The organism is Bradyrhizobium sp. 190, assembly GCF_023073415.1.
In the GTDB taxonomy this organism is placed as follows: Bacteria; Pseudomonadota; Alphaproteobacteria; order Rhizobiales; family Xanthobacteraceae; genus Bradyrhizobium.
The window spans coordinates 111,564-168,243 of record NZ_JADPJL010000035.1; the positions used below are offsets into that span (position 1 = coordinate 111,564).

General features: G+C 62.0%; 57 protein-coding genes, 1 tRNA gene and 3 pseudogenes (2 of these 61 only partly in view). 30 read left to right on the plus strand and 31 right to left on the minus strand.

Annotated features, from left to right (window positions below; genetic code table 11):
• The 13 genes and pseudogenes from IVB22_RS21125 to IVB22_RS41235 all read left to right on the plus strand — a co-directional run.
• Positions 1-1,137, plus strand: the 3' portion of a protein-coding gene (locus IVB22_RS21125) for a GTP cyclohydrolase II (RefSeq protein ID WP_247519210.1). It extends 114 nt beyond the left edge of the window; the window shows 1,137 of its 1,251 coding nt (coding positions 115-1,251); the start codon falls outside the window, past its left edge; it ends in the stop codon at positions 1,135-1,137.
• A gap of 92 nt (positions 1,138-1,229) precedes the next feature.
• Positions 1,230-2,396, plus strand: a complete 1,167-nt coding sequence (locus IVB22_RS21130) for a URC4/urg3 family protein (protein WP_247519270.1) — start codon at positions 1,230-1,232, stop codon at positions 2,394-2,396.
• A 16-nt stretch (positions 2,397-2,412) separates the two neighbouring features.
• Positions 2,413-3,042, plus strand: a complete 630-nt coding sequence (upp, locus tag IVB22_RS21135; RefSeq protein ID WP_247519211.1) for a uracil phosphoribosyltransferase — start codon at positions 2,413-2,415, stop codon at positions 3,040-3,042.
• A 213-nt stretch (positions 3,043-3,255) separates the two neighbouring features.
• A complete protein-coding gene (locus IVB22_RS21140) occupies positions 3,256-3,423 on the plus strand; it encodes a hypothetical protein (protein ID WP_247519212.1) in 168 nt (55 codons plus the stop codon).
• A 58-nt stretch (positions 3,424-3,481) separates the two neighbouring features.
• Positions 3,482-4,222, plus strand: a complete 741-nt coding sequence (locus IVB22_RS21145; protein ID WP_247519213.1) for a FadR/GntR family transcriptional regulator — start codon at positions 3,482-3,484, stop codon at positions 4,220-4,222.
• Positions 4,223-4,256: 34 nt separating this feature from the next.
• Complete coding sequence (locus tag IVB22_RS21150) at positions 4,257-5,156, plus strand: NAD(P)-dependent oxidoreductase (protein WP_247519214.1); 900 nt, start codon at positions 4,257-4,259, stop codon at positions 5,154-5,156.
• Positions 5,157-5,165: 9 nt separating this feature from the next.
• A complete protein-coding gene (locus IVB22_RS21155; RefSeq protein WP_247519215.1) occupies positions 5,166-5,849 on the plus strand; it encodes an amino acid ABC transporter permease in 684 nt (227 codons plus the stop codon).
• Between the two features lie 8 nt (positions 5,850-5,857).
• Positions 5,858-6,526 carry an amino acid ABC transporter permease gene (locus IVB22_RS21160; protein WP_247519216.1) on the plus strand — a complete coding sequence of 223 codons (669 nt, stop codon included), beginning with the start codon at positions 5,858-5,860 and terminating at the stop codon, positions 6,524-6,526.
• 1 nt (position 6,527) lies between these two features.
• A complete protein-coding gene (locus tag IVB22_RS21165; RefSeq protein ID WP_247519271.1) occupies positions 6,528-7,286 on the plus strand; it encodes an amino acid ABC transporter ATP-binding protein in 759 nt (252 codons plus the stop codon).
• 20 nt (positions 7,287-7,306) lie between these two features.
• Positions 7,307-8,101: a transporter substrate-binding domain-containing protein gene (locus IVB22_RS21170; protein ID WP_247519217.1), complete on the plus strand. Its 795-nt coding sequence runs from the start codon at positions 7,307-7,309 to the stop codon at positions 8,099-8,101.
• Between the two features lie 66 nt (positions 8,102-8,167).
• Complete coding sequence (gene rpiB / locus IVB22_RS21175) at positions 8,168-8,614, plus strand: ribose 5-phosphate isomerase B (RefSeq protein WP_247519218.1); 447 nt, start codon at positions 8,168-8,170, stop codon at positions 8,612-8,614.
• 19 nt (positions 8,615-8,633) lie between these two features.
• Positions 8,634-8,723: pseudogene (locus IVB22_RS41230) on the plus strand (ribokinase); the annotation flags it as partial.
• A gap of 80 nt (positions 8,724-8,803) precedes the next feature.
• Complete coding sequence (locus IVB22_RS41235; RefSeq protein WP_253075344.1) at positions 8,804-9,064, plus strand: PfkB family carbohydrate kinase; 261 nt, start codon at positions 8,804-8,806, stop codon at positions 9,062-9,064.
• Between the two features lie 49 nt (positions 9,065-9,113).
• On the opposite strand, the gene IVB22_RS21185 is transcribed toward IVB22_RS41235, so the two are convergent.
• On the minus strand, positions 9,114-9,767 hold the full coding sequence (locus IVB22_RS21185; RefSeq protein ID WP_247519219.1) for a TetR/AcrR family transcriptional regulator: 654 nt from the start codon (positions 9,765-9,767) through the stop codon (positions 9,114-9,116).
• A gap of 169 nt (positions 9,768-9,936) precedes the next feature.
• Here IVB22_RS21185 and IVB22_RS21190 point away from each other — a divergent pair, with 169 nt between their 5' ends.
• The 8 genes from IVB22_RS21190 (at position 9,937) to IVB22_RS21225 (ending at position 17,852) form a co-directional block, all read left to right on the plus strand.
• The gene (locus IVB22_RS21190) at positions 9,937-10,812 is read left to right on the plus strand and encodes an AraC family transcriptional regulator (RefSeq protein ID WP_247519220.1); all 876 of its coding nucleotides are present in this window, start codon (positions 9,937-9,939) and stop codon (positions 10,810-10,812) included.
• Between the two features lie 71 nt (positions 10,813-10,883).
• Positions 10,884-11,696, plus strand: coding sequence for an amidohydrolase family protein (locus tag IVB22_RS21195; RefSeq protein WP_247519221.1), 813 nt, complete (start codon positions 10,884-10,886; stop codon positions 11,694-11,696).
• 39 nt (positions 11,697-11,735) lie between these two features.
• The gene (locus IVB22_RS21200) at positions 11,736-12,533 is read left to right on the plus strand and encodes an enoyl-CoA hydratase/isomerase family protein (RefSeq protein WP_247519222.1); all 798 of its coding nucleotides are present in this window, start codon (positions 11,736-11,738) and stop codon (positions 12,531-12,533) included.
• 90 nt (positions 12,534-12,623) lie between these two features.
• A complete protein-coding gene (locus IVB22_RS21205) occupies positions 12,624-14,327 on the plus strand; it encodes an AMP-binding protein (protein ID WP_247519223.1) in 1,704 nt (567 codons plus the stop codon).
• Between the two features lie 30 nt (positions 14,328-14,357).
• A complete protein-coding gene (locus tag IVB22_RS21210; protein ID WP_247519224.1) occupies positions 14,358-15,065 on the plus strand; it encodes a glutathione S-transferase family protein in 708 nt (235 codons plus the stop codon).
• Positions 15,066-15,077: 12 nt separating this feature from the next.
• Positions 15,078-15,686 (plus strand): DsbA family protein, encoded by a 609-nt coding sequence (locus IVB22_RS21215; RefSeq protein WP_247519225.1) that lies wholly within the window; start codon positions 15,078-15,080, stop codon positions 15,684-15,686.
• A 508-nt stretch (positions 15,687-16,194) separates the two neighbouring features.
• On the plus strand, positions 16,195-16,998 hold the full coding sequence (locus IVB22_RS21220) for an SDR family NAD(P)-dependent oxidoreductase (protein ID WP_247519272.1): 804 nt from the start codon (positions 16,195-16,197) through the stop codon (positions 16,996-16,998).
• A gap of 62 nt (positions 16,999-17,060) precedes the next feature.
• A complete protein-coding gene (locus tag IVB22_RS21225; protein ID WP_247519226.1) occupies positions 17,061-17,852 on the plus strand; it encodes an NAD(P)H-dependent oxidoreductase in 792 nt (263 codons plus the stop codon).
• Positions 17,853-18,097: 245 nt separating this feature from the next.
• Here IVB22_RS21225 and IVB22_RS21230 read toward each other — a convergent pair whose 3' ends face one another.
• The 19 genes from IVB22_RS21230 to IVB22_RS21320 form a co-directional block, all read right to left on the minus strand.
• Positions 18,098-19,297 carry an aspartate transaminase gene (locus IVB22_RS21230; protein WP_247519273.1) on the minus strand — a complete coding sequence of 400 codons (1,200 nt, stop codon included), beginning with the start codon at positions 19,295-19,297 and terminating at the stop codon, positions 18,098-18,100.
• On the minus strand, positions 19,297-20,034 hold the full coding sequence (locus IVB22_RS21235; RefSeq protein WP_247519227.1) for an HpcH/HpaI aldolase/citrate lyase family protein: 738 nt from the start codon (positions 20,032-20,034) through the stop codon (positions 19,297-19,299). The genes IVB22_RS21230 and IVB22_RS21235 overlap by 1 nt, the downstream gene beginning before the upstream one ends.
• A gap of 36 nt (positions 20,035-20,070) precedes the next feature.
• Positions 20,071-20,871, minus strand: a complete 801-nt coding sequence (locus tag IVB22_RS21240; RefSeq protein WP_247519228.1) for an SDR family oxidoreductase — start codon at positions 20,869-20,871, stop codon at positions 20,071-20,073.
• Positions 20,872-20,899: 28 nt separating this feature from the next.
• Positions 20,900-22,558 (minus strand): hydantoinase B/oxoprolinase family protein, encoded by a 1,659-nt coding sequence (locus IVB22_RS21245; protein ID WP_247519229.1) that lies wholly within the window; start codon positions 22,556-22,558, stop codon positions 20,900-20,902.
• 11 nt (positions 22,559-22,569) lie between these two features.
• Positions 22,570-24,648, minus strand: a complete 2,079-nt coding sequence (locus tag IVB22_RS21250) for a hydantoinase/oxoprolinase family protein (RefSeq protein WP_247519230.1) — start codon at positions 24,646-24,648, stop codon at positions 22,570-22,572.
• A 123-nt stretch (positions 24,649-24,771) separates the two neighbouring features.
• Complete coding sequence (locus tag IVB22_RS21255; protein WP_247519231.1) at positions 24,772-25,530, minus strand: ABC transporter ATP-binding protein; 759 nt, start codon at positions 25,528-25,530, stop codon at positions 24,772-24,774.
• On the minus strand, positions 25,520-26,308 hold the full coding sequence (locus IVB22_RS21260; RefSeq protein WP_247519232.1) for an ABC transporter ATP-binding protein: 789 nt from the start codon (positions 26,306-26,308) through the stop codon (positions 25,520-25,522). Before IVB22_RS21260 ends, IVB22_RS21255 begins: the two co-directional genes overlap by 11 nt.
• On the minus strand, positions 26,305-27,309 hold the full coding sequence (locus IVB22_RS21265; RefSeq protein ID WP_374207589.1) for a branched-chain amino acid ABC transporter permease: 1,005 nt from the start codon (positions 27,307-27,309) through the stop codon (positions 26,305-26,307). Before IVB22_RS21265 ends, IVB22_RS21260 begins: the two co-directional genes overlap by 4 nt.
• 10 nt (positions 27,310-27,319) lie before the next feature.
• Positions 27,320-28,192, minus strand: coding sequence for a branched-chain amino acid ABC transporter permease (locus tag IVB22_RS21270; protein WP_247519233.1), 873 nt, complete (start codon positions 28,190-28,192; stop codon positions 27,320-27,322).
• Positions 28,193-28,227: 35 nt separating this feature from the next.
• On the minus strand, positions 28,228-29,412 hold the full coding sequence (locus tag IVB22_RS21275; RefSeq protein WP_374207591.1) for an ABC transporter substrate-binding protein: 1,185 nt from the start codon (positions 29,410-29,412) through the stop codon (positions 28,228-28,230).
• Between the two features lie 153 nt (positions 29,413-29,565).
• The gene (gene nac, locus IVB22_RS21280) at positions 29,566-30,543 is read right to left on the minus strand and encodes a nitrogen assimilation transcriptional regulator NAC (protein ID WP_247519234.1); all 978 of its coding nucleotides are present in this window, start codon (positions 30,541-30,543) and stop codon (positions 29,566-29,568) included.
• A gap of 364 nt (positions 30,544-30,907) precedes the next feature.
• Positions 30,908-31,621 (minus strand): nitroreductase, encoded by a 714-nt coding sequence (locus IVB22_RS21285; protein WP_247519235.1) that lies wholly within the window; start codon positions 31,619-31,621, stop codon positions 30,908-30,910.
• 112 nt (positions 31,622-31,733) lie between these two features.
• On the minus strand, positions 31,734-32,924 hold the full coding sequence (locus IVB22_RS21290) for a phenylacetate--CoA ligase family protein (RefSeq protein WP_247519236.1): 1,191 nt from the start codon (positions 32,922-32,924) through the stop codon (positions 31,734-31,736).
• Between the two features lie 10 nt (positions 32,925-32,934).
• Complete coding sequence (locus tag IVB22_RS21295) at positions 32,935-33,741, minus strand: ABC transporter ATP-binding protein (protein ID WP_247519237.1); 807 nt, start codon at positions 33,739-33,741, stop codon at positions 32,935-32,937.
• Positions 33,742-33,815: 74 nt separating this feature from the next.
• Entirely contained in the window at positions 33,816-35,132 is a 1,317-nt protein-coding gene (locus IVB22_RS21300; protein WP_247519238.1) for an ABC transporter substrate-binding protein, read from the minus strand.
• 29 nt (positions 35,133-35,161) lie between these two features.
• Positions 35,162-36,250 (minus strand): branched-chain amino acid ABC transporter permease, encoded by a 1,089-nt coding sequence (locus IVB22_RS21305; RefSeq protein WP_247519239.1) that lies wholly within the window; start codon positions 36,248-36,250, stop codon positions 35,162-35,164.
• Between the two features lie 21 nt (positions 36,251-36,271).
• Positions 36,272-37,192 carry a branched-chain amino acid ABC transporter permease gene (locus tag IVB22_RS21310; RefSeq protein WP_247519240.1) on the minus strand — a complete coding sequence of 307 codons (921 nt, stop codon included), beginning with the start codon at positions 37,190-37,192 and terminating at the stop codon, positions 36,272-36,274.
• Positions 37,193-37,202: 10 nt separating this feature from the next.
• Positions 37,203-38,012: an ABC transporter ATP-binding protein gene (locus IVB22_RS21315; protein WP_247519241.1), complete on the minus strand. Its 810-nt coding sequence runs from the start codon at positions 38,010-38,012 to the stop codon at positions 37,203-37,205.
• A complete protein-coding gene (locus tag IVB22_RS21320) occupies positions 38,009-39,985 on the minus strand; it encodes an AMP-binding protein (RefSeq protein WP_308200439.1) in 1,977 nt (658 codons plus the stop codon). The genes IVB22_RS21315 and IVB22_RS21320 overlap by 4 nt, the downstream gene beginning before the upstream one ends.
• Before the next feature lie 309 nt (positions 39,986-40,294).
• Between IVB22_RS21320 and IVB22_RS21325 the strand changes: the two genes are divergently transcribed.
• Complete coding sequence (locus IVB22_RS21325) at positions 40,295-40,984, plus strand: TetR/AcrR family transcriptional regulator (protein WP_256467438.1); 690 nt, start codon at positions 40,295-40,297, stop codon at positions 40,982-40,984.
• Between the two features lie 48 nt (positions 40,985-41,032).
• Here the strand turns inward: IVB22_RS21325 and IVB22_RS21330 are convergent.
• From IVB22_RS21330 to mnmA, 5 genes and pseudogenes are all read right to left on the minus strand, one after another.
• A pseudogene (locus IVB22_RS21330) lies at positions 41,033-41,216 on the minus strand (DNA-binding protein); the annotation flags it as partial.
• 417 nt (positions 41,217-41,633) lie between these two features.
• A tRNA-Met gene (locus IVB22_RS21335) sits at positions 41,634-41,710 on the minus strand.
• Positions 41,711-41,824: 114 nt separating this feature from the next.
• Positions 41,825-42,136: a hypothetical protein gene (locus IVB22_RS21340; protein WP_374207593.1), complete on the minus strand. Its 312-nt coding sequence runs from the start codon at positions 42,134-42,136 to the stop codon at positions 41,825-41,827.
• Positions 42,137-42,279: 143 nt separating this feature from the next.
• Complete coding sequence (locus IVB22_RS21345) at positions 42,280-42,918, minus strand: class I SAM-dependent methyltransferase (RefSeq protein ID WP_247519244.1); 639 nt, start codon at positions 42,916-42,918, stop codon at positions 42,280-42,282.
• Between the two features lie 21 nt (positions 42,919-42,939).
• Positions 42,940-44,139 (minus strand): tRNA 2-thiouridine(34) synthase MnmA, encoded by a 1,200-nt coding sequence (gene mnmA, locus IVB22_RS21350; protein ID WP_247519245.1) that lies wholly within the window; start codon positions 44,137-44,139, stop codon positions 42,940-42,942.
• Between the two features lie 343 nt (positions 44,140-44,482).
• On the opposite strand from mnmA, the gene IVB22_RS41645 reads away from it, so the two are divergent.
• The 8 genes from IVB22_RS41645 to IVB22_RS21390 all read left to right on the plus strand — a co-directional run bounded on the left by IVB22_RS41645 (position 44,483) and on the right by IVB22_RS21390 (position 52,648).
• Complete coding sequence (locus IVB22_RS41645; protein WP_247519246.1) at positions 44,483-46,147, plus strand: flagellar hook-length control protein FliK; 1,665 nt, start codon at positions 44,483-44,485, stop codon at positions 46,145-46,147.
• Positions 46,148-46,158: 11 nt separating this feature from the next.
• Positions 46,159-46,854 carry a flagellar hook assembly protein FlgD gene (locus IVB22_RS21360; RefSeq protein ID WP_247519247.1) on the plus strand — a complete coding sequence of 232 codons (696 nt, stop codon included), beginning with the start codon at positions 46,159-46,161 and terminating at the stop codon, positions 46,852-46,854.
• Between the two features lie 208 nt (positions 46,855-47,062).
• Positions 47,063-47,338, plus strand: coding sequence for a DUF1153 domain-containing protein (locus IVB22_RS21365; RefSeq protein ID WP_002714638.1), 276 nt, complete (start codon positions 47,063-47,065; stop codon positions 47,336-47,338).
• Positions 47,339-47,507: 169 nt separating this feature from the next.
• Positions 47,508-49,130, plus strand: a complete 1,623-nt coding sequence (gene fliF, locus IVB22_RS21370) for a flagellar basal-body MS-ring/collar protein FliF (protein WP_247519248.1) — start codon at positions 47,508-47,510, stop codon at positions 49,128-49,130.
• A gap of 1 nt (position 49,131) precedes the next feature.
• Entirely contained in the window at positions 49,132-50,217 is a 1,086-nt protein-coding gene (gene fliG, locus IVB22_RS21375) for a flagellar motor switch protein FliG (RefSeq protein ID WP_247519249.1), read from the plus strand.
• The gene (locus IVB22_RS21380) at positions 50,217-50,843 is read left to right on the plus strand and encodes a FliH/SctL family protein (protein WP_247519250.1); all 627 of its coding nucleotides are present in this window, start codon (positions 50,217-50,219) and stop codon (positions 50,841-50,843) included. The genes fliG and IVB22_RS21380 overlap by 1 nt, the downstream gene beginning before the upstream one ends.
• Positions 50,844-50,862: 19 nt before the next feature.
• Positions 50,863-51,213 carry a flagellar motor switch protein FliN gene (gene fliN, locus IVB22_RS21385; protein WP_108521346.1) on the plus strand — a complete coding sequence of 117 codons (351 nt, stop codon included), beginning with the start codon at positions 50,863-50,865 and terminating at the stop codon, positions 51,211-51,213.
• A gap of 55 nt (positions 51,214-51,268) precedes the next feature.
• Entirely contained in the window at positions 51,269-52,648 is a 1,380-nt protein-coding gene (locus IVB22_RS21390) for a sigma-54-dependent Fis family transcriptional regulator (protein ID WP_247519251.1), read from the plus strand.
• Between the two features lie 87 nt (positions 52,649-52,735).
• Here IVB22_RS21390 and IVB22_RS21395 read toward each other — a convergent pair whose 3' ends face one another.
• The 6 genes and pseudogenes from IVB22_RS21395 to IVB22_RS21420 all read right to left on the minus strand — a co-directional run.
• Positions 52,736-52,915: a hypothetical protein gene (locus IVB22_RS21395; RefSeq protein WP_214487673.1), complete on the minus strand. Its 180-nt coding sequence runs from the start codon at positions 52,913-52,915 to the stop codon at positions 52,736-52,738.
• A 61-nt stretch (positions 52,916-52,976) separates the two neighbouring features.
• A pseudogene (locus IVB22_RS21400) lies at positions 52,977-53,560 on the minus strand (flavin reductase family protein).
• Between the two features lie 7 nt (positions 53,561-53,567).
• On the minus strand, positions 53,568-54,413 hold the full coding sequence (locus IVB22_RS21405) for an ATP-binding cassette domain-containing protein (RefSeq protein WP_247519252.1): 846 nt from the start codon (positions 54,411-54,413) through the stop codon (positions 53,568-53,570).
• Between the two features lie 7 nt (positions 54,414-54,420).
• Positions 54,421-55,227, minus strand: coding sequence for an aliphatic sulfonate ABC transporter permease SsuC (gene ssuC / locus IVB22_RS21410; protein WP_247519253.1), 807 nt, complete (start codon positions 55,225-55,227; stop codon positions 54,421-54,423).
• On the minus strand, positions 55,224-56,393 hold the full coding sequence (gene ssuD, locus IVB22_RS21415; protein ID WP_374207598.1) for an FMNH2-dependent alkanesulfonate monooxygenase: 1,170 nt from the start codon (positions 56,391-56,393) through the stop codon (positions 55,224-55,226). Before ssuD ends, ssuC begins: the two co-directional genes overlap by 4 nt.
• A protein-coding gene (locus IVB22_RS21420; RefSeq protein WP_247519255.1) for a sulfonate ABC transporter substrate-binding protein crosses the window boundary here: on the minus strand, positions 56,387-56,680 show its final stretch. Its footprint extends 660 nt past the window's final position; only the last 294 of its 954 coding nucleotides appear in the window; its start codon lies beyond the right edge, outside the window; it ends in the stop codon at positions 56,387-56,389. Before IVB22_RS21420 ends, ssuD begins: the two co-directional genes overlap by 7 nt.

The following is a 56,680-nucleotide window of genomic DNA, read 5'->3' on the forward strand; positions in this document are numbered from 1 at the left end:
GTGATCGGCACGGTGTCGCGCCCGCAGGACCGCAACGTCATCGGTACGCATGGCGGCTCCTATTCGGTATATCGCGCGCTCGCCGTCTCGTCCGGCGCTCTCGACCCGATCCGACGTCCGGATCTCACCAATACCCACCCTGCTGAAGCGATCGGGCCGTTTCCGCAATGGACCGAGCCACAGCGAATCGTCTCGCTCGACCCATGGGGACATCTCGCCGCGGAAAACTTCGCGAGCGAGATCGCCGAGGGCATCGACATCCGTCCGAGCATTGCCATCACACGCGCCCGCCTCGATCTACCCGAACTGCAGGCAGCGATCGAAGCCGGACGGCTCAAGCAGGATGGCGAGGTCGTGCACAAGAATGGCAGCGTCTCCGTGGTCAAGATTGCGATCGACCCGGTCTGGTACCTGCCTGGCCTGGCGGAGCGCTTCGCCACCACCGAGAAAAACCTGCGCCGGCAACTGTTCGAGCAAACCGCAGGCATGTTTCCGGAACTGGTGACACGGCCCGATCTGCATGTCTTTCTGCCGCCGATCGGCGGCACGACGGCCTATCTGTTCGGCGACGTCAGCAAACTGCCGGACCACTCCACCAAGGTAACCTGCCGCGTGCATGACGAATGCAACGGCTCCGACGTGTTTGGTTCCGATATCTGCACCTGCCGTCCTTACCTGATTCACGGCATCGAAGAATGCGCGCGCGCAGGCCAAAGCGGCGGGCTCGGCATCATCATCTACAATCGCAAGGAAGGCCGCGCGCTCGGCGAAGTGACAAAATTTCTCGTCTATAACGCCCGCAAGCGTCAGGAAGGCGGCGATGCGGCTGCCCAGTATTTCGAGCGCACCGAATGCGTCGCCGGCGTGCAGGACGCCCGATTCCAACAACTGATGCCGGACGTGGTGCATTGGCTCGGCCTGAAGCGTATCGACCGCTTCGTGTCCATGAGCGACATGAAGCACGATGCACTGACCGGTCAAGGCATCGAAATCGTCGAGCGCATACCGATTCCCGATGATCTCGTGCCGGCTGACGCGCATGTGGAAATCGCGGCGAAGAAAGCGGCCGGCTACTACACGCCCGAGCCGCTGCAAGAGCTGGATAACCCGGTCGGCCGTCCGCTCGAAAAATATTGAGAGAGGCGGCGGCCTTGTCCCTTGCAAATCCGGAAGCGTCAGCCGCCCTATCATTGCTGAACGCCAGCGCAGTCCGCGAGCGTGCGCATCGCATGCTCGCAGTCGGCCTTGAAGACAGACTTCCAAACTTCCGCATCGACCTCGATCGCATGGACGGCGCAGTAGACCTGGTGCTGGAAACGACGCGCAAGGCCTATCCTTCGTTCGACGTGCCGTTTCATTCGCGCTGGCGGCACTTCGTCGCCAATGGAGACGATCGTTGGGCTGCTGTCGCCGACCGAACCGGGTGGCCCGATCGCGCAGCCCGCGCCCGGGCCGAATTCGATCTGGCCATCGTCAGCGTGTTCCTCGATGCCGGCGCTGGTCCATCGTGGCGCTACCGCGATCCAAAAACCGGATCAGCGATCGGCCGTTCGGAAGGATTGGGCCTGGCCAGCCTTGCGATGTTCGCGGGCGGCGCATTCTCGGCTGCGCCCATCGAGCCCTTGCGCGTCGATGCCGACGTGCTCGCGAGTTTCAGCGTTGCCGACCTCGAGCGCAGCATGCAGGTCTCGGATGCCAATCCAATGGTCGGGATGGACGGCCGCGCCGACCTGTTGCGTCGCCTGGGCCGGCTGGTTACCTCGAAACCGGAAATATTCGGCAGCCGCGACACGCCGCGGCCCGGTGGCCTGTTCGACCGGCTTGCGATGCTGGCCGACGGTGGAAAGCTGCCCGCCCCGACGATTTTAACGGAACTGCTGCAACAACTCGGGCCGATCTGGCCATCGCGGCTGACGCTGGGAGGTATCTCGCTCGGCGATTGCTGGCGGCATCCGGCGTTGACGACCGCGGATGCAACCAGCGGCATGGTCCCGCTGCACAAGCTCTCGCAATGGCTGACCTATTCTCTCATCGAGCCGCTACAGACATCCGGTATCAGCGTGACCGATATCGACGGCTTGACCGGCCTTGCCGAGTATCGCAACGGCGGGTTGTTCGTCGATACCGGTGTGCTCGCGTTTCGCGATGCCGAGGCGGCGCTGCGAGAGCATGAGGTCGCGTCACCGCTTGTCGTGGAATGGCGTGCGCTGACGGTGGCGCTGCTCGACCGCGTCGCAAATGGTTTGCGGCAACGGCTTGGACGCGATGCGACGTCGATGCCACTGGCGAAAATTCTTGAGGGCGGTACGTGGGCTGCGGGCCGACGGCTGGCACGCGAACGCCGCGCCGACGCATCGCCTCCGGTGAAAGTCATCAGCGACGGCACGGTTTTCTAGATCCGAGGTCACAGACATGGACGGCGTTACGATCGTTAGGCATCCACTGGTGCAGCACAAGCTGACACTACTGCGGAAGAAAGACATTTCAACCAAGTCGTTTCGCGAACTCCTCAAGGAGATCGGGATGCTGCTTTGTTACGAGGTTACCCGTGACCTGCCGCTGGCCGATATCGAAATCGAAACGCCGCTTGCGCAGATGAAATCGCCGCAGATCGCGGGCAAGAAGCTGGTCTTCGCGCCGGTGCTGCGTGCTGGCGTGACCTTCGCGGAAGGTATGCTCGATCTGGTGCCGACCGCGCGGATTGCGCATATCGGCCTTTACCGTGAGCCCGAAACCTTCACTGCCGTGGAATATTTCTTCAAGGCGCCGAGCGATCTGCACGAGCGGCTCGTGATCGTGATCTCGCCGGTACTGGCAACGGCGAACTCCGCCGTCGCCGCGGTCGACCGGCTGAAAGAGCGCGGTGCGAACGACATTCGACTGGTCTGCCTGATCGGCGTACCGGAAGGCGTTGAGCGGATGCGTGGCATCCACCCGGACGTTCCGATCTGGCTCGCGGCGATCGACCAGGGGTTGGACGGCAACGCCTACATCGTGCCGGGTCTCGGCGACGCCGGCGACCGCGCCTACGGCACGAAATAGGTTAGCGAGCTCCGTAGCACGGGATCGGCGAGCGGGTCCCGGCGCTTCCGGCAACGCCTTGGGATGACACGTCGCGCGTTGACTGTCCTCGGTCGACCGAAGCTCCGTCTCTGGCGAGACTGTCGTCAGAGACGCCGCTTGGCCTTTTTTCCTCTCGCGCCGCGGTTGCTCTAAACGAACCGTCATCAGCTGGCGCTGAAGTTCGTTCAGATAGTGGGCGAGAGCGACGCGATCGTCGAATTTGAAGCCGTTGGCGGCCTGATCGTAGAACTGAAAGATGCGTTCACGCAGGTCCGCCCAAAACACGAAGCCCTCTCGCGTCAACTTCACGACACGCGCGCGCTTATCCTGCGGATCGGGCCTGCGGGCAAAAAGACTTGACGCGTGCAGCTTGGTCATCCTACTGGTCTTACCAAGGTAAGATCAATGGGAAGAGGGAATGGAGCTCAAGCGGGCGGCCGAGGGGGACAAGGGATTCCAGAAGGTATTTGCCTTTCTGCGAGACCGTCTGCTCGCGGGTTCGCTGAAACCCGGCGACCGCCTCATCTCCGAGCGCGAACTCGCAAGCCAGCTTGGCGTGAGCCGGCCGCTCGTCCGCGAGGCCCTGCGCGCGCTCACGATGCTTGGCATTGTCGAGATCCGAGATCGCATTGGTACCGTGGTGACGCGACCGGACATCTCGGTTCTGAATGACTTTTTTACCTTCGCGCTCGCCCAGCAGGCGGACATGCTGGATGACGTGATGCAGGCGCGCGTCGCGATCGAATGTCAGGCGATCCGGCTGGCCTGCGAGCGTGCCGGCATCGCCGATTTCGAACGCTTGCAACGCGCGCTCGCGAAGATCGAAGAAACGATCGACGAGGCCGATGCGGGCGGGATGGCCGACTTTGAATTCCATCGCGCCATCGTGCTGGCATCGCGTTCGGAAACGCTGACCGTTCTGCATAATTCGGTGGCAGGCCTTTTGACGCGCTCGCATCGAAGCCGCCGCGAGCTCGTGCAGTCCTTCCCCTCGATGAAGACGTACCTGATCGACGACCACAGGCGCATCTTCGAGGCGGTCGTCGCGCGTGATCCGGAGCGGGCGGATGCGACCCTGCGCAAGCATTTTGAGATCGGCGATGAATACCGAAGACGCGCCGTCGTCGGTGAGAAAGAGGGCCGCAAAGCATCGCGCTGACTGCAAGTAAACCAACAAAAAGACGAGTAAGCATATGGGACGGGACGGCAAGGGAAGCGTCGGCTTCATCGGCATCGGAACGATGGGCCGGGAGATGGTGCGCAATCTGTTGAAGGCAGGACACGCCGTCCGCGCCTTCGACCTCACCGAAGCCGCGGTCGCAGCCGTCGTGACGGATGGCGCGGTTGGCGCGCAAAACCCGGCGGACGCAGCGCGAGACACCGACATCGTCATCACCATGCTGCCCGATACGCCCCATGTCGAGGCGGTGATCTACGGCGAGCACGGACTCCTGAAGTCGCCGCCTCCCGGCAAGCTGATCGTGGACATGAGCACGATCTCGCCGGTTGCCGTCCGCCGCATCCATGCCGATCTGCAGCAGGCCGGCGTGAGCTTCATCGACGCGCCCGTCTCCGGCGGACCGCTCGGCGCGAAGAACGCCGCGCTCTCGATCATGGCCGGCGGCGAGGCTGAGGCTTTTTCAAAGGCCGAGCCCTTCTTCCAGGCGATGGGCACCACGATCACCCACGTCGGCGGCAGCGGCGCAGGCCAAACCGTCAAGCTCTGCAATCAGCTCATCTGCGGAATCAACATCCAGGCGATTTGCGAAGCGCTGGCGCTCGGTCGGGCGTCCGGCGTCGAGCTCAATCTGCTCCGCCGGGTGCTGCTGGGCGGTTCGGCAGCGTCCTGGATGCTGGACAAGCTCGGTCCCTCCATGATCGAGGGCGACGTCGGCGCCGGTTTTCGCATCGACCTGATGCTCAAGGATCTTCGCCTGGTGCAGGAACACGCCCAGGCGCTGAACGTTCCGTTGCCAGGAACTGCGCTCGTCACCAGCCAGTATGTCGATGCGCGGGCGCATGGCGAAGGGGCGAACGGCAACCAGGCGCTGTTTCGCGTCTACGACCGCATGACCAACCAGCGCACCGGCTGACCGAACGCCATGGGCATTGAACTCGATTTTCCCGCAGTGCTGGAGCGATGGCCGAACTTTCTCGGCGGCGCCGTCCTCACACTCGAGCTCGCCCTGTTCGCGACCGTGCTGGGCGCCCTCCTCGGCACGCTCGCAGCGGTCGGCCGCGGGACGCACAGCGCGCTGATCGCGCGCGCCTGCAAGGTCTATGTCGAGGCGATCCGCAACACCCCGCTGCTGGTCCAGATCTTCCTGGTCTATTTCGGTCTTGCCAGCATCGGGCTGAAACTCTCCGCCTTCACCGTCGCGGTGGCCGCGCTGACGATCAATGTCGGCGCCTACACCGCCGAGATCATGCGCGCTGGCTTCGAAGCGATCCCGCGCGGACAGATCGAGGCGGCCGAAGGGCTCGCGCTCTCGCGCGTCCAGATCTACTGGCACATCATCCTGTTGCCCGCGGTCGAGCGGGTCTATCCGGCGCTCACCAGCCAGTTCGTTCTGCTGATGCTGGCCTCTTCCATCTGTTCGCAGATTTCGGCAGAGGAACTCACGGCGGTGGCCAACTACATCCAGTCGGATACTTATCGCGCCTTTGAGACCTACATCATTGTTGCAGTCATCTACATCATCCTGTCGCTGGTGATGCGCGCCGGTTTCTGGGGGCTCGGCCTCGTCCTGTTTCCGCGCCGGCGTCGGCTCGGCACGGCTTTGTGAGGTAGGGCATGGGCGGACATCTCAACGTCAACCACCTGCTTTTCCTCGGCCACGGCGCGCTGTGGACGATCGGGCTTTCCCTGATCGCGCTCATCGGCGGAGGTATCGCTGGCTTCGCGATCGCGCTCGCACGCATTTCTCCGCATAAGTCGGTGCGGCTTCTCAGCGCCACCTATGTGCAGCTCATCCAGGGCACGCCGCTCCTCGTCATCCTGTTCCTCGGCTATTTCGGGCTCGCAGCCATTGGCCTGAAGGTGTCGCCGCTTGCCGCCGCCGGCGCTTCGCTCACCCTCTATGTCGCCGCCTATCTTGGCGAAATCTGGCGCGGATCGATCCAATCGGTGCCGAAGCCGCAGTGGGAAGCGGCCGAGGGCCTGGCCCTGAGCCGGACCCAGCGCATGATGAAGGTGATCCTGCCGCAGGCGATCCGCATCGCGACGCCACCGACCGTGGGCTTCATGGTGCAAATCATCAAGAACACCTCGCTCGCTTCGGTCGTCGGCTTTGTCGAGCTGATGCGCTCGGGACAGATCGTCAACAACTCGCTGTTCGAGCCGTTCGCGATCTACGCGATCATTGCCGTCGTTTACTTCGCCATGTGCTATCCCCTGTCGCTGCTCAGCCAAAGGCTGGAGCGGCGCATGGGACGTGGCATGGTCAACCTCGCTCCGGCCTGATATGCAGCAGAACGCCTCTCCACCAGCGCCGATCGTGTCGCTCCGCGACGTGCAAAAGAGCTTCGGCTCGCTCAGGGTGCTCGACGGCGTCAGCTTCGCCGTCGAGCGCGGCGAGGTCCTGGCCATCATCGGCCGCTCAGGCTCCGGCAAGAGCACAGCCTTGCGCTGCATCGACCGGTTCGAAAAGGTCGACCGCGGCGAGATCGTCGTCTGCGGGCACCGGGTCGATCTTCCGAATGTCGATCTCCGCGCCCTGCGCCAGGATGTCGGCATCGTCTTCCAGAGCTACAATTTGTTTCCGCATCTCACCATCGAGCAGAACATCACGCTCGCGCCCCGCTCGGTGAAACGGATGGCCGCCTCGCAGACCAGGGAGCTCGCGCACAAGGTGCTGGCGCAGGTCGGGTTGGAAGAGAAGGTTCACGCCTATCCCGAACAGCTTTCAGGCGGCCAGCAGCAACGCGCCGCCATCGCCCGCTCGCTCGCCATGCAGCCCAAGGTCATGCTGTTCGACGAGGTCACGTCCGCGCTCGATCCCGAACTGACCGGCGAAGTGCTCAAGGTGATCGAGCAGTTGGCCGCCGACGGCATGACCATGGTGATGGTCACCCATGAAATGGGTTTTGCGAAGAGCATCGCCGACCGGATCGTCTTCATGCATCGCGGCAAGGTTCACGAAACCGGCCCTGCCTCGATCCTGACGTCGCCAAAGACACCCGAGCTCGCTCAGTTCGTCGGGACGGGAAACCTGAAATCATAACAGAAGAGGGAGAACCGAGGATGAAGTACGTAAAATTCCTGGGCGCAGCCATCTCGGCATGTTGCCTTGCGACGATGTCGGCGGCGCCCGCCTTCGCCGATCTGCTCGACGACATGACGAAGGCCAAGAAGATTCGCATCTCTACCGATCTGGCGATCCCTCCGTCCGGCATGATGGACAGCAGCATGAAGCCGACGGGTTCCGATGTCGAAGTCGCCCAGCTGCTCGCTAAGGATTGGGGTCTCGAACTCGAATTCGTCCAGACCACCGGCGCAACGCGCATCCCCAACGTCCTGACCGGCAAAGCCGACATCATCATTTCGACCCTGTCGGTCACGGCCGAACGAGCCAAGGTGATCGACTTCACCAAACGCTACGCCACGCTGCAATCGGATATCGGCTGCCTGAAGTCGCTGAACGTGAAGGACTGGCCGGACCTGAAGGACAAGACCGTGGGCGTCGCGCGCGGCACCACGCAGGATACGATGCTGTCGAACATGAAGGACAAGGAACTGAAGATCGCGCGCTATGACGATGATGCCACCGGCGTGACCGCTGCCGTTTCCGGCCAGGTCGATTGCGTCGGCACATCGGCCACGATCATCAACCAGATCGGCGTCAAGAATCCGGCTCGCATCTTCGAACCCAAGATCCCACTCGCCAGCTTTGATCTCGCCATCGGTCTGAAGAAGGGCGAGCAGCGCCTCATGGACAAGCTTAACGCCTGGGTTACCGAGAACGTCAAGAACGGCAAGCTCAACGCGATCTACAAGAAGTTCCACGGGGTCGAGCTGCCGCCCGACATGCGTGGTTGAGCGAAGCAGAACCGTGACGGCCGGATGCGGCTGTCACGGTCCCAAAAACAACGAAATGGAAACCGCATGCGCCTTGTCATAGGATCCGACCACGCCGGCTGGCCGCTCAAGCAAAACGTCATCGACCATATCCACAGCCTCGGCCACGAGGTCGTCGATGTCGGCTCCTATGACGAGAAGCCGGTGGATTTTCCTGATATCGCGCGGGCCGTGGCACAGAAGGTGACGTCGGGTGAAGTTGCACGTGGCATCATGGTGTGCGGAACAGGCGTCGGCGCTTCGATTGCAGCCAACAAGATGAAGGGCATCCGCGCCGCGGTCTGTCACGACGTTCATTCGGCGCATCAGTGCGTGGAGCATGACGATGTGAATGTCATGTGTATCGGCGCCCAGATCGTCGGCCCATGGCTCGCCAAGGACCTGATCTCGTCCTACCTTTCGGCCGAGTTCTCAACCGACGAAGACTTCCGACGGCGAGTGGAAAAGCTTCGCGTGATGGACGAGGAAGGTTGAGCTCCGAGACCGGCTTGCCATGATCCTGATCTTCGGGTCGCTGAATATCGACCTGGCTGCCCGGGTGCCCGTCATCCCGGGACCCGGCCGAACCGCGCTCGCACCGTCCTACGCCACGCATTATGGCGGCAAGGGCGCCAACCAGGCGGTCGCAGCCGCGCGCGCATCGCGGGCCGGGGAAAGGTCTGCATGGCGGGCCGCGTGGGAAGGGATGCGTTCGGCGATGGCGCGCTCGACAATCTTGCGGCCAATGGTGTCGATACGCGTCTCGTCGTCAAATCCGATAACCCGACCGGTTGCGCCTTCATCACGGTCGATCCCGGTGGCGAGAACGCCATCACGGTGGCGAGCGGAGTCAACATGACCGCAAGCGCCGCCGACGTGCCTGTCACGTTGTTCGGCGCCGACACCATCCTCGTGCTGCAGATGGAGGTGCCGGTGGTAGAGTAGGAGCCAGACGCCCGGACAAGGAGATGGCCTCTCGGCGCCGAGGGAGTGGTCAGCTGCGGGATCGGCCGGACCGGGAGCGCGCCGTGCCTCGGTAGAGCGTGGCCAGACAATCGTCCACCAACACGTCGACGTCCACTGCCAGGATCTTTAGACGACCGGTCCTGAACATGAGCAGCAGGCCGAACATCCAGGAGGCCCCGGCGACTGCCACCTCATGTTTTTCGGATGCATCGACCAGATCGTCGGCCTCGAGCGCGTCCGCGGCCGCAGCGTAGACCCGCTTCAGACGGACGTTGAGTTCGCGGTTCAGGTCTCTGCCGACGCCGTCAGGTTTGGCTCCGCCGTAGAGGTAGAACCCGAGATCGAACTCCGCGGGCCTCGCGCGGAAATACTCGAACCAAGCGCGCAAGGCGGCGGCACCTTTCCGTCCCACCCGGGCCACTGCGGACGCCTGCTCGACGGCCTGGGCCATGCTCGTCAAGGATTCACGGAGGATGTCGGCGTAGACCTCCTCCTTGCTCGCGTATTGGGTATAGATCGCACCGGTCGTGTAGCCCGCCGCTTTGGCAATCTCCCGCACCGAAGTTTCGTGCAGGCCCACTTCCACGAAAACGCGCTTGGCGGCCTCGCGGATCAGTTCGCGCTTGAAAGCGCTCACGGCGGCCTTGCGCCGTTCGATTTTCGGATCTGAGGCTTCCGCCATCGATAGTTTTCCGGTTCGAGAGGCCATGGCGGGCGGCACTCATGCCCGACCATCGTCGCCGCTCGAGTGGCGGGCCGAGCGGGTGCGGAGAGACGTTTGCTATCGAAATATAACGGTGTTATTGAAACGAAGTCAAGGAAGCCGCCGCCGGCACCAGTGGAGCTCGACTTTGCCAACGAAAGATCCACATCCGCGAGCGAGGTCGGCCTGGATCGCCGAAGATAACGAGCAGGTCTTCGCCCGCCCCTCGTTCTACGCCGAGTTCGCGCCGCGCGAGGATCAAGCCGGCTGCGTCGACTCGATTTACATCCTGAAGGACCGGGGACGGCTGACCGAAAGCCGCATGTCGTTCGCTTCCCCGCTCAAGGAGCTCGCCTTCATATTCCGGGAGGACGGTCCGGGCGGCAAGGTGGTCTTTAACGAGCCGAGCCTCGATCACCGAAGAAAAAGCAGGGCGTTCGTGGGCTGGATCGTCGGCGTCAAGTTCAAGCCGAATTGGTCCGGTTCGCCGAGCGTCCACGATCCGGCGATCGTCGCGTGTCGCGACACGCTGGCGCGAGTCGTCCGGGAGAGTCCATCGTGCTTCGACATCCTTGACCCTCTGGATCGGACCCTGCTCGCACTTTCGCGGCTGGCAAGGCGCGGCGCGATCTCGGACAGCGCCCCCCTGGATACGCCGCACGGCCGCGTCAGCGACTTGGCGGACCACGTCGGTAGATCGGTCCGGACGCTGCAGAGGCGAGTGAGAACGTCGACAGGCTGCCCGCCTAAGCGTTTTCTGGCCGTGCAGCGCTTCCGTCGATCGCTCTACGAAATCGCGTCGGGAGGCGACGGTCTGTCTCTGATCGCCTCCGATCTCGGATTCTCCGACCAGGCCCACCTGACCAGAGAGTTTCGGCGGCACGCCGGCGTCACGCCCGGCGCATTCCGGCAGGCCTGGTGCAGGCCGCGCGCGCAGGCTGTCCGATTTCTTCAAGACGCCGGACGATCCACGCGTCTAATGATGGCGGTGTGGCCACTCGAGACCACGACCGAAGCCGGTTGAGCAGGTTCGCCTTTCGCGCCGACAGGTCGTAGGCCCAGCCTCGACCCACTATCAGACGCGGGCACCTCAGAATGATCATCGACGCCTGGATGCAGCACCCGAACGCCGCTTGGATCGGGAACCCGATGTTCGAGTCGTTGCGGCGCTGGAGACCGGGCAAATGGTCGGAAACGGCGCCCCCCATCGAGGACACGCTTGCCGAGATGGATAGTGCGGGCGTTTCCGTCGGCATGCTGTGCGGCTGGCACGGCCCGGCCGGGCCGATGATCAGCAACGACGAGGTCGCCCAACACTGCCGGGCTCACCCCGACCGCTTCGTCGGAATAGCTTCTGTCGATCTCTTCCGCCCGATGGACGCCGTGCGGGAGTTGAGGCTGCGAGTGAAGAGGGAAGGCTTCAAGGGGCTGCGCGTTCTGCCCTGGGTGTGGGGGCTGCCGCCGGACGATCGCCGGTATTATCCTCTGTTCGCGGAATGCTGCGAGCTCGACATCCCGTTCTGCACGCAGGTCGGACACGCGGGGCCGCTGCGCGAATCCGAACCTGGGCGCCCCATTCCCTATCTCGATCGCGTCGCGCTCGAGTTTCCGGAGCTTCGCATTCTCGGCGGCCATATCGGCGTGCCGTGGCTCGACGAGATGTTGTCGCTCGTCATGAAGTACCCGAACGTCTTCATCGACACGTCGGCCTACAAGGTCAGCCGCTATCCGTCCGATCTCGTCGGGTACATGCGCGGCAACAAGAGACATCGGGTGCTCTTCGGATCCAACCATCCCTTCTGGCCCGCGGGCGAGTGCATCGCCGGCCTCGACGATCTCCAACTCGGCGCCGACGCCCGTTCGGCATTCCTGACGGACAACGCGCGGCGGCTGTTCAAGCTCGCCTGATCTTCCGTAACCCGAGACCTCAGAACCGTAGGATGACCGATGCCCTGGACCATTGAACGCAAGCACCCGCATGTGGCCGTGGTGACGATGAACACCAACAAGGTCAACGCGCAGAATCCGGCCTTCTTCGCCGACCTTCACGCGGCGTTCGATCGTCTGGAATCCGAGTTCTCCGATTGCGCCGTCGTGTTGACCGGATCGGGTGCGGTGTTCACGGCGGGCCTCGACTTCGATCATCATTTCCCGATGTTCGCGCGCCGATCGATCAAGGAGATCGATACCTGGTTCGACGAATATCGCGCGACGAACCTGCGTCTCTTCACGTACCCGAGGCCGACCGTAGCGGCGATCAACGGCCACGCCTATGCGGGTGGGTTCATCACCGCGATCGATTGCGATCACCGGATCGCCAGCGAAGGCCCGCTGCAGTTCGCGTTGAACGAGGTCCCGATTGGCATCCCGATGCCGGCCGTCTACTGCGAGATCATCAAGCATGCGATCGGCCCGCGATCGGCTTTCGAATTGACGCTGTTTGGCCAGATCTACGATCTCGCCGCCGCCAAACGTCTCGGCGTCATCCAGCAGACGGTCGCGCCGGACAAGCTACTCGGGACAGCCGTTGCCTGGGCGGCGCTGGTGCCGCCGGATTGCTACACCGCCTACGCTTTCTCGAAGCGCGCGCTCCAGGCGACGACCATGGCGGCCATCGACGCCGCCGCCCGCCTCGACCGGGACCTGCTGTCACGCGGCATGTCGGATCTCGGAAGCATTCGCGCCCACACCCGACGGTACAAGGAACTGAAGGGCAAGGACGTCACCTGGCCGTTGCCCACCTAGGCGTAGGAGCGAGGTCGGGCTCGGCGCCCCGCAACTGACGCGACGACGGTGTCATCGCAGACAACGATAAAATCATCACAGGAGGAAATGATGCGTGCGGGCCAGGCAGCCGACGGTTCGTCTATCCCACCGAGCTACGTCAGCGGAGGATCGACGACGCCCCTCCTGGGCATGACGATCGGCGACTGCTTCGATGCTACGGTCCGCGCCAACCCCGATCGTCTCGCCCTGGTGGTGCGGTCCCAAGGCATCCGATGGACGTACCGCGAACTTGCCGCGGTCGTCGATCACTTCGCGAGCGGCCTGGCCTCGCTGGGTTTCGTCGCGGGCGAACGCGTGGGCATCTGGTCGCCCAACAACGCCGAATGGGTCGTCACGCAATTCGCCACCGCGAAGCTCGGATTGATTCTCGTCACCATCAATCCCGCCTACCGTCCGCAGGAGTTGGAGTACGCTCTGCGAAAGGTCGGATGTGCGGCGCTCGTCACCGCGTCCGCGTTCAAGACGAGCGACTACATCGGTATGCTCCGTAAGATCGCACCCGAGATCGCGACAGGCGTTCCCGGACGACTAAACCTCCAGAAACTACCGGACCTACGCGCGATCATCCAGATCGGGGAGACAACGGCTTCGGGCCTGCTTTCGTTCGAGGAGGTCTGCCGCCGCGGATCGAACCTCCCTCCTCCTTGCGTCAAGCTACGCTTCGACGATCCGATCAACATCCAGTTCACCAGCGGCACGACCGGCGCTCCCAAAGGCGCCACGCTGACCCATCACAACATCCTCAACAACGGCTACTTCTGCGGACAAGCCCTCGGCTTCGGTCCCGGTGACAGGCTCTGCATTCCCGTCCCCTTCTATCACTGCTTTGGAATGGTCCTGTCCAACCTGACTTGCATCACGCATGGCGCAGCCATGATCGTCCCGGGCGAAGCCTTCGATCCGCTCGGCGTGCTCGAGGCCGTCGAAGCCGAGCGGTGCACGGCGCTTCACGGCGTTCCGACGATGTTCATCTCGATTCTGGAACACCCCGCCTTCTCCCGTTTCGATCTATCGTCGCTGCGTACCGGCGCCATGGCCGGCGCGCCCTGCCCGGTCGAGGTCATGCGCCGCGTGATCGGCGAGATGGGCATGGGCGAAATCACCATCGCGTACGGCATGACGGAGACCAGCCCGATCAGCTTTCAGAGCGATCGGGGCGATCCGTTGGAACGGCGCGTGTCGACGGTCGGCCGCATCCAGCCGTACGTGGAAGTGAAGGTAATCGACGAAGCCGGCGACATCGTTCCGCGCGGCACGCCGGGCGAACTCTGCACGCGCGGCTATTCGGTCATGCGGGGCTACTGGGACGATCCGGACAAGACCGCGCTGGCGACTGACGCGGCCGGCTGGATGCACACGGGCGATCTCGCCACCATCGACACTGATGGCTATTGCAACATCACCGGTCGCATCAAGGATCTGGTGATCCGCGCCGGCGAGAACATCTATCCGCGCGAAATCGAAGAGTTCCTCTATCAACACCCGAAGGTTCAGGACGTCCAGGTATTCGGCGTTCCCGACCCGAAGTACGGCGAAGAGGTCTGCGCCTGGATCCGTCTCAAGGACGGGCAGACGTGCGACGAGGAGAGCATCCGCACCTTCTGCCGCGAGACGATCGCTCACTACAAGATTCCGCGCTTCATCCGCTTCGTGGACGCCTACCCCATGACGGTGAGCGGCAAGGTTCAGAAATTCATCATGCGGGAATCGATGGTGCGAGAACTCGCGCTGCAGGAAATCCGCACGGCGTGATCGCCATCGCCCAATCAGAAAGGCCCTTCGATGATCAAACTTTACACATGGCCGACTCCGAACGGCCACAAGGTCCAGATCATGCTCGAGGAGGTCGGCGTGCCCTACACGGTGCATCCGATCGACATCACCCGCGGCGCGCAGTTCGATCCGGATTATCTTGCCCTCAATCCGAACAATAAGGTGCCGACGATCGTCGACGACGACGGTCCGGACCGCGCGCCGATCACGGTGTTCGAGACGGGCGCGATCCTCATCTACCTGGCCGAAAAGACGGGCCGCTTCATGCCTTCGGAGGCGCGCGCGCGGTGCGAGGTGATGCAATGGCTCATGTGGCAGATGGGCGGACTCGGCCCGATGCTCGGCCAGGCGCAGCATTTCCATCGCTACGCTTCCGAGAAAGTACCGTACGCGGTCGAGAGGTACACCAAGGAAGGCCGGCGACTGCTGACAGTGATGGAGCGGAGGCTCGACGGGCGCGACTATCTGGCCGGAGACTATTCGATCGCCGACATCGCCTGCTTCGCCTGGGTCCGCATCCACAAGATGGCCAACCAGACCCTCGACGACCTGCCGCGCGTCACGCGCTGGTACGCGGCCATCCGCGCCAGGCCGGCGGTGGAGCGAGGCATCAAGCTGTTGCTGGATCAGTGGGTCGACGTGACGAAGAGCGAGGAAGCGCGGACGAATCTGTTCGGCGGTCCTCAGTATCAGCCAAAGGCGACCGGATTGTCCTGAAAAGGTCTCGACATGACTTCAACCGTCATTCTCTATATCGACTACCGCAGCCCGTTCTCCTTCCTCGTGAAGGAAGAAGCCTATACGCTCGCACGGGATTTCGATGTGACACTCATCTGGCAACCATTCACTATTGATCTCCAGGGGGCTTACGGTGGCGAAGTCGAAGAACGGACCGACCGGGACTGGCGGAAGGTTCGCTATTCCTACATGGATGCGCGGCGGCTTGGTGCTCGCCGCGATTTGATCATCCGCGGTACGCGTAAAATCTACGACCCCACGGTCGCGCATATAGGCATGCTCCTAGCCTCGCGGACCGACGCTTCCGTATTCCGTTGCTATCACGATACGATCTGCGAGCGGTTTTGGCGCGGAGAACTCGATATCGAAGACACAGGAGCAATAAGAGGTCTCCTCGTGGAGGCGGGCTCGGACGGGCGCGCCTTCGACGAGTTGATCGGCTCCGGCGAAGGAGTCGGCCAATGCCGAGCAATCGCTGCGGAGGCTGAAGAGCGAGGCGTTTTCGGTGTTCCGACATTCCTGCTGCATGAAACCGGCGAGCTTTTCTGGGGCACGGATCGGGTCTGGCTGCTGCGCGAGCGGCTGTCGGACAAGCTGTAGGAAGCGGAGAAAGCGTTCACACAGGGAGAACAACACGACATGTCAGTCGATCATCCGCCCCCGGCACCAATGAACGTTTAGAACGCTGCTCTCGTTGGCCGTCTCCAGACTTTCTTTGATCTCGCTCGGATCTATCATTGGACCCGTAGAGACACCTCGGGCGATCCGATGCGAACTGGCAAATTGTGATGGCGCAAAGTGGCAAACTCGGCTGATGCCTGCGCGGTCAAGTCAGTTGACCAGCACATGGCACTCCCAAACCGGAGCGGCATCGTACAATGTCGCGGAATATCGTGCATTTGGTACCCAGGGGCGGAAACGAACCACCCGGCTTCGCTCGATGGGCTACGCCGCGGCGATTCTTCACTGAGATTTCCAGTCAGATTCACCACCGATCCAATTTCGTTATAGCTGTTCGCAACATATACTTGAGGTCCGCCGGCAATGGACATGGCAGTGTCGGCTCAGCTCTGCATCGGCAAGAGCGGAGCAACAGGTGCGCGGCAGCATGACCATTCGAAACAGCGAGACCTCCGGCCTCGTCCCATCGCCGCATTCAAAAGTCGTCATCGTCACGGGTGGCGCGCGTGGTTTGGGCCGGGCCTGCGTCGAACGGTTCCTGAATGACGGCGCCACCGTCGTCGCCGTCGACCTTGATGAGGCGAGCCTTGCCGACCTTGGAAGCTCGGCAGATCGCTTGCGCACTGTCATCGCCGATGTCAGCAAGCGGGCTGATGTCCAGCTTGCGGTCGACATCGCTGTCCGAGAGTTCGGCCGGCTCGACGTGATGATCAATAATGCGGGGATTGTTCGCAGCCAGGACTTCCTCACGGTCAGCGAAGACGATTTCGACCGGGCCCTGGGCGTGAACCTGAAGGAGCCTTTTCTCGGTGTCCAGGCTGCCGCACGGGCGATGATTGCCGGAGGTAACGGCGGCGTCATCATCAACATGTCGTCCATCAACGCCATCCTCGGAAACCCTTCGATTGCGACCTACGCAATCTCAAAGGGTGGATTGAACCAACTCACAGTGACGGCCGCGCTTGCCCTGGCCCCTCACGGCATTCGCGTTGTCGGCATCGGACCGGGCACGATCCTGACCGACATGGTCGCGAAGTCGATCATGACGTCTGATGAGGCTCGCCATTCCATTCTGTCGCGAACTCCCATGGGACGCTGCGGAGACCCATCCGAGATCGCTTCTGTCGCGGCTTTTCTTGCCAGCAAGGACGCGTCGTACATTACCGGGCAAACCATCTATCCGGATGGAGGACGCTTGGTCCTGAATTACACGGTTCCAGTCGCATCCTAGTGACACTCACTACGCCCGCCTTTTGCGGCGCCGCGCCGTCGCGCCATCGTCACGGGTTTCATATGAAGGAAATTGCGATGCACGCCCATATCGTCCTCGCCCACCCCGAGCCGCAATCCTACAACGCGCATCTGGCAGCGACGGCCCGCCACGCACTCGAAGCGCAGGGCTGGAGCGTCAGCATTTCCGATCTGTATCAACTGGACTTCGACCCCTGCGAAAGGGCGTCTCACTACGTCGAGCGCATCGCGCCGCAAAAGTTTGACGTCCAGTCCGAGCAACGGCACGCCTCCGGCGGTGGAACGATCCCTGCGGATGTGGCGAGCGAGATTGCCCTGCTCGAAAAGGCCGATCTCGTTATCCTGCAATATCCTATGTGGTGGCATCTGCCGCCGGCCATCCTCAAGGGTTGGATGGACCGCGTTTTCATCTATGGCGATGTCTATACGAGCAAGCAACGTTTCGAGCATGGCCGCTTCGTCGGCAGGCGGGCCATGATCTCCGTAACCGTGGGCACCAGCGAGGCAACCTACGCTCATAATGGACGCAGCGGCGATATCGACCTGCTGTTGTGGCCAATCAATTTTTCATTGGCCTATGTCGGTTTCGAGGTCCTCAATCATTTCGTCGCCTACGGCGTCGAGGCCGGACTGCGTTATTCGGATTCGGCAACTGTGGACGCGCGCCTAGCGAAGATCACGACGGAATGGTCATCCCTGCTTCATAACCTCGACAGCATCCCGTCCATCCCCTTCAACAAAATGGCCCATTGGGGCGCCGATGGCCTCGTCACGCCGGACAGCCCGGTCTATTCCCCGTTTATTCGTCGGAAGAGGACGCTCGAGCTCGAGTAGCGTGGCGATGAAAATCTGCCGCTGCCAATGGCGCAATCGACCTATCCGGCTTCGCACTCTTGAGCTACCCCGAGACGAGCTGTCGCATAGAGACCTTTTTGGCCACGGCAGCACCGAACAGCTTGATCAACAGGCGCTTGACGTCACGGCACCCGCCACTGGAGCAGGCTGAAAGGCGGCTCCGATTCCGTGTGATGCTCGAATTCACCGGCCACTCCGGCAGTTCCAATGCTTGTGATGGTCCATCAGGCAAGATTCCGACAAACTGCCGCAATGGAAGCGCAGCCGCGCTCGATGATTCTGTCGTCGGTCGAGATCGAGATGCGAAAATATCCCGGTAGACCATAAGCCGAGCCGTGGACGGCCGCGACGCCACCGGCGTCCAGCAAATGCAAAACGAAGGCACGATCATCTTCCAGGATTGTCCCTTCCGGCGTCTTACGTCTGATAAAAGCGGAGCAGTTCGGGAACAAATAGAAGCCTCCGTCCGGTTTCAAGCAATTGAGGCCGGGTATCGCATTCAGCATGCCGAGAGCGAGATCCCTGCGGCGGGCATAGACCGCGACACTCTCCGCGATGAAATCCTGCGGTCCCGTAATCGCCGCGAGCGCTGCAAACTGACTCGCCGCCGCGGGGCACGAAGAACTCTGGGACTGCAGCATGTTTATGGCGTCGACAATGGCCTTGGGCCCCGCCCCGTAACCGATACGCCAACCCGTCATGGCATATGTCTTGGAGACGCCATTAACAATGAAGACCCGGTCGGCGAGATCGGGCACAGCTTGCACCAAGCTCGGCGTGACCTCCCGCTTGAACCAGACCTCATCATAGATCTCATCGGTCAGCACGCCGACATGGGGATGACGGCGCAGCACGTCGGCGAGCGCTCGCAGTTCTCCCGCGTCGTAGGCAATACCGGTTGGGTTCCCAGGCGTATTCAGCACCAGCCAGCGAGTCTTTGGTGTGATCGCGGCCTCGAGCTGGGCGGGAGTGAGCTTGAAAGATTGTTGCTGCTGGCAGGTGACGATGACCGGAGTGCCGTCGTTGGCGAGCACCATGTCGGGATAGGATACCCAATAGGGTGCCGGGATGATGACCTCGCTACCTGGATCAAGCGTTGCCATCAGCGCCAGAAAGATGACCTGCTTGCCGCCGCCGCCGACCGTGATCCTGTCCGCAGTGTAGGACACGCCGATGCGCTGCGTCATCTTGGTTGCGATCGCCTCGCGTAGCGGCGCAATGCCGTTGAAAGGCGTGTACTTGGTTTCCCCACGCCCGATCGCGTCGACCGCAGCCTGTTTAATGTGGGCCGGTGTGTCGAAATCAGGCTCGCCTATCGTCAAATCGAGGATCGCGCGCCCCTGGGCCTTCAAGTCGCGGACACGCTGGGCCGCTGCCGTCGTCGGGGAGACCTTGATGCGCCGCACGCGTTCGGAGAGCGCCATCACGACAGCAGGCTCCGGGTCGGATGGCATTCGCTCTTGCGTGCGGCGAGTTCATGCATCGCCTCGATCTTGTCCCGCAGGAACGGGTCGATATGGCAGTAAAGGAGCTGAGCGCCGCAACGGGACCAATGTTCGATATCCTCCTCAATCACCAGTGTGCCGGCAATCTTGCCGGCAGCACGGATGCGCGCCAGTGTCGACTCGACGAGGTCGAGTACCTCACGCGGCCGCGGCTGACCGCGCGGCACGGAGGGCAGAAAGCCCATCGACTGCGAGAGATCGCCTGGTCCAACGAAGAAGACGTCAATGCCTTCGACCGCAAGGATTTCGTCGAGATTGCCGACGGCCTCGACCGTCTCGACCATACAGATCAGCAGCTTCTTCTCGAAATCGGCAGGACAGGCGTGGCGTACAGTCGCGACCACCGCGCGGGCCTGTTCAGCCGTATTGACGAGCGGCACCATCAGCCCGTCGACACCAGCATTGAGATAGCGCGTCAGAAGCGAGCGCTGATGCGAATCCGGACGCAGGATCGCGCCGCCGCCGCCGGAGCGCGCCGCGCGCGCCATCTCGCGCGCCTCGTCGAAGCTTGCCGTACCGTGCTCACAATCGATGAAGATCGTGTCCGCCTTCAGCTCGGTGAGGCGCCCCGCCAATCCCGAGGAGACATGGTTGGGGTTTATCATCAGAAGGTGCTCGCCTGCAGCAAGGCGCTGGCGCAGTTTGGCTCCGATCATCGTTTCTCTCCGTCGCTTCTAGGTTTCTTCAGGTCATCAGGACTTGGTCGAGCCGGCGCCATCAGGCGCCCCGAACCAGCGGGCCAGTTCGATATCGACGGACTGGTCGCGCATCCTGGTCGGGACGATCACCAGTTCCTCGATCACCGTGCGCGGCGGCAGGGTGCAGGCGAGAAGCACGGCCTGCGCCACGTCTTCCGGCTGCATCAAGGCGGCGCGTTCTTCCGGTGTCGGCGGACGCGGGCGGTCGTCGAGAATCGGCGTGTTGACTTCGCCCGGTGTAATTGTCGTGGCGCGGATCATCTGGTTGCGGAAAGTTGCGTGCAGATACCCCATCAGGTTGCGTACGCCGGCCTTGGCCGCGCCATAGGCCGCACCGCCCAGCATGTTCGGCCGCAGCGCCGCGCCCGACGAGACGGTGACGATGGTGCCGCCGCCCTTGTCGATCATCGGCTGCAACACCGCGCGCGACAGCAGGTAGACCGCGGTCAGATTGGCATCGACCGTCGCCTGCCAGTCCTGCGGTGTGATGAAGGCGAGGTTCCGCGGCCCTACCGCGCTGCCGGCATTGTTGACGAGGATATCAACGTTGCCGAGCTCCGCAGTCACCCAGCCGATCAGGGTTTCGACAGCTTTAGCCTGCGTGATATCGGCAGCGCGAGCGAACGCGCGACCGCCAGCAACGTTGATCGCGTCAGCTGCGTCCTGCAGGAGCGCGAGCCTGCGGCCGACAAGCACGACACAGGCGCCCTCCCCCGCCAGCTGGCGCGCGATCTCGCGTCCGATGCCGGTACCGGCACCGGTCACGATCGCGACGCGCCCGTTCAGTTTTGCCATGGTTGTCTCCTCATCAGGCTTGGCAGAATCATTCGGCCGCATAGCCGTAATCGGCTTTCGCGCATTCGCTCGTCACCAGACCTAGCCGGATATCCTCGGTGATCAGTTCCCGCGAGCGGTTGGCCGGGTCACCCCAGCCACCGCCGCCGGGCAACTCCACGGTCAGCCTTGCGCCGGGCTCGAGCGGGATGTGACCCTTGGCAAAGACAGGCTCGCCGTTCTTGAGTACATGGCCCGCCCGGCCATCCTTGCCGCCGACGACGCCAAAGCAGGGGTTCTTCACATGCTCGCTGGCGAGATAGATGTTCATCTGCCCTGACGAGATGTTGCGGAAGACCAGGCGCTGACCGAGCCCGCCCCGGAACTGCCCGGGACCGCCGGAATCGGGGATCAACTCCTTGCATTCAAGCAGCGCGGGAACGGAGAGTTCGTACATCTCCGTCGGCGTGATGCGGCAATTCGAGGGAAAGCTCAGCGTGTCGACGCCGTCGGCCGTGGAGCGTCCACCCTGCCCGCCATGCAGGTTCTGCGTTGCGCCGTATTGTTCGCCCAGCTCGTTCTGACCCTGGCAGTTGACGCCCCAGATCGGCGCGCCGCCGCTGTCGCCCTGAACCTTGTCCGGCACGACGCCTTCCAGCGCGCGGAAGATCAGGCTCGGGATGACATGGCCGATGAGATTGCGCAGATTGCCGGCCGCCGTATTGCGCGGGTTAAGGATCGAGCCCTCTGGCGCCTCGTCGGTAATCGGCAGCATGCAGCCTTCATTGTTCGGCGTCTCGGGATCGAGCAGGCATTTCAGCGCATAGACCGTATGGGCATAACGGTAATGCTTCCGTACATTGATGGCGTGAAGCACCTGCGCGGATGTGCCGGCATAATCGACATGGATTGCGCCGGGCTCGACCTTGACGTTGCACTTTAGCTTGACCTCGCTGTCGTAACCATCGAGCGCGACCTCGGAGCTATATTCACCGGCCGGCCAGCGCGAGATCGCCTGGCGCATGTGAGCTTCCGACCGGCTGTGGATCGCAGTGCCCAGATCCTCGACATCGTCGAGCCCGTACTCCTCCAGGAAGCGCACGAGTTCGCGGGCCATCACGTCATTGGCCGAGACCATGCTTTCGATATCGCCCAGCACCTCGCGCGGCAGGCGCACGCTGGCGCCGATGATGTCGAAAACCTCCTGCGTCGGCTTGCCGGCCTTGTAGAGCTTCAGGATCGGAAGGCGCACGCCCTCCTCAAAGATGTCGGTGGAGTCCGGCGAATAGGGCCGGCCGCCGATATCGGGCATATGGGCGATGCTGCCGGAATAACCGATCAGCTTTCCCTTGTGGAAGATCGGCGTGATCATCACCATGTCGGGCAAATGGCCGGTACCGATCAGCGGATCATTGGTCAGAAGTACGTCGCCCGGTTCGAGCGTCTCGGGCGGGAACGCCGGCAGGAAATAATTCTGGGCAGCCATCGGCAGCGAGGTGATGAAGACCGGAATCGCCCAAGTGCACTGCGCGAGCGCCCGGCCTTTGGCGTCCATCAGCACGGTGACGTAGTCGTGGTTTTCGCGCACGACGGGCGAGAAGGCGGTGCGTCCCAGCGCGCGGTCGGCTTGGTCGGCGATGAAGATCAACCGGTTCCAAAGAACCTGCAGCGTGATGGGATCGTTGAAATCGATCTGTTGGCGAGCCATGATCGTGCTCCTCACTTGATGTGCATGATGAGATTACCGCGGGCATCGACATGGGCCGTACCGCGCGGGCCGACGACGATGGTCGATTCCACCTGTTCGACGATGGCGGGCCCCTTGATTTCGACGTCCTGCGGCAGGGCGTAGTAATCGTAGACCGGGGTGGAAACGAAGTTCTGTGTCTCCTCGAAATAGACCGGCCGATGCATCTTCAGCGCGTCCGGCGCGGAGCCCCGGACAGTCTTGGTCGCGGTTTTCGCGGGCGCGCCCTTGGGCCCGCTGGCGCGCAACCTCCAGGTGATGGCCTCGACCGGCGAGTTTGCGACGGTGCGACCGAATAGTGCGGCATAGTTCGCCTCAAACCGGGCGAACAGCTCATCGACGAAGGCATCTGCGCCGAAGTCGAGCGGAGGCAGCGCCACGCTGATTTCGTGGCCCTGTCCAACATAGCGAAGATCCGCCGTGCGTGCGTAGGAGATGCCATCGGCATTCACCTCTGCCTGCAGCACGATATCGCGACCGTCCTTTTCGAGCCTTGCGAAGACATCGCGTACCGCGACGGCGTCCCAGCGGTCGAGCCGCATCGGCAGGCTCGCGGAGACGTCCACCGCGACCGGCGCGATTAGCAGACCTACGGCAGAGGTTACGCCGGCGCCGGCGGGGCATACGACCTTCCTCGCATTGAGCTTGCAGGCCACGCCATAGGCATGGACCGGGCCGGCGCCGCCGAAGGCGATGACCGGCAACGTACTGGGATCGACGCCATAGTCGGCCGCGTGCATGGTCGCCGCTTCCGCCATGGTGCCATTGACGAGATCGTGGATGCCCCAGGCGCAGCGTTCGGACGTCACGCCGAGGGACTCCGCCAGTTCGGCAATCGCGGTGCGCGCCTTGCCGGCATCGAGCTTGAATTCGCCGCCGAGAAAAGAGTCGGCGCCGATATAGCCGAGCAGCACGTCCGCATCGGTGACAGTGGGCTTGGTACCGCCGCGTCCATAGCAGGCAGGGCCCGGAACGGCACCCGCGCTGTGCGGTCCGACCTGAAGCAGGCCGAGGCGATTACGGACAGCGATTGAGCCGCCGCCGGCGCCGATCTCGATCATCTGGATGGACTGGATCTTAAGCGGGAAGCCGCTGCCGCGGTGGAATCGCTCGTGCCTGGCAATCTCAAGTTCGCTGCCGATCATCGGCTCGCCATTCGGCACCAGGCAGAGCTTGGCCGTGGTGCCGCCCATGTCAAACGACATGACGCTCGTCTCCTTGACCTGGCGGGCATACTCCGCCGCAGCGACCGCCCCGGCGGCTGGTCCCGACTCGATCAGCCGTACCGGCGTGCGCGACGCCGTGGCGCTCGGCACGACACCACCGCTGGACGTCATCCACAGCATTCGGGAGACAATCCCGTCCTTGCGCAGATCGGCTTCAAGCCTCTCGACGTGTTGCGTCATCAGCGGCCGTGTGTATGCGTTGACCACCGTCGTTGAAGCACGATCATATTCGCGGATCTCCGGGCAGACATCGGAGGACAGTGAGACCGAAAGCTCCGGTCCCGCCGCGGCCAACAGAGCCCCGACCTTCTGCTCATGCTCCGGGAATTTGTAGGAATGCAGCAGGCAGACGGCGACCGAGGTGACCCCCCGCGCCCTCAATTCCGCGACGATGAGGCCAACGCTGCTCTCGTCGAGCGGCGTGATGGCGCGTCCATCCGCCGCCATGCGCTCTATGATGCCAAAGCAGCAATCGCGCGGTACCAGCGGCGCGGGATATGCGATCTTCAGATCATAGAGGTCGTAGCGTCCTTCGGTGCGAATCCTGAGCAGATCCTCGAAACCATCCGTGGTGAGGAAAGCGGTCTCCACGCCTTTCCGTTCCAACACGGCATTGGTTACGACCGTGGTCGCGCCCAGGATCTGCAGATTGTCCTTGGAGGATCGCACACCCGGCCGTACCAGCAGTTCGCCGACGCCCTGGACGACGGCCGCCGCCGGGTTTGCCGGCGTGCTTAGCACCTTGTGCAGGTGCAGTATGCCGAGATCGTCAATTAGCGCGAAATCCGTGAAGGTTCCGCCCGTGTCGAATGCTAACCTAGCCATAATGGTATCCGATCTTGCTTCGTCAGGCCAATAAAGTCCGGTCGCGCACCCGGCCTGCGGCTGCGCGCGGTGTCGTATGACGTCTTAGATGTGTCGGCTCTCGAAGGAGCCGCGTGTTAAGTTCTAGGCAATCGGGGCCTTCGTAGCTGCCTCAACCTCGTTTCCGATCTGACCTGTCATAAAGAGCTGCCCAAGTTCGGCGTGGGTAATGTCGCTGCTACGCCCATCCCAGATGACCTTGCCGAGGCGCAGCACGACGGCGCGTTCGGCGACCTCCATCGCCTTGCGTGTGTTCTGCTCGACGAGGAGTATGGCGCGGCCATCGGCATGCAGGCGCTTCAGCTCGTTGAACACGATCGTGATCGCCTGCGGCGACAGCCCGACGGAGGGCTCATCGATCAGCACGATCTCCGGCTTGCGCAGCACCGCCATGGCGGTTTCGAGCAATTGCTGCTCACCGCCCGAAAGGTTGCCGGCGAGTTGGTAGCGCCTCGCCTTCAGGATGGGGAACAGTTCGAAGACATAATCCAGTTCCGCCTTCACCTCGCGGTCGCGGACGATGTAGCCGGCCATCTCCAGATTTTCGTCGACGCTCATCAGCGGAAAATTGCAACGGCCCTGCGGCACGATACCGATGCCCTGGGAAAGGATCGACTGCGGCTTGGCGCCGCCGATGTTCTTGCCGCGCCAGCGGATCATGCCTTGCTTGAAGGTGGTCATGCCGAAGATGGTCATGAGCAACGTCGACTTACCGGCCCCGTTCGGCCCCATCAGCGCGATGAAGTCGCCGGGGTGCACGGTGAGATCGACGCCGTTGAGGATGTCGAGCGCACCATAACCGGCGCGCAGTCCCTCGATCGAAAGATTGGGATCAACCGCCAAGATAAGCCTCCACGACCTTCTGGCTGCGCATGATCGCCTCTGGTTCGCCCTGATCAAGCAGCGCGCCCTGATCCAGCACAACCACGCGCTGGCAAAGACTCATCATCGCGTCGATATTGTGCTCGACGACGATGAAAGTGATGCCGAGTTCCCGATTTACGTTGCGGATGCTGTCGAGGATGCGCTCGATCAACACCGGATTGACGCCTGCGAGCGGTTCGTCCAGCAAAATCAACCTTGGCTTCGACATCAGGCTGGAGGCGAATTGCAGCAGTTTCTGCTGTCCGAAGGATAGCCTGCCAGCATTTTGGTCGCGCACATGCGACAAGCCCACCATGTCGATCAGATGATTGGCGCGCTCCCGAAGTCGTGCGACTCGACGGCGCGAGGCTGGACCGGGCGAGAAAGTCGAGAGCAGGCTCGGGAAATCGAACATCTGCCCGGCCGCGATCAAATTCTCTTCCGGCGTCATCGTCGTGAAGACCACCGTCTTCTGGAAGCTGCGCAGCATCTTGCCTTCATGCGCAATGCGGTGCATCGGCCAACCGGTGATGTCGACACCGTCGAGATGGACCGTGCCTGCGTCGGCCTGCTGCAGGCCGGTCACGCAATCGAAGAAGGTCGACTTGCCGGAGCCGTTGGGGCCCATGAGGCAGCAGAGCTCACGCTCGCGGACATCGAGGTCGATGCCACGCACCGCCTGCACCGCGCCATAGCTCTTGCGAAGGCCACGAACGGCGAGCAGTGGCTTGCCAGGGGCGGGAGACAGCGAGGTCATTTGCGCGATCCCGACAGCATCGCGAGCCCGCGGTCGATGAGCGGCGTCAGGCCACTGGGCAACCAGAATACCAGCAACAGCAGTACGAGGCCGTACATCACCATGCGGTATTCGGGCGAGATGCGCAGCGCCTCGGAGACGGCGACGAAGACGATGCTTCCAACCACGACTCCTCGGATAGAACCCGCTCCGCCGCCAAGCACGATGATGAGGATCGTGGTCGAATAGAACATTTGAAATGTCAGCGGGCTGACCGTCGTCAGATAATGGGCGTAGAGGCTGCCACCGAAACCCGCAAAGGCCGCGCTGATGGTGAAGACAACAAGCTTGTAGCTCCAGGTCGGGATGCCGAGCGCCTCGGCTTGGGTTTCGTTGTCGCGAATCGCGATCATGCTGCGACCAGCCGGCGAGACGACCAGGGCATAGAACAGCCCGGTCATCAGCACCGCTATCACCAGATAGAGATAATAATACCCTGTGATGGTGGTGACGGTGAAAGGTTGCGCACCGAAACCGAGCACTGGTTGCGGAACGCCGGACAGGCCCATGTCGCCACGCGTCAGGCCGACCCAGTTCTTGGCTACGGCCTCCGCGATGACGACAAGGCCGAGCGTGCACATCACGAACGAATAGGTCCGGAGCCTCAGCGCCGGAATGCCAAGCGGCAACGCGATCAGCCCGGTCACCATCCCGGCCAGGATGAAATTGACGTAGAACGGCGTGCCGAAATGCATCGCCGCCAGGGCCGAAACATAGGAACCGATGCCGAAGAATGCTCCCTGAGCCAGCGAGAGCATGCCCATGTAGCCGACGATCAGGTTCAATCCATGCGCGGGTAGCAGGAAGATCATCGAAATGATGACTGCGTGCAGATAATAACTGTCGAGCACGAAGGGCGCGGCGAGGAGCGCGATGAGGATTGCCACGCCCATCAGCCGCGAGGCTGCCCGCGAGGTGGTGCGTGCGCCGGAAGCCTGCAGGGATGTCGATTCGATCGTCATCGTCTGCTCCCTAGAACCTGGACTGAACGCTGAAGAAGCCGGTCGGACGCACCATCAGCATTCCGATCAGGATGACGAACCCGACTGCGTCGCGATATTGCAGCCCGATAAAGCCCGCCACAAAGCTTTCGGCGATGCCGAGAACCCAGCCGGCAATCAGCGTACCCCTTACGTTACCCATGCCGCCCATGACGATGACCGCAAAGGTCTTGAGGGTGATTGCCTCACCCATGCCGCCGTAAACCGTGACGTTGATCGGCCCTGTCAGCACGCCGGACAAGGCCGCCAGCCCGCCGCCGAGCACAAAGGTGCCAAGCACCACGCGCTCAATGTTGATGCCGTTGACGAGACAGCACGCGGTGTTCTGGGAGACCGCCCGCATCGCCTTGCCCATGCGGGTGCGCCGAACCAGAAACTCAAGGGCGACGAACACCCCGATCGTCACCAGGACGATGATGATGCGTTGCCAGGCGAGGCTGATCTCACCGAAGAATACCGGCTCGAGCCAGCCGCCGGGGAAGATCTTGTAGGTACCTCCGAAGGTGATGATGATCAGGTTCTGCAGGATCAACGACAGACCAAGCGTGGCGAGCACGCCGGACTGGAACGGTGCCGTAACCAGCCCCTGCATCACCAGCCGGCCGATCACAGCCGCGATGCCCATGGTAATGATCACCGCCAGGAAGATCGCCACCGGGTAGGAAACGTCCAGTTTCGTGATGACATACCAGGCCGAGAACGTGCCCAGCATGTAGTATTCGCCATGAGCGAAGTTGATCGCGCGCAGCACGCCGAAGATCATGGTCATCCCGGGGGCGACCAGGGCGTAGACAGATCCCGCGACGATCCCGTTGATGATCTGCTCGATCAGCAACTCTGTCATGATCCATATCTCCTGCCGTTACGGCGGTGATCTGCTCAGCGGGTCGAATATTTGATCTGGGTATTGAACGTACCCTTGATCACGGGCTTTCCGTCGATGATCTCAAACAGGATCATCGGCAGATTGGCCTGATTGTGATCGTCGAAGGTCACCTTGCCCATGACACCCTCATAGGACATCGTCGAAAGCGTCTTGCGAATGTCGTCCTGGTTGTCGCTCTTGGCTTCCTTGGCTGCGGCGGCCACCAGCCGCATCGTTTCCCAATAGGCATAGGCATGGACGTTAGGCGTCTCGCCGGCATAGGCCTTGCGGTAAGTGGCGACGAATTCGTGATTCTTCGGTGTATCCCATTCAGGCACATAGGCCGCGGCCTCGACCGCGCCGTTCAGCGCCGTCGGAGCGATCTTGATCGCTTCGGGATTGTTGAATTCGGCACTGCCGATCAAGATGACCTTGCCGGCAAGTCCGGCCTCGACCATCTGGCGGGCGATGATGGGCGTCGTATCGGCAAGTCCGTACATGATGATGGCACCAGCACCCGAGCGGCGGATATTGGCCAGAACCGGGCGGAAATCCGCCTCCTTATCCTTGTAATAATCCTCGCTGACGATCTCGGCGCCGAATTCGCCGAGATATTTCTTGGTCAGCACGATCGCGCCACGGCCATAGTCACTATCGACGGAGAGTACGGCGAACTTCTTGATCTTCTTTTGCTCAGTCGCATATTTGAGCACAACCGAAGCGCGGTTCTCGTCAGTCGGATAGTTTCTAAATGACCACTTGTAACCGCCGACACCGGCCTTGTACGTGATGTCCGGATTGGACGAGGCAGCATTGACGAGCAGAATGCCGGCATTCTCCACCACCGGCTGCATTGCGATCGTGACCGAGCTGCAGACATCCCCAATCACAACGCGAACCTTATCCTGCGCAATCATGCGCTGCACCGAGGATACGCCTTCCGTCGGAATGCACTGACTGTCGCCCTGGAACAGTTCGATCTTCTTGCCGTTGATGCCGCCTGAAGCATTGATTTCATCGCGGGCCAGTTGTGCTCCCCGCCAGGCGAAAGCGCCGTAGCGCGCGGCCGCTCCCGTATTGGGACTGACAATGCCGATACGCACAACATCGGATTGCGCCATCGCAGGAACGACCACGAAACAGGACAGTGCGAACGACGCAACTGCGACGCCCACAGCGGAAGCGAAACGACTAGACATGACACCCCTCCTCAAATCGACAGACATAAGATCAGGGTGTCGGCCTAGCTTAAGCCTTTTGGTCCAATCATCCCCGTCAGCGACGGAACGGAGCTTAGAACGATCGATCGACAGGCGGCTTCTTCGATCTCATTCTGCCGTCATAACAAATCCTTATAGCGGATCGCGGCGCGAGCCGCGCTTTCGATCTGCCGGGCCGCCGACCGGCGTCATGTCGCCAGCGGCTGCGAAGTCCACCGCCATTTTCAGGACGATCTCGCGAACAACCAGCGCCGCCTCGGAAAGCGGCAGATGATCGGATTGGCAAAGCGAGATCGTCGATGAGATGACGGGTCGGATGAGACGGCGCGTCACCAGGTTCTCGCACCCACGGAACTGTTCCGCGGCCGAGCTTGGCAGGATGGTCGGGCCAAGCCCCGCATCCAACGCGACGCGCAGCGTCGACAGGGACTCGATCTCGGCTGCCACTCGCGGAGCAATGCGGACGTGGGCAAAAGAAGCTTCGATGAGCTTGCGCAGGAAATGATAACTGCTTGGCAGCAACATCTTGATGCCCTGCAATGCGGCAACCTCGACAGGTTCATCCGGTCGTCCAGGCAATTTCAGCGAGCGCGGAGCGACCAGGAAGAACTCCTCCCGGAACAGAGGCTGCAGGCGCGTGCCCTTGATCGCTCCAAAGCTGTAGATCAGCGCCATGTCGAGCCGGCCGGAGATGACCAGTTCGCTCAGAACATGGCCAAAACTGTCGCTGACGTTGAGCACAATATCCGGATGCTTGTCTGCGAGTGCAAGCAGTAAAGGCCCCGCAAAATTGGCGGCGCCGCTGAAGGTAGCAAGGCCGATCGAGACATGTCCCTGCAGGGAAGTAGTCGCCTTGGTCACGTCGCGCTGGGACTGTTCCAGTTGTTTCAGCATCGCTTGGGCATGGCGATACAGGGTGAAGCCGGCTTCCGTCGGCGCGACCCCATGATTGCTGCGCAGAAGCAGCTTTTGCTTGAAATGCGCCTCGAGCGCGGCGACCTGTTGGCTCAGCGCCGGTTGCGCGATGCGCAACGTATTGGCGGCGCGCGACATGCTCCCCGTGTCGACGATCTTGACGAAGCTGCTGAGTTTCTTGAAATCGACGCTCACATTTTACCCTAAGCTTGTAGCAGCCCTAGGAACTCAGAGCCAAGCTACAGGCGATCGCGGTCTATCGCAAACGGACTTGGGCCCGGGGCAGCCCGCCTGCCAATATGAGCGAAGATGACCCAGCCGCCGAGGGAGCGGCTATAATCTACCGTTGCAGGCTTTTCTCGTCCCTCTATTCGCGCGATCGCAGGCGACGACGCGGGATCTCGTACAAAGCATCGAGGCGTGGGTCGCGTCGTCGCTCTGTCGCTCTGTCGCTCTGCGGTGACCGACATCGAGGTGGCGGCAAGCGACTTCGGCATGAGCACACGCCACGTACGTTTGTGCGGTGCGCCCACAATCAGTCCCAACCAGCCCCAAACAATTATGCCAGGTGAAATTCTACAAATTCTTCCAAAGGTAGTCGCTCGCTCTCAAGGCTGTTCTCAGGCGCGTCGGGAGCCTGGTATCCGAGCGCCATGCCGGAGAGCATGATGTAATGATCAGAGAGGCCGAGCTCCTTGTGCACCACGCCGCCATATTCGCACCAGGCCTGCTGAGGGCAAGTCTCCAGCCCGTACTCGCGTGCCAGGATCATTACGTTCTGCATGAACATGCCGCAATCGAGCCAAGAGCCTTCGAGAAGATAGCGCTCCATCGCAAAGAACAAACCGACCGGTGCGCCAAAAAACTCAAAATTGCGGAGCATGGCTTGTTTCCGACCTTCCACATCGGTCTTTTCGATCCCATAGAGGCGATAGAGTTCAAAACCGATACGCCTTCGGCGAGAAAGATACGGTTCCTTCAACGGCGAAGGAATGTAGGCATATTCATCGGAACGCCTTCCTGCGCGCGCCGCCTCCAACACGGCTTGCGAAAGCCGCTCGCGCGCAGCGCCCGTGACTACGTGCACCTTCCACGGTTGAATATTTGTGCCGGATGGCGCGCGTGCCGCGCCATCCAGTATCGCCCTTACGGTAGCCGAGGAAACAGGAGTCGAAAGGAAGCGCCGAATAGATTTCCGTTTGATGACGGCATCAAGCACTGACAGTCCTTGCGGAACGTGGTCGTTATGCGGGGGTAACACTTTTGCCGTCATCTATAGCCGCTCCGATATCGATCAGCACGCGCGGGTGAGCCCGAAAGGTGTTGCGCGGAATGAAGCTGCCTGGCGCTGCCAAAACCTGCGAGCACGCCGTCCCGCTGCCGCTTCATCGTTCATCCACTATAAGCTTGCCGTCCTCCGGCAAGCTTCCCGCCGAATGCAGTTCCACCCGACCACGGAGTTTCGTGATAGCGGCAAGGGTCGTCGCTAAGGTCTCGGGCAGCATCGACGAACCAATGGCAGCCTCTGCGTGAAGGGTCATGGAATCCACATCGCGCACGCGCTGGACCACGAGACGAAGCCGCTGCACTTCCGGATGCCGGCTTTGAACCTCCCGAATCTGTTCTGGTCGCACGAACATGCCCTTGATTTTTGTGGCCTGATCAACTCGTCCAAGCCAGCCGCGCAGGCGAAGCCGTTCGCCTGGGGTCACAGCGTGGAAGGCCGACAGGTCGCCCAGGGCGAGCCGAATGATAGGCCTTCTCGGGCGCAGGCATGTGACGACGACTTCTCCGGTGTCTTCGGGCGCAACCGGAATGCCGCTATTTGGGTCCACGATCTCCACAATGAGATCCCGGCTCACTATCAGTTCAGGGCGATCTGAAACCGCGTAAGCGATGATGCCGACCTCAGCCGCTGCATAGACTTCACGCGCATCAATTCGCGCGACGGCGAACCGCTCACGCAAAGGTTTTGGAAACGCCGCGCCCGACACGATCGCGGTTCGAATGCAGGACGTATCGACGCCGTTCGCGGCCGCAATCTCCAATAGGATATTCAGAAAATCGGCGGTGCCTATGAATACATTTGGCCGGTACGCCGCGATAAGCTCCAATTGCTGTTCGGTATTGCCCGGCCCGGCAGGAATGACGGCACATCCGAGACTGCGCGCTCCGGAATCGAACAAAAAGCCGCCCGGGCTCATATGGTAAGAGAATGTGTTCAGTACGACATCTGCCCGTCGCAGTCCCATTTCAGCCAGGGCGGAAGCGGCTCCCCAAGCGTCCGGGCCTTCCGGCTCAGGCTCGAAGATCGGTCCCGGAGAAAGAAAAAGGCGCCCCCATTCGCCCGTTGGCTGTGCTTCGAAACCACCGAAGGGCGGAGCGCTCTTCTGAAGGCGAGGCAGATCCGATTTTCGCAGCACGGGCAACGTAGCGAGGGCTTCGCGACAATTGATCGAAGCAGGATCGGTCGGCCCGAGATGGGTACGCCACGCAGGCGCTACGAGCGCGCGAGCGATCACGTCGGCAAGCTGCGGGATCGTCGCGTCATGAGATGGTGTGGCGTACAGTGTCATGAATTGGCTCTCACGACAGCCAGCGCTTGCGACGCCGGTAACTTTTGACATCGCGAAAAGACTTCTGCGCTCCTTCGGAGATACCGAGATAAAATTCCTTCACGTCCTCGTTGTTGCGCAACGATTCCGCATCGCCGTCCATTACGATGCGGCCAGTTTCTATGATGTAACCGTAGGTCGCGTATCGGAGGGCGACGTTGGTATTCTGCTCAGCAACGAGGAATGAGACCTTTTCCTTGATGTTCAGATCGCGGACGATGTTGAATATTTCTTCGACGACCTGGGGCGCAAGTCCCATGGACGGCTCATCCAGCAGGATCATCGACGGGCTCGACATCAGTGCGCGGCCGATGGCGCACATCTGCTGCTCGCCGCCCGATGTGTAGCCCGCCGTCGATCGCCGGCGCTCTCTGAGCCGGGGAAAATATTCGTAGACTCGCTCCAGGTCACCCTTCACCGCCGTCGATCCGTCCCGCCGCGTGTAGGCGCCGGACAGGAGGTTTTCCTCAATCGTGAGATGGGCAAAGCATCGGCGCCCTTCCATCACTTGGATGCAGCCGAGCCGCACCAGTTCGTTGGGCGTCAGGCCGTCCACGCGGCGGTCGCGCAGCCGGATCTCACCCTTGGTCACTTCCCCGCGCTCGGCCTGCAACAGGTTCGAAATGGACTTCAACAATGTGGTCTTGCCGGCGCCGTTGGCGCCAAGAATCGCAACGACGCCGCCTTCGAACACCTCGATGGAAACGCCCTTCAAGACGAGGATGACATGGTCGTAGACGACCTCGATGTTCTTCACCGATAGAATGGACTTCTGCATCGAAGCGAACCCCTATATCTCGAGAAGGAATCCGCGCGAACGCGGATTCCTTGGCGTGTATCTTTGGATCCGGATCACTGCGCCTTCGTACAGTCGAAAGCCGGAATGCTCTTATCGGCACCGTATTTCTGCGCGGCGGCCTTCACCATAGGCGCAAGCAGACTCTCGTCGGCCTGAATCCAGTCCGACACCACCTTCCAGGTCTTGCCGTCCCACTGCTGAACTCGACTGAGGCCGGCGCCTTGATGATCCGCGCAACTGATCTGGAACGGACGGATCATCCCCTCGATTCCGAGCGCTGCGATCCGGCTCTCGTCCAGTTTGAGGTTTTCGATGCCCCAGCGCACCTCCTCGCCCGTCAGCGGACGTTTGCCGAACTTCGCTTGCGCAGTGCGGATCGCTTCGACCCCCAGCATGGCGTTCAGGAGACCACGATTGTAGAGGACCTGCCCGATCTCCTCGGGCTTCGAGCGACTGACGCCCGCCGTCACCACATACTTTTCGACGTCAGCGTGCACCTTCCCCCGGCCCGCGCCGTGCTGGAGCATCACCGCTTTGTAGCCGATGCCCTGCTCTCCGGCGGGGGCAACGTCCGGCTCCGCTCCGGCCCACCAATTGCCGATGATACGATCGCGAGGAAAGTTAACGGCCGCCGCTTCCTGCATCGCCGTTGGATCCATCACGCCGTAGCCCCAAAGGATCACGAAGTCGGGCTTCGATTGCCGAATCTGCAGCCACTGAGACTTCTGCTCAAGGCCGGGCGCGGTCACGGGCATGGGCGTCAGGCTGAAGCCGTATTTGGCCGCCTTGGCTTCGAGCACCGGGAGAGGCTCCTTGCCATACGGGGAGTCGAGATAGAGATGAACGATTTTCTTGCCCCGCAGAGCCTCGACCCCGCCCACTTGGCTCGCGATGTACTGGACGATGACATCGGCGGCCGTCCAGTAGGTTCCGAGAAGCGGAAAGCTCCACCTGAAGACGCTGCCGTCCCGGGATTCAGATCGCCCGTAACCGAAGGTAATGAGAGGAATCTTGTCGGCAGGGGCCTTTTCGGTAAGGGCGAAAGTGATGCCCGTCGAGAGCGGATTGAAGAACGACGCCCCCGTCGGCCCCTTACCCTTCAGGCGTTCATAGCATTCGACGCCGCGGTCGGTAGCATAGCCGGTCTCGCATTCTTCAAAGGCGAGCTTGATACCGTTCACCCCGCCATCCCGACGATTGACCAGTTCAAGATAGTCGACGAATCCGTTGGCATAAGGAATGCCGTTGGGCGCGTAGGGACCGGTGCGGTAAGACAGGATCGGAATGAACTGATCGCCATCCGCGCGTGCCGGCGAGTCGACCGAGAAGGCGAGTGCCGCCGCTAAGCCCACTAGATATAGTTTTTTCATTTATCATTCCTCCCTATTTGAATCCCGCATCAGTACGGGAATGGCCAAATCTTCAGTTTTTCTTTGAGGATCACCCACAAGCGGGCGAGCCCATGGGGTTCGACTACGAGAAAGAAGACAATCAATGCGCCGAACAGGAACATGGTCATGTTGGAGACCGTGTCCGTGGACAGCGGCATCCCCAATGCGCCTGGCACGATATCCAGCATGATAGGCAGCAGCAGAACGAAAGCCGCACCGAGAAAGCACCCAAGGATCGACCCAAGGCCGCCGACGATGACCATGAACAGAATCTGGAGCGACCGGTCGATAGAGAAGGTACTTGGCTCCCACGACCCGAGATTAACGAAAGCCCAAAGCGCGCCGGCCACACCGATGATAAAGGACGAAACCGCGAAGGCGGTCAGCTTGGCTCGCACCGGCCTGATGCCGATGATCTCGGCGGCAAGGTCCATGTCGCGAACGGCCATCCACTGACGGCCGATGTCCGAGCGAACGAGGTTCTTCGCCAAAGCGGCCAGCACCACTATTATGGACAGCACGAGCAGATAGCGTTCGACGGCGCTGTCAGCATGCCAGCCGAATACGTTGAGCTTCGGCGCGCTCACCGAGCCCGAGGGCGAATCTTGCGTGAACCATCGGACGCGCAGGAATAGCCAATCGAAAAAAAACTGGGCGGCTAATGTCGCAACCGCCAGATAAAGACCCTTGATGCGAAGGGAGGGCACGCCAAAGCACACACCGACCGCCGCGGCAACGCCCCCACCCAGAAGGATAGCGATTAGGACCGGAAGCTCCGGGATGCGGCTAGCAAAATTGAAGGCCGCATAGGCGCCCACCGCCATGAATGCGCCCGCACCAAGAGAGATCTGGCCACAGTAACCGACGAGTATATTGAGCCCCAATGCCGCCAGGCTGAGGATCAGGAACGGAGTGAGAATGGCCTTGAAGATGTAGTCGGCATGGAACGGAGGAATGCCGGCCAACGCAAGCGCGGGAATCCCAACGAAGGCGAGCAGCATCAGGATGGCGAACAAAGTCCGATCCTGCGCCAGCGGAAAGATCACCATATCCGCCGCGTAGGTCGTCTTTAACTGGCCTTCATCGCTGTAGATCATGTCAAATATTCTTTCGCAGGCTCAGATGCGCTCGATGATCCGCTCGCCGAACAAGCCCTGTGGCCGAACGAGCAACACGAAGAGAGCAAGGACGTAGGCGAACCATTGCTCGATGCCGCCGCCGAGACTCGGGCCGAGGTAGACTTCGGCGAACTTTTCCCCCATCCCGACAAGCAGACCCGCAACGATTGCTCCGGGAATCGATGTCAATCCGCCGACGATCAGTACAGGCAGGGCTTTTAAGGCGACGAAGGTGAGCGCGAACTGGACACCGATCTTCGAGCCCCAGACGATGGCGGCGACGAGGGCCACTCCGCCGGCAATGCTCCAGACGATGAACCAGATCCAATTGAGCGGAATGCCCACCGATTGAGCCGCCGTGTGATCATCCGCGACGGCTCGCAACGCACGCCCCGTGCGCGTGTTCTGGAAGAACAAAGACAGTGCGACGACAAGGAGGGCAGCGATAACCGCGGTCCACAGATCGAGAGCATTGACGAGGATGCCACCGTCGAACTGGGATTCCAGAATGAACATGCTGGTCTTCGGCAATCCGACGTCGATGCGGCGGATGTTGTTCCCGAAGATCTGCTGGGCCAAACCTTCGACCATGAAGGCGACGCCGATGGTCGCCATGAACAGCGTCAGCCCGTTCTGGTTAACCAATGGTCGGAGCACGAAGCGCTCGATCGCCCAAGCGGTCAGAAGCATCATGCCGGTAGCGAGGAGCAAGGAGGTTGCGAGCGCCAGCGCGAATGGCATGTGCGCCGAGGTTTTCTCCATCGCGGCGGCGAATCCCAATCCCGCGGCGAACACCATGGCGCCCTGCGCGAAATTGAGGATGCCCGACGCCTTAAAGATGAGGACGAAGCCAAGCGCAACGAGGGCATAGAGCACCCCGCCAAGCAGTCCGCCTATGAGAACTTCGAGAAAGAATCCCATGATACCCTCCTCAATGGGGTACGCCGAGATAGGCCGCGATGACCTTCTCGTTGCGTTTCACTTCGGCGGGGGTTCCGTCGGCTATCTTGCGCCCATATTCGAGGACGACAACGCGGTCGGACAGGTCCATGACGACCCCCATATCGTGCTCGATCAGCGCGATGGTGGTGCCCAGCCGCCGATTGGCGTCGAGAATGAAGCGGCACATGTCTTCCTTCTCTTCAGTATTCATGCCGGCCATGGGCTCGTCGAGGAGAAGCAGGTCCGGCTCCATCGCGAGCGCTCGACCGAGCTCGACTCTTTTTTGAAGGCCGTAGGAAAGCTTCCCGACAGGGATCTTGCGGATCGATTCGATCTCCAGAAAATCGATGATGCGCTCGACCGCGATGCGGTTTTCGATCTGCTCTGCGAGGGCGGGACCGAACCATATGGCCTGCCAGAGCAGGCCACGGCGGACCTTCAGGCTACGCCCCGTCAGGATATTGTCGAGGGTCGACATTCCCTTGAACAGAGCCACGTTCTGGAACGTCCGGGCGATGCCTTGGGCAGCGGCCACATGCGGACGCATCCGTTCGCGCTTATTACCCTTGTAAGTGATGGAGCCCGCCTGCGGGTGATAGAAGCCATTGATGCAATTGAGCATCGAGGTCTTTCCGGCACCGTTCGGTCCGATGATCGCCCGGATTTCTCCCTTGCGGATGTCGAACGACACGTCGGTGATCGCCTTTACGCCGCCGAAGGCGAGCGAGATGTTGTCGACGCTAAGAAGCGGAGCTGATGTGGAGGATGCGATATCTCTCCGGGGGATGGGAGCGTTCATGCGGCGTGCTCGAATACCCGCGACGCAGCTACGCCGAAGGTTTCGGCATTCTGGATCTGCATGCGGCCCTTGAGCACGCCCTGGCGCCCATCCTCGAAAGTAACTGCGACCGACATGTCGATTTCCCGCGATCCGTCGTAGAGGGCGCAGATGACGGGGGCGTATCGATCCACGATGATGTTTCGCCTCACTTTGTGGGTGCGCGTGAGCTCGCCGTCGTCGGCATCGAGTTCCTTGAACAGGATTACGAAACGACGGATCTGCGCATGCCCCACGTTGGGCTCATTGGCGATCTGGCGGTTTACGGTCGCTACGTGCCCGGCAATGAGTTCTATGACCCGCGGGTGGGCAGTCAGTTCCTGATACGAGGAATAAGAGATGTTATTCCGCTCGGCCCAACTCGACACGGCGACGAGATCGATATTGATCATCGCGGTCGCGAAGGGATGCCCATTTCCGAAGCACACGACTTCTTTGACATGCGAGAAGAACTTTAGCTTGTTCTCAATATATTTGGGTGGAAACAACTTGCCGTCGGCGAGCGCGCCCACGTCCTTGATGCGGTCGAGGATCTTGAGTTGCTCGCTGGAATCGAAGAAGCCCGCGTCGCCTGAGCGCACCCAGCCGTCATCGATGATTGCACTGGCCGTCGAGCGCTCGTCCTTGAAATATCCGACGAACACGCCTGCCCCGCGATACAGGACTTCGCCGTCATCCGCGATACGGATTTGCATGTGCGGGGCCGCACGACCGACCGTGTCCGAGTGCACTTCGCCATCGGACTGCAATGCGATGTACACGCAGGCTTCAGTCTGACCATACAATTGCTTGAGGTTGAGCCCCAGCGAGCGATAGAAGCGGAAGATCTCGGGGCCGATCGCCTCTCCGGCCGTGTAGCCAGCTCGCAGCCGCGACAGGCCCATCTGGCTCTTGAGAGGACCGTAGATGAAGAACGATCCAAGCCGGTATAGCAATCGGTCAACAACGCCGACGGGCTTGCCATCCAATATCGGCTCTCCGACCTTGTGGGCATGCGCCATGAATACGCGGAAGAGCCAGCGTTTGAACCATCCGGCATCGTCCATACGCACCATCACGTGAGTGAGGAAATCCTCGAACACGCGTGGCGGCGAGAAGAAGTAGGTGGGTGAAATCTCGCGTCGGTTCTCGAGTATGGTCTCCCGGTTTTCGGGAATGTTGACGCAGAAGCCAGCGAGATGAGACTGAGCATATGAAAAGATGTGATCCCCCGCCCATGCCATGGGCAAATAGGCGATGACATTATCTGTCTCGGTGATGCGGTCGAACGCGTTTCCGTGCTCTGCCGAAACGAGGACGTTGCGAAACGAGAGCATGACCCCCTTGGGCCGTCCTGTCGTTCCGGACGTGTAGAGGATGACAGCGAGCGCGTCGTCCGTTCCGGCCTCCACGCCGGCCAACCACTGCTCAATGGTACCCGGCGCATCGACCGCCGTTCGTCCAGTGGACTGGAGCACGTCGAAGGCGAGCACGTGATCCAGATGATAATCTTCGAGCCCGCGGGGATCGTCATAAATAATATGCGTCAGTCTCGGTAGCCGACCTTGCATGGACAGAACCTTGTCCACCTGCTCCTGATCCTCACAAATGATGATCCGCGCTTCTGCATGGTCAAGGACGTAAGCGATCTCTTCGGCGACCGAGTCCTGATACAGTGGCACCGGCACACATCCGATGCTCTGGGCGGCTGCCATGGCCCAATAGAGGCGCGGCCTGTTTGCGCCGAGGATGGCAATCTTGTCGCCCTTGGCAGCCCCCATCAGCGCAAGACCGATGGCCAGCGAGCGCACTTCGACCAGAACCTCTTTCCAGGCCCACTCCCGCCAAATCCCAAACTGCTTCTCGCGCATGGCCGGACGATCGGCAAAGCGAACCGCGTTGCGAAGAAGCAGCTTCGGCACGGTATCGACCGATGGCGAATTTAGAATCGTCACTCTCCCCCCTCATCGCTTGCTTTACGCGGCTTAGCGCGTGCATTTGCTCGTAATGAGTTTTTATGTTTCATCATAACTAGAATTATAATTCTATTTTGTCAACACTCATCTAACTGACGCAGCTTCTCGGAAAAATATCATTCAAATAACTGATATATATCGGATTAATCTGCACGAACTCCGCGCATTCGGCTAAAAAGGGGCTCGCTTCTTGCACGATTGCAGAATTGAAGTTGTGCAAGGACCGAAAGAAAGATTATACCTCGCAAGGAATACCTCGTGGAATCAGGGATTTGAACGGACCGCCAAATGCCACGCGCTTCCCAATCTCGCAGGACCAATCGTTCCCGACCTGATGCCGCCCCAGAGAAGCGATCTCTGATTTTGCGGGCCGCCCGAACGCTTGTTACAGATGTGGGATTTCGCGACGCGCAAATGGCTGCGGTGGCCGATGCGGCGGGAGTGGCGCTCGGAACTCTCTACCGCTATTTCCCTTCAAAGGCGGAATTGATGGTCGACGTTGTTGGGCTCGTCGCCCAGCGCGAAGTCGACGTGGCAGCTGGCATTGCTATGGGAGAGGGAAGTGCGACGGAACGCCTCTCTGAGGCGGCCTGGGCATTTGCAAGTCGCGCACTGCGGGGACGCAAGCTGGCACATGCACTTGTCGCTGAACCCGTTGAGCCGGAGATCGAAGCCGCCAGGTTGAAATACCGTCGTCAGTTAGCGCGAGTTTTCGAAACCATAATCGAGCAAGGCATTCGCGACCGAGAAATGCCGCGTCAGGACGTTCAGGCGTCTGCCGCTTGCATCGTCGGATCGCTCTTCGAGGGTCTGGTGGGCCCGCTGGCGTCCGATGCGTTGTCCAGTGATGACGACCGATACAATCAAGCGATCGCAATCGTCGGCTTCTGTATGAGAGGTGTGTGCGGACGAGATGAGTCTTTTGCGCCGAAAAATGGCAGCTCGCATAATATTCGAGAAGAGGATGACAACTCCTGAGACCGTGGGCGTTTCAGGGTGAGCTTGGCCCAAATTTTCGCGAAACAATCAGGAAGCCGGGCGCCATTCCTCAAGGGTAACCCGAGAGGTCATGCAGATGGGATTCAGGCCTGCGACGAAGGGGCGGCCAGACACGTTGCCTTCGATATCGGCGACGACGTCAGTTAATGCCGCCCTCACCGATCCATCACCCCGCGCCCACTTCGCCGGCGCGACTGACGATCTCGACCGCCGAAGATGTCTATTCACGGCACGCTTGGGATCTATGGTGCCGACGCGCTTCCCGCAGAAAGAAATCTACCAACAACCTGCTGTAACGGGGTATCTGACGACAAGGTAGACAGCCATCGAACCGTGATGCCTGCAGTCGTGATTCGATCCGTCGGGGCTATCTGTTCGAGCGCTTCAAGAATGCTGCAATACAATTTTTATGCTCGACGGAGAAGAAACACTCCTTCTCCATGGCCAGCGACGTGTCGAGATTCAAATTTACTGTCTTACGCGCGCGTCGGACGGATTGCATCGCGGCCGGTGAGAGGCCGCAACCGACGAGCGCAGGGAAACTTATCCGGGTGGAAAATTTTCTCATTTCGACGACGTCAGGCGTAGGCTTCGTCCTCGTTAAGCTTCTGAAATTACGGGAAAATCTTGGTAGCGAGAGAGGGACTCGAACCCCCGACCCCAGGATTATGATTCCCGTGCTCTAACCAGCTGAGCTACCTCGCCACGGTTCGCCATCGCGGCACACTATACCGCATTCGCGAACGCGCGGCATATAAGGAGTGGGTTAAGGGCCTGTCAAGCAAAGCCAGCGGTTCGGCCAAGCATCTGCAAATAGCGCTATTTCGGCCGGATTGTCGGGTCGCCACCGGGGCTGCCGGGGGGCGGAATCACAGGCGTCTTGCCCGCGTCCGGCGCAGGCGCGTGCATTTCGGGATCGACGCCGGGCGGCGGACACAATACGCCGTCCGAGCGCGCCAGTTTGTCGCCGAGCGGCTCGGCCCGTTGGCCGGTGGTCGTTCCTTCCGGAACCGAGGTGCCGGAGTGCGGCGCGGGCTGCATCGGCGCGCAATTGGCGGTGCGCTCAGGCGATGGCGGCGCTGTCCGGGCCGGGGGCGTTGTCGGGCTCGGCGGGGCTTGTGCGGCCGCCATGCTCGCAGTCGCCGCCCACATACATGAGATCAGAAGGGCGCGTTTCATTGCCATATAAGGGAAACGGCCTGTGCTCGCAGAGGTTCCGCAGTCAAACTGTCGCTTTTTTTGACGCGTTTTCTTGAGCGAAAAGGCTATGCGCTTCACGATTTCCGAAAACGGATCAGCGAAAAATGTCCCATCGGCGGCATCGGGCGCCGCTCGGTCAGGGTGACGCCGCCATGCTTGGCTGCCCAGTTGGTCAGACGTTCCCATGGGAATTCCGGTCGCCAGCCGAGCCGCCGCGCCAATGGCGCGAACGCCAGCTCGAACATGCGGCGCGGGCCGCTTTCGGCACCGATGTGATTGACCAGAATGAGCTCGCCGCCGGGTTTCAACACGCGGATGAAATCATCCAGTGTGCGTTCCGGATCCGGCACCGCCGTGATGACATATTGCGCCACCACCGCATCGAAATATGAGTCCTTGAACGCGAGATTCTTGGCGTCCATCACCGCAAGCGTTTCGACATTGGTCAGGCCGAACTCGCGCACGCGCTTCCGCGCACGCCGCAGCATCGGTTCGGAAATGTCGACGCCGCATAATTTCGTGTTGCGCGAATATTCAGACAGCGACAGCCCGGTACCGACGCCAACATCGAGAACGCGCCCGCCGATCTTGTCGGCTTCCGCAATGGTCGACCGGCGGCCCTCGTCGAACACCTTGCCGAACACGAGATCGTAGACCGGCGCCCAGCGCCCATAAGCCTTTTCGACCCCCTCGCGGTCGATATCCCCAGCCATTCCCAATGCCCCGATTTTTTCTTAGCTGCGCATCACCTCGGCGAGCGGCGCGGTCGCTTGCTGCGACCCTGCCCTCGCCGCCGCATGGCGTGCGGTCGCGCTCTTGATGAATCCGCCGCCGAGCACGCGCGCCTGTCCCGCAGGCGCGTCGTAGAACACGCAGGCCTGGCCGGGTGAAACGCCCTCTTCGCCGGCAACAAGTTCGACCTCATAACCGCCGTCGACCGCGCGCAACCAGGCCGGCTGCGGCGCGCGGGTCGAGCGCACGCGCACGAACATCTCGATGCCGTCGCCGATGACGCGATCCAGCAGCCCGTCGCCGATCCAGTTGACGTCACGCAACAGAATGCGATCCATCCGCAATGCCTCGCGCGGCCCCACCACGACGCGGCGGCTGGCCGCATCGAGCTTGACGACATAGAGCGGCGCGCCGGCGGCGATGCCGAGCCCCTTGCGCTGGCCGACGGTGAAATGAACGATGCCCTGATGCCGGCCAATGGTACGGCCTTCGAGATCGACGATGTCGCCGGGCTCGATCGCGCCGGGCTTCAGGCGACCGATGATGTCGGTGTAGCGCCCGGTCGGCACGAAGCAGATGTCCTGGCTGTCCTGCTTGTCGGCGACTTCGAGGCCGAAGCGCCGTGCCAGTTCGCGCGCCTGGGGCTTGGTCATGTCGCCGAGCGGAAAGCGCAGATAATCGAGCTGCTCGCGCGTGGTCGCGAACAGGAAATAGCTCTGGTCGCGATCGGCATCGGCAGCGCACACCAGCGCACGCGATCCATCGCCGAGGCGGCGCGAGGCGACATAGTGTCCGGTCGCGAGCGCACTCGCGCCGAGTTCGCGCGCAGTCGCCAAGAGGTCGCGAAACTTGACCGAGCGGTTGCACTCGATGCAGGGCACCGGCGTTTCGCCGAGCGCGTAGCTGTCGGCAAAATTGTCGATCACGGATTCGCGGAAGCGGCTTTCATAGTCGAGCACGTAATGCGGAATGCCGATCCGCTCGGCGACGTTGCGGGCGTCGTGGATGTCGCGGCCGGCGCAGCAGGCGCCCTTGCGATGAGTGGCCGCGCCATGATCGTAAAGCTGCAGCGTGATCCCGACCACGTCATAGCCCTCGGACTTCAGCAAGGCAGCCGTCACCGACGAGTCGACGCCGCCAGACATGGCGACCACGATCCGTGTGTCCTGCGGACGGCCCTCGAGATCCAGACTGCTTCGCATGCCAGAGGTCATCGACTTCAATCGCGAACGCGCCGAGCGGCTCGCGGTCAGGGTTAAAAAGCCTTTTATTATAAGGCCTTAGGTCATCATTCGGTCATACCGGACCGGATCGGACACCGCTCTTTAATATAGGCCGTATTCCCGCGAGGCAATCAGCCGATCGCCATTTTGGAGCGTGTCCAGGACGGCAAATCTTGCCGCCGGGCAGAAAAGGGGTTGCGATCATGCTCCGAAATTTGGTCGACATTCCCGTAAGTATTTGAAATAACTTGATATTTTTTGCCATACCGAGTGGCCCGGTCCTTGCTGAATGGTAGCCGAGAGTTCAGCGCGAGGGTTACCCGTGGTTAGTGTCACGTCAGAAGTGTCGGCAAACGCATCTTTCCAGAACGCGGCGGCAAGGTCCGCCCGGCCGGATTCCGAGCCATCCGCCGGAAACGATAGCTTCGCCGCGCTGGTCGCCAGCAACAACGACAATCGCACCCAGGACAACGCGCCCGCCCCGCGCCGCTCCGACGATACGCAAGCCGCGCCCGACAACCGCTCGCGCGACAATGCTGCCGCATCGGACAAGGCCGCGCGCAACGATTCGAATGATCGCAACGCCGCGGCCAAAGCACAAAGCGACAAGGCACGCGACGACAACAAGGTCGACGCCAAGGCCGATACCGACAAGGCCGCGACGGCCCGCCGCGCCAAATCGAAGTCCGACGCGCCGAAGGCCGATGGGGCGAAGTCCGACGAGACGACGCAGGCATCTTCCAGCGACGCTTCCCCGGTAACGGATCAGGCCGAGACAACGCAGGATGGAACGGCCGTGGTGACGGCCGACGCCATTGCTGTTGCCATCCCGACTGCCGCAACGCCAGCGGCGACAGCTTCCGCGACATCCGCAACCGACAAGGCGACCGCACCGCTTGCCATCGCAGCGGCAGCGATCGCGGCCTCCGCTTCGCTCGCCGCCGAGACCGCGCCGGCGGCTCCCGCCGCTGAAGCCACCGAGGCCGCCGCCGCCGTAACCCAGCCCGCAACAGCGAACGCCGCACAAGCCGACGGCGGCGCCAAGACCAGCGCGCAAGGCGCGGTCGGCCAGGCCGTCAGCGCCCAGGCCACATCCGCCGACCCATCCATCGCAGCCGGTATTGCCCAGGCCGCTTCAGTAGTCGCGGCGACGCCCGCCGCCACCAAAGCCGGCGCGCAACTCAAGAACCCCGATCTCGCCAGGAAGGGCGCCACGACGGCAGTCGAGCAGGCCGGCACCACCGACACCGCCGCGCCCGCTACACCTGCCGCTGATACCATCGTGCCCGCCGTCACGGCGCCGACCGAAGCAGCGGGCAAGCCGAAGTCCGAGAATGGCGTCGCCGACGCCGTGAAGGCCGACGCGTCAGGGAATTCCATCGCGCCGCCGGCCGCTAATGCGCAAGCCCACGCACATCTTGCCACCTCAGATATCGGCCAAACGCCCGTCAATTCCTCCGGCAACGGCCTGCAGGCTGCCGGCGCGATCCAGACGCAGCAACCGGCTTCCACCACGACGCCGGCAACTGCTGCCCAGTTCACCGCCACGGCTGCCGCAAGCGCGCCGGTACCGGTGAGCGGACTTGCGATGGAAATCGCAGCTTCAGCCAGGAGCGGCAAGACCCGCTTCGAAATCCGGCTCGATCCCGCCGAACTCGGCCGCATCGATGTCCGCATCGATATCGATCGCCACGGCCAGATGACCTCGCATCTGACGGTCGAGCGGCCGGAAACGCTGTCGATGCTTCGCCAGGACGCCAACCAGTTGCAGCGCGCACTCGACAACGCCGGACTCTCGACCGGCAATGGCGGCCTGCAGTTCAGCCTGCGCGACCAATCCTCGCAGGGCCAGAACGACGGCAACCAGTCAAATCCCAACGCGCATCGCCTCGTCGTCAGCGAGGAAGACAGCGTGCCGGCCATCGTCGCCGGCCGCAACTATGGCCGCATGCTCGGTGCGAGCGGCGGCGTCGACATCAGGGTTTAAGGGAGAGCGCCATGGCAGTTAATGCAACCATGCCGACGACGGTCGTCTCGGCGCCCGGCACCGGCACCGCTACGAGCAACAACACCGCTTCGGAGAAGACAACGGGAATCGCGGATAATTTCCAGACCTTCCTGACGCTGCTGACCACGCAGCTCCAGCACCAGAATCCGATGGATCCGCTCGACACCAACCAGTTCACCCAGCAGCTCGTGCAGTTTGCCGGCATCGAGCAACAGCTCAAGTCGAACGAGCAGTTGAAGTCGCTAGTGGAGATCGAAAAGAGCGCGCAGGCGACGAACGCGCTGATCTATGTCGGCAATACCGTTTCCGTCGACGGCAGCAAGGCTGCGTTCGACAAATCGGCGACCTGGAATTTCCAGTCCGAGAAAGAGACCAGCGCGACGATCACGATCACCAACTCGGCGGGCCAGACGGCATATAGTGGAAACTTTGCGCTCAAGAAAGGCGGCTCCAGCTTCGTTTGGGACGGCAAGGGCAATGACGGCGTGCAATGGCCGCCCGGCAACTACACTCTGACCGCCACCGGTAAGGACAGTTCGGGCAATACCGTCGCTATCTCGACCGAAGTCCAGGGCATCGTGGATTCGGTGGACCTCACCGCATCCCCACCGCTGGTATCGATCGGCGGCCAAAGCTATACAACCGACAAGATCAAACGGGTGATGCGTTCGACCACCTCGAGCTGATCCTTCAGCCCGCCGTATTCCTTAATCCGGCCTTTACGGCCCGGTCCCCCGAGTGAACGCAACAGCGTTCCCGGAGGCCCGGGCCGCAGCCATTTCCAGGTCATTTTCAAGGAGATTCGTATTGAAGCAGTGGGCTTAGGTAAATTTTAAGCCGAGGGGCGTAGATTTTCTACCGTGAGTTCAGTGGTTGAGAGTTTGTGAGTACGCCATGACAGAACCCCATCGCCCGAGGGTAAAATACGTCATCGGGCCTGACGGCAGTCCGTTAACAATTGCTGACCTGCCCGCGCCAGGCACCAAACGTTGGGTCATCCGCCGCAAGGCCGAAGTCGTTGCGGCGGTCCGTGGTGGCCTGCTCTCCCTCGAGGAAGCCTGCAGCCGCTATACGCTGACCGTCGACGAGTTCCTGTCCTGGCAGTTTTCCATCGATCAGCATGGTCTGGCCGGCTTGCGGACCACCCGCATCCAGCAATATCGGCAGTAAACTCTCCCGAACCGAAAAATTTGATGAAAACCGGCTTCGTTTTGCGAAGCCGGTTTTTTTCATGTCGGAACTATTCGCGGCGGCTTTAAGTATTGTTAACCATATGGAAACCATCCCCTAGGCAATAATTGCCCAGTCGGTCCCTCGGGCCGAATCCTGGGGGCGGTTGGTGCAAAGTCTCGTTGCTTTCCTTAAAGGCCTGGGTGCGGCAAGGCTGATGGCCATGGTTGCGGTGACGACCGCGCTGATCGGCTTCTTCGCCTTCGTCATCATGCGCGTCACGACGCCGCAGATGACGACGCTGTTCACCGATCTCACCACCGAAGATTCCTCCAGCATCATCAAGGATCTGGAGCGCCAGGCGATTCCCTTCGAGCTGCGCAACGAAGGCGCGGTCATCATGGTGCCGAAGGACAAGGTCACGCGGCTGCGGATGAAGCTCGCCGAAGCCAATCTGCCCAAGGGCGGTGGCGTCGGCTACGAGATTTTCGACAAGTCCGACGCGCTCGGCACCACGAGCTTCGTCCAGAACATCAACCATCTGCGCGCGCTGGAGGGCGAACTCGCCCGCACCATCCGCGCCATCGACCGCATCCAGGCCGCCCGCGTCCATCTGGTGCTGCCGGAACGGCCCTTGTTCGCGCGCGAGGCGCCGGAGCCGTCGGCCTCGATCGTGGTGCGGGTGCGCGGCAGTCTCGAACCCCAGCAGATCCGCGCCATCCGCCATGTCGTCGCCTCCGCCGTCAACGGATTGAAGCCGCAGCGGGTGTCGATCGTCGACGAAGCCGGCCGGCTGCTGGCTGACGGCGCCGGCAAGGAAGCCGATATCGCCGTCGGTGAAGAGCGCCGGGCGGCGTTCGAGAAGCGCATGCGCAACGAGGTCGAGGCGATCGTCTCCTCGGTGGTCGGCCAGGGCCGCGCCCGCGTCCAGCTCACCGCCGACTTCGACTACAACAAGGTCACCCAGACCTCGGACAAGTTCGATCCCGAGGGCCGTGTGCTGCGCTCCAGCCAGAGCCGCGAGGAATCCTCGCTGACCGCCGAGAACAACGGCCAGGTGACGGTCAACAACGAACTGCCCAACAACCAGACCAACACCACCGGGCCTGCGGCCCGCGACCAGAGCAAGAAGAGCGAAGAAACCAACAATTACGAGATTTCCCGCACCACCAAGACCGAGGTCACCGAGGCCGGACGGGTCAACCGGATCTCGGTCGCGGTGCTGGTCGACGGCGCCTATACCAAGAACGAAAAAGGCGAAATGGTCTATCAGGACCGCAGCAAGGAACAGCTCGACCGCATCGCCACGCTGGTCCGCTCGGCGATCGGCTTCGACCAGAAGCGCGGCGACCAGGTCGAGGTCGTCAATCTTCGCTTTGCCGAAGCGCCGACCGTGCCCGCGGTTGTTGAGCCGACCGGCCTTCTCGGCATGCTGCAGTTCACCAAGGATGACGTCATGTACGTCATCGAACTCGGCGTCATGATGCTGCTCGGCCTCGTGGTGCTGTTCATGGTGATCCGCCCGCTGGTCAAGCGCATCCTGGCTGCCGAAGTCATTCCCGCGCAGGCCGAACCAGCGCTCGCTTTGACTGACGGCACGCAGGCCGAACTCGGCCCCGGTCAGGCCCTTATTGCCGGCACCAGCGGCGCCGCCCAATTGATCGACGTCGCCCAGGTCCAGGGCCAGGTCCACGCGCAAGCCGTGCACCGGGTCGGCGAACTGGCCGAACGCAATCCGAACGAGACCGCTTCCATCGTTCGCCAATGGCTCAGCGAACCCGTCGAGAACTGACATGGCCGCCGTACCGCAAACCTCAAACGCCAACGACATCACCACCGTCATCTCGGCGCTGGCGAGCCGTCAGGCGAGCCGGCCCAAGGGCAAACCGCTGAGCGGCCCGAAGCGCGCCGCCATCCTGATGCTGGCGCTCGGCGAACAATATGGCGGCAAGGTGTGGGGACTGCTCGATGACGACGAGGTACGCGAACTGTCGATTCATATGTCGACGCTCGGCACCGTCGAGGCCGACATCGTGGAAGACCTGTTGCTCGAATTCGTTTCGCGGATGTCGGCGTCTGGCGCCCTGATGGGCACCTTCGACGCCACCGAACGGCTGTTGCAGCAATATCTGCCGTCCGAGCGCGTCACCGGCATCATGGACGAAATTCGCGGCCCCGCCGGCCGCAACATGTGGGAGAAACTCTCCAACGTCCAGGAAGAGGTGCTCGCCAACTATCTCAAGAACGAATACCCGCAGACCATTGCAGTGGTGCTGTCGAAACTGAAGCCGGAGCACGCCGCACGCGTGCTGGCGATCCTGCCCGAGGATCTCGCCCTCGACGTGGTCGGCCGCATGCTGAAGATGGAAGCGGTGCAGAAAGAAGTCATCGAGCGCGTCGAGCAGACACTGCGCACCGAATTCATGTCCAACCTGTCGCAGACCCGCCGCCGCGACGCCCACGAGGTGATGGCCGAAATCTTCAACAATTTCGATCGCCAGACCGAGACCCGCTTCATCACCTCACTGGAAGAGGAAAACCGCGAATCCGCCGAGCGCATCAAGGCGCTGATGTTCACCTTCGACGACCTGATCAAGCTCGACTCCGCCTCGGCCCAGACGCTGATGCGCAATGTCGACAAGGACAAGCTCGGCATCGCGCTGAAGAGCGCCAATGAGGAGGTGCGTGCCTTCTTCCTCGGCAACATGTCCTCGCGCGCCGGCAAGATGCTGATGGACGACATGGCCGCGATGGGACCGGTGCGGCTGCGCGATGTCGACGAGGCGCAGGCGCTGCTCGTCAACCTTGCCAAGGACATGGCCGCCAGGGGCGAAATCACGCTGACCAAGAACCGCGCCGACGACGAGCTGGTGTACTGATGGCCGCGCCCGCAAAATTCCTGTTCGACACGGACTTCGCAGCGCCGGACAAGACGCGCGAGCGTGCGGCAACGGCCGCCGAGATCGCGCAGAAGATCGCGGAGGCCGAGGCGCGTGCCTACCGCGCCGGCTACGAGACGGCCCTGCACGAGGCCAGGGTGGAGAGTGACCGCCGCTCGGCGCTGGCGCTGGAAGAGATCGGCATCACCATCCGCGGCATCGCCACGCGTTTCTCCGGCATCGAGGCCAGGATGGAAACCGAGGCGGTCGAAGTCGCGGTTGCAGTCGCGCGCAAGCTGTGCAGCGAACTGATCGTCCGCGAACCGCTCGGCGAGATCATGGCGCTGGTCAGCGACTGCTTCTCGCATCTGGTCGCAACGCCGCATCTCGTCGTCCGCATCAACGACCAGCTCTACGAGGCCGCCCGCGAGAAGATTGAACGGCAGGCAGCCCAAAGCGGCTTCGAGGGCCGGCTGGTGATTCTGGCCGAGCCGGGCATCGCCACCGGCGACTGCCGGATCGAATGGGCCGACGGCGGCGTGGTGCTGGAACGCGCCGCCATCGAAGTGAAGATCAGCGAACTCGTCGGGCGCTATCTGGCGTCCCGCGATCAGGCCGGAACGTAAAGGCCATGAGGACTGAACCATGAGTGACACCGACGCACAGGTACCGCTACCCGATCTCAACGCCGCGGACGCCCCGCCGATCGACGATCTGGCCTACAACGAGGACGAACAGGCCTCGCGCATCGCGGCCGACCTCGAGGCCGTGTTCGACGTACCGGTGCAGGTCTCGGCCGTGCTCGGCCGCTCCAAGATGGACGTCGGCGAATTGTTGAAGCTCGGACCCGGCACCGTGCTCGAACTGGACCGTCGCGTCGGCGAGGCCATCGACATCTACGTCAACAACCGCCTGGTGGCGCGTGGCGAGGTCGTGCTGGTGGAAGACAAGCTCGGTGTGACCATGACGGAAATCATCAAAGCGGAACGCAGTTAACAATTTTGGCGACACGCGCCGCGAACGGCGCGAACAGACGGACAGGAGATAAAAAATGCGGCTTCTCATCGTTGGCACATTGAAGGGCCAGCTCACGACCGCCACCAAGATCGCGATGCAAAACGGGGCCTCGGTGACCCACGCCGAAGCGATCGAACAGGCGATGGCAGTGCTGCGCGGCGGCAAGGGCGCCGACCTGCTGCTGGTCGACGTCGCCCTCGACATCCGCGACCTGGTGATGCGGCTGGAAGCCGAGCACATCCACGTGCCGATCGTGGCCTGCGGCATCTCCAACGACGCCCGCGCCGCGGTGGCTGCGATCCACGCCGGCGCCAAGGAATACATCCCGCTGCCGCCCGATCCCGAACTGATCGCCGCCGTGCTCGCCGCCGTCGCCAATGATTCACGTGACCTGATCTATCGCGACGAAGCCATGGGCAAGGTCGTCAAGCTGGCGCAGCAGATCGCGGGCTCCGACGCCTCCGTGATGATCACCGGCGAATCCGGCACCGGCAAGGAAGTTCTGGCGCGTTATGTCCACTCCCGCTCGGGACGCGCCAAGCGGCCCTTCATTTCGATCAATTGCGCAGCGATCCCCGAGCATCTGCTGGAGTCCGAATTGTTCGGCCACGAGAAGGGCGCCTTCACCGGCGCCGTCGCCCGCCGCATCGGCAAGTTCGAAGAAGCCACCGGCGGCACGCTGCTGCTCGACGAAATCTCCGAGATGGACGTTCGGCTGCAATCCAAGCTGCTGCGCGCGATTCAGGAGCGCGTGATTGACCGCGTCGGCGGCACCAAGCCGGTGCCGGTCGATATCCGCATCATCGCGACCTCGAACCGCAACCTCTCTGATGCCGTGCGCGAAGGCACTTTCCGTGAGGACCTGCTGTTTCGCCTCAACGTCGTCAATCTGAAGATCCCGCCGCTGCGTGACCGTCCGGCCGACATTCTCGAACTGGCGCAGCATTTTGCAAAAAAATACGCCGACGCCAACGGCGTGCCGCTGCGGCCGATTTCCGCCGATGCGCGGCGCGTGCTGACATCGAACCGCTGGCAGGGCAACGTCCGCGAACTGGAGAACACCATCCATCGTTCGGTGCTGATGGCGCAGGGCGACGAGATCGGCGCCGATGCGATCCTGACGCCGGACGGCGACCGCCTCGACCTCGCCAAAACCCCGCCCGCCGTGGCCCACGCCACCTTTGCCGCCGAACAGGTGACGCGGGCACTCGTCGGCCGCACTGTCGCCGATGTCGAACGCGACCTGATCCTGGAGACGCTGAAACACTGCCTGGGCAACCGGACCCATGCCGCCAACATCCTCGGCATCTCGATCCGCACGCTGCGCAACAAGCTGAACGAATATGCCGACGGCGGCATACCGATCACGCCGGCCGGCGCGGGTGAGCATCAGCGGTTTGTCGCGGCGGGGTAGAGCCTCACGCCCCGCCTCCGTCATTGCGAGGAGCGAAAGCGACGAAGCAATCCATCTATCGGTTATGCCGAGGGATGGATTGCTTCGCTACGCTCGCAATGACGTGGAAAGAGCGGAATAGCTCGGCGCATCCGGCTTGCGGAAAATGTGAATGGGATCGCCGGGCTGCAGGTCACGCCCGGTGAAAACCGCATAGGCATACAGCGCGAGATAGGCGATCGCGAGCGCGCCGACGCCGTAAAATACCCAGGTTGCGAGACGCTTCATTTGCCGGGTTTAGATCGGATGCGGCAAAAAAGCCAGCCCAGTACCCCCCGGCGTACCTCCGTCAGAACTTCCGTGCGGACTTCCGCGTCGGCACGCTGACCTCGGCAAGCTTCGCCGCATCCTCGTCCTGATCGATGGCGACATAGCGCCCCTGCCATAGGCCAGCGCCGCGGTGCGTGCTGACACCGCAACATCCAGAACGCGGCCGATGACGATCGCATGCGAATGCCGCTCGACGATGTCCTCGACCTCGCAGTCGATCGCCGCCAGCGCGCCGACCAGCAACGGCACGCTGGAGGCGCGCGTCGTCCATCTGGCGCCGGCAAAGCGATCGGCGCCCTTCAGGCCGCCCTTGCCGGTAAACCGCTCGGCGATGTCGATCTGGTCCGACGTCAAAATGTTGACGCCGAAGAAGCCGTAGCGCTTTACGAGTGGCCAGGAGGACGATTCCCGATTGATACTGACGATCAATGCCGGCGGATCGACCGACAAGGATGACACCGACGTCACTGTCATCCCCAAGATGTCCCTGCCCCTTCCTGCGGTGATGACGCTGACGCCACCCGTCAATTGGCGCATGGCCTTTCGAAAATCGCCGGAGGTAACATCGGTTTCGATCGACACGGAGCGAACAATGGAGTTCATGGGCGCCTCACAGGTCGGAAGTATCTTCCGTGCCTTCCAGAAGATTTTTCAGGATCGCGCCTTCCAGCACAGCGAGCTCAGCCGAACCGCGCTGGCGCGGACGGGGAACATCGACGCTGAAATCCTCGGCGATGCGACCGTCCTCGATGACAAGCACGCGATCGGCCAGGGCCACGGCCTCGGCGACGTCATGCGTCACCAGGATCGCGGTAAAGCCCTGATCGTGCCAGACCCGCTCGAGCAGCCGCTGCATCGAAATGCGCGTTAAGGCATCGAGCGCGCCAAGCGGCTCGTCGAAGGCGAGAACGCGCGGTTGGCTAACCAACGCCCGTGCCAGCGCCACGCGCTGCTTCTGTCCGCCTGACAGGACCGCCGGCCACTGCGACCGCTTGTCGGCGAGACCGACCTCGACCAGTGCGCTCTCGGCGCGGGCCTGCGCGTCCGCCGAGGTCCGCTCACGTCCGAGACCGACTTCGACGTTCGACAGCACCCGTGCCCACGGCAACAGCCGCGGCTCCTGGAACATGACCCGGACGTCTTCTGGTCGCGCGTCTTCGCCAAGGCTGATCGTGCCGGCGGTAATAGTCTCCAGGCCGGCGATCAGCCGCAGCAACGTGCTCTTGCCGCAGCCGCTGCGGCCGACGATCGCAACCGACTGGCCGGCGGGGATATGCAGATCGATGCCGCGCAGCACCTCATTGTCGCCGAAGGATTTGCGCAATCCCCGGAGGGTCAGCGAAAGCCCGCGGGCCTGCGCTTCCGAACCGCGCCGAAGCAACCGCGCCTGTTCGACGAAGTCGGCGCGATCGACCGGCTCTGCGCCGGGAGAAAGAAAACGAAGGGCTTCTTGCATATTATCCTCAATGTTTCTGGAAGGCCGGATGCCAGGACAGCGTCAGCCGCTCCAGCGTACGCGAGGCACTGTCGGCGAGCTTGCCGAGCAAGGCATAGATCAGGATCGACAGCACCACGACATCGATCAGCATGAATTCGCGCGCCTGCATCGCCATGTAGCCGAGGCCCGATGATGCGGCGATGGTTTCGGCCACGATCAGCGTCAACCACATGATGCCGAGCGCGAACCGTACGCCGACGAAGATCGACGGCAAGGCACCCGGGAAGATCACCCGGCGGAACAACTCGCCATCGGTCATGCCGTAGATCCGTCCCATCTCGATCAATTGCGGATCGACGGTGCGGATGCCGTGCAGCGTGTTCAGATAGATCGGGAAGAACACGCCAAGTGCGACCAGGAACAGCTTTGCCGATTCATCGATCCCGAACCACAGGATGACCAGCGGGATCAACGCCAGATGCGGGATGTTGCGCACCATCTGCAGCGTCGTATCGGTCAGCTTGCTGGAGGTCGGCGACAGACCGTTGGCAAGGCCGAGCATGAAGCCGATGCTGCCGCCGATCAAGAATCCGATGCTGGCGCGCCAGAAGCTGACCCAGATGTTGCGGGCGAGTTCGCCTGAGAGCAGGAGCTTCCATCCCGCCAGCGCGACGTCGCTCGGCGCCGGCAGCACGCGTGCGGACACGAAGCCGGTGACGCAGGCAAGCTGCCATATCAGGATGATCGCGAGCGGCACGATCCACGGGATCAGGCCGTCGATCCGCGGCAATTTGGGTGCGCCAACGCGCGGAAGACTGTCGATGAGACTCATGATTGCGATGCCTGTTTCTGCGGGCGGTATTCGTTGCCGATGGTTTCGCCGAACGGCCCGGTGTTGAGGCGGATCGGCGTGACGTTGCTTGGCTGTGCGAGCGACAGCAGCGGGAACACCAGTTCGGCGAAGCGATAGGCTTCCTCCAGATGCGGGTAACCCGACATGATGAAGGTATCGATGCCGATATCCTGATATTCCCTGATCCGAGCCGCGACCGTCTCGGGATCGCCAACCAACGCAGTGCCCGCACCGCCGCGCACCAGGCCGACGCCGGCCCAGAGATTGCGACTGATCTCGAGCTTGTCACGGCGGCCGCCGTGAAGCTGGGCCATGCGCTGCTGGCCGACCGAATCCATCCGCGAGAAGATCTTTTGCGCGGAAGCGACGGTTTCGTCGGTCACGTGCTGGATCAGTTCATCAGCGGCCTTCCAGGCTTCGGCATTGGTTTCGCGCACGATCACATGGAGGCGAATGCCGAAGGAAAGCTTTCGTCCACGTGCGGCTGCAGCGGCCTTCACGCGATTGACCTTTTCGGCGACCTGCGCCGGCGGCTCGCCCCAGGTCAGGTATTTGTCGACGGTATCGACGGCAACGTCGATGCCAGCATCCGATGATCCGCCGAAATAGAGCGGCGGCCGTGGTGACTGCACCGGCTGGAACAGCAACCTGCCGTCCTCGATGCGGATATGCTTGCCCTCGACATTGACGGTCTTGCCCGCCAAAAGGTCGCTATAGACGTTGAGGAACTCGCGGGTCACCTCGTAGCGCTCGTCATGCGAAAGGAAGACGCCGTCGCCCTTGTTCTCGCTCGGGTCGCCGCCGGTCACGACATTGATCAGCAACCGTCCATTCGACACCCGGTCGAGCGTCGCGGTCATGCGGGCTGCGACACTTGGCGATTGCAGACCGGGCCTGACAGCCACGAGATAGCGCAGCCGCTCGGTCCATGGCGCCACGGCCGAGGCTGTCACCCATGAATCCTCGCAGCTTCGCCCGGTCGGCAGCAGCACGCCGAAATAGCCGAGTTGGTCCGCGGCCTGCGCGATCTGGCGCAGGTAATTGAAGTTCACCTCGCGGCCGCCGGTGGTGGTGCCGAGATAACGGCCGTCACCATGCGTCGGCAGGAACCAGAGAATATTGGCGTTGGGTTGCGTGCTCACGATCCGGACCTCCGGGCCACGTCAGAAATCTTGATTTGCTTCGGGATTAGTCCGAGCGAGAAGAACGTATCCGCGACCTGTTGCTGGTCGGCGATCACGCTCTCGGTGATCGGCTTGATTCCGCAGGACTGCCGCTTGAGCGCGACTTCGACGACCGGGACGGAAAGCCCGATCGCAGGCGCGAGTTGCTCGGCGACCGCATGGATGTCGCCCTTGGCCCAGTCGTCGACCTCACTAAGTTGCGTCAGCACGAGATCGACGATCTTCGGGTCGGCCTCCAGGAACTTCTT

What these genes read in the sequence shown, in the direction of transcription:
- IVB22_RS21130 (WP_247519270.1), top strand. Translation starts at nt 1,230, where the DNA reads ATGCTCGCAGTCGGCCTTGAAGACAGACTTCCAAACTTCCGCATCGAC.
- upp (WP_247519211.1), top strand. Translation starts at nt 2,413, where the DNA reads ATGGACGGCGTTACGATCGTTAGGCATCCACTGGTGCAGCACAAGCTG.
- IVB22_RS21145 (WP_247519213.1), top strand. Translation starts at nt 3,482, where the DNA reads ATGGAGCTCAAGCGGGCGGCCGAGGGGGACAAGGGATTCCAGAAGGTA.
- IVB22_RS21150 (WP_247519214.1), top strand. Translation starts at nt 4,257, where the DNA reads ATGGGACGGGACGGCAAGGGAAGCGTCGGCTTCATCGGCATCGGAACG.
- IVB22_RS21155 (WP_247519215.1), top strand. Translation starts at nt 5,166, where the DNA reads ATGGGCATTGAACTCGATTTTCCCGCAGTGCTGGAGCGATGGCCGAAC.
- IVB22_RS21160 (WP_247519216.1), top strand. Translation starts at nt 5,858, where the DNA reads ATGGGCGGACATCTCAACGTCAACCACCTGCTTTTCCTCGGCCACGGC.
- IVB22_RS21165 (WP_247519271.1), top strand. Translation starts at nt 6,528, where the DNA reads ATGCAGCAGAACGCCTCTCCACCAGCGCCGATCGTGTCGCTCCGCGAC.
- IVB22_RS21170 (WP_247519217.1), top strand. Translation starts at nt 7,307, where the DNA reads ATGAAGTACGTAAAATTCCTGGGCGCAGCCATCTCGGCATGTTGCCTT.
- rpiB (WP_247519218.1), top strand. Translation starts at nt 8,168, where the DNA reads ATGCGCCTTGTCATAGGATCCGACCACGCCGGCTGGCCGCTCAAGCAA.
- IVB22_RS41235 (WP_253075344.1), top strand. Translation starts at nt 8,804, where the DNA reads ATGGCGGGCCGCGTGGGAAGGGATGCGTTCGGCGATGGCGCGCTCGAC.
- IVB22_RS21185 (WP_247519219.1), bottom strand. Translation starts at nt 9,767, where the DNA reads ATGGCGGAAGCCTCAGATCCGAAAATCGAACGGCGCAAGGCCGCCGTG.
- IVB22_RS21195 (WP_247519221.1), top strand. Translation starts at nt 10,884, where the DNA reads ATGATCATCGACGCCTGGATGCAGCACCCGAACGCCGCTTGGATCGGG.
- IVB22_RS21200 (WP_247519222.1), top strand. Translation starts at nt 11,736, where the DNA reads ATGCCCTGGACCATTGAACGCAAGCACCCGCATGTGGCCGTGGTGACG.
- IVB22_RS21205 (WP_247519223.1), top strand. Translation starts at nt 12,624, where the DNA reads ATGCGTGCGGGCCAGGCAGCCGACGGTTCGTCTATCCCACCGAGCTAC.
- IVB22_RS21210 (WP_247519224.1), top strand. Translation starts at nt 14,358, where the DNA reads ATGATCAAACTTTACACATGGCCGACTCCGAACGGCCACAAGGTCCAG.
- IVB22_RS21215 (WP_247519225.1), top strand. Translation starts at nt 15,078, where the DNA reads ATGACTTCAACCGTCATTCTCTATATCGACTACCGCAGCCCGTTCTCC.
- IVB22_RS21220 (WP_247519272.1), top strand. Translation starts at nt 16,195, where the DNA reads ATGACCATTCGAAACAGCGAGACCTCCGGCCTCGTCCCATCGCCGCAT.
- IVB22_RS21225 (WP_247519226.1), top strand. Translation starts at nt 17,061, where the DNA reads ATGAAGGAAATTGCGATGCACGCCCATATCGTCCTCGCCCACCCCGAG.
- IVB22_RS21230 (WP_247519273.1), bottom strand. Translation starts at nt 19,297, where the DNA reads ATGGCGCTCTCCGAACGCGTGCGGCGCATCAAGGTCTCCCCGACGACG.
- IVB22_RS21235 (WP_247519227.1), bottom strand. Translation starts at nt 20,034, where the DNA reads ATGATCGGAGCCAAACTGCGCCAGCGCCTTGCTGCAGGCGAGCACCTT.
- IVB22_RS21240 (WP_247519228.1), bottom strand. Translation starts at nt 20,871, where the DNA reads ATGGCAAAACTGAACGGGCGCGTCGCGATCGTGACCGGTGCCGGTACC.
- IVB22_RS21245 (WP_247519229.1), bottom strand. Translation starts at nt 22,558, where the DNA reads ATGGCTCGCCAACAGATCGATTTCAACGATCCCATCACGCTGCAGGTT.
- IVB22_RS21250 (WP_247519230.1), bottom strand. Translation starts at nt 24,648, where the DNA reads ATGGCTAGGTTAGCATTCGACACGGGCGGAACCTTCACGGATTTCGCG.
- IVB22_RS21260 (WP_247519232.1), bottom strand. Translation starts at nt 26,308, where the DNA reads ATGACCTCGCTGTCTCCCGCCCCTGGCAAGCCACTGCTCGCCGTTCGT.
- IVB22_RS21265 (WP_374207589.1), bottom strand. Translation starts at nt 27,309, where the DNA reads ATGACGATCGAATCGACATCCCTGCAGGCTTCCGGCGCACGCACCACC.
- IVB22_RS21270 (WP_247519233.1), bottom strand. Translation starts at nt 28,192, where the DNA reads ATGACAGAGTTGCTGATCGAGCAGATCATCAACGGGATCGTCGCGGGA.
- IVB22_RS21275 (WP_374207591.1), bottom strand. Translation starts at nt 29,412, where the DNA reads ATGTCTAGTCGTTTCGCTTCCGCTGTGGGCGTCGCAGTTGCGTCGTTC.
- IVB22_RS21285 (WP_247519235.1), bottom strand. Translation starts at nt 31,621, where the DNA reads ATGACGGCAAAAGTGTTACCCCCGCATAACGACCACGTTCCGCAAGGA.
- IVB22_RS21290 (WP_247519236.1), bottom strand. Translation starts at nt 32,924, where the DNA reads ATGACACTGTACGCCACACCATCTCATGACGCGACGATCCCGCAGCTT.
- IVB22_RS21295 (WP_247519237.1), bottom strand. Translation starts at nt 33,741, where the DNA reads ATGCAGAAGTCCATTCTATCGGTGAAGAACATCGAGGTCGTCTACGAC.
- IVB22_RS21300 (WP_247519238.1), bottom strand. Translation starts at nt 35,132, where the DNA reads ATGAAAAAACTATATCTAGTGGGCTTAGCGGCGGCACTCGCCTTCTCG.
- IVB22_RS21305 (WP_247519239.1), bottom strand. Translation starts at nt 36,250, where the DNA reads ATGATCTACAGCGATGAAGGCCAGTTAAAGACGACCTACGCGGCGGAT.
- IVB22_RS21310 (WP_247519240.1), bottom strand. Translation starts at nt 37,192, where the DNA reads ATGGGATTCTTTCTCGAAGTTCTCATAGGCGGACTGCTTGGCGGGGTG.
- IVB22_RS21315 (WP_247519241.1), bottom strand. Translation starts at nt 38,012, where the DNA reads ATGAACGCTCCCATCCCCCGGAGAGATATCGCATCCTCCACATCAGCT.
- IVB22_RS21325 (WP_256467438.1), top strand. Translation starts at nt 40,295, where the DNA reads ATGCCACGCGCTTCCCAATCTCGCAGGACCAATCGTTCCCGACCTGAT.
- IVB22_RS21340 (WP_374207593.1), bottom strand. Translation starts at nt 42,136, where the DNA reads ATGGCGGCCGCACAAGCCCCGCCGAGCCCGACAACGCCCCCGGCCCGG.
- IVB22_RS21345 (WP_247519244.1), bottom strand. Translation starts at nt 42,918, where the DNA reads ATGGCTGGGGATATCGACCGCGAGGGGGTCGAAAAGGCTTATGGGCGC.
- mnmA (WP_247519245.1), bottom strand. Translation starts at nt 44,139, where the DNA reads ATGCGAAGCAGTCTGGATCTCGAGGGCCGTCCGCAGGACACACGGATC.
- IVB22_RS21360 (WP_247519247.1), top strand. Translation starts at nt 46,159, where the DNA reads ATGGCAGTTAATGCAACCATGCCGACGACGGTCGTCTCGGCGCCCGGC.
- IVB22_RS21365 (WP_002714638.1), top strand. Translation starts at nt 47,063, where the DNA reads ATGACAGAACCCCATCGCCCGAGGGTAAAATACGTCATCGGGCCTGAC.
- fliG (WP_247519249.1), top strand. Translation starts at nt 49,132, where the DNA reads ATGGCCGCCGTACCGCAAACCTCAAACGCCAACGACATCACCACCGTC.
- IVB22_RS21380 (WP_247519250.1), top strand. Translation starts at nt 50,217, where the DNA reads ATGGCCGCGCCCGCAAAATTCCTGTTCGACACGGACTTCGCAGCGCCG.
- fliN (WP_108521346.1), top strand. Translation starts at nt 50,863, where the DNA reads ATGAGTGACACCGACGCACAGGTACCGCTACCCGATCTCAACGCCGCG.
- IVB22_RS21390 (WP_247519251.1), top strand. Translation starts at nt 51,269, where the DNA reads ATGCGGCTTCTCATCGTTGGCACATTGAAGGGCCAGCTCACGACCGCC.
- IVB22_RS21395 (WP_214487673.1), bottom strand. Translation starts at nt 52,915, where the DNA reads ATGAAGCGTCTCGCAACCTGGGTATTTTACGGCGTCGGCGCGCTCGCG.
- IVB22_RS21405 (WP_247519252.1), bottom strand. Translation starts at nt 54,413, where the DNA reads ATGCAAGAAGCCCTTCGTTTTCTTTCTCCCGGCGCAGAGCCGGTCGAT.
- ssuC (WP_247519253.1), bottom strand. Translation starts at nt 55,227, where the DNA reads ATGAGTCTCATCGACAGTCTTCCGCGCGTTGGCGCACCCAAATTGCCG.